We start from the raw sequence: 57,671 nt of genomic DNA on the forward strand, positions 1-57,671 counted from the left end.
TGATTAGCATTAATAATGGTCATAGGCTTCGCGCGTGTTGATTTTGTTTGGCGATAAAATCAGATCACAAACGAAGCCTTTTTTATATCTATTTCAATTGGTTGCCGCTAAAGATCCTGTACATGAATAGTGCTACACCTTCGCTGTGCCATAGCCATTCCCCGGAAAAGGAGACACGGTATCCATGAAGTGTTTCACTCGAGCCAGCAGGTTGGAAATCCCTCTGCATTGATGATTGCGCGTGATGGTTTCATGTAACTTGTGCCACAGCCGTTCTATGTGATTAACCCAAGGGCTGTAGACTGGCTGGAATACTAAATAACTGATCCTAATAGTGCTACACCTTCGCTGTGCCATAGCCATTCCCGGGGAAAGGAGACACGGTATCCATGAAGTGTTTCACTCGAGCCAGCAGGTTAGCCATCCCTCTGCATTGATGATTGCGCGTGATGGTTTCATGTAACTTGTGCCACAGCCGTTCTATGTGATTAACCCAAGGGCTGTAGACTGGCTGGAATACCAGGCAGAACTTGGAATTCTTCTTCAACCATCGCTCGGTCTGTTTGCTTTTGTGAATGATGTAGTTATCGAGGATCAGCGTGATGGTTTTGGCTCGTCGGTAGTGGTGACGCAGCTTTTCCTGCATGGCGATAAACAGGGATGAGTTTTTCTTGATCCCGCTGACGTAAAGTACCCTTCCGTTGCCTGCGTGGAGAACGCCTGCCAGATAATGCTTGGTATTCTGTCCCGGTGTGACAACACGCTTTTGCTGCGCTCTGAACATCCAGTCGGCCCCTAATTTGGGATTGAGGTCTATATCGACTTCATCCTCATAAAACACCGGATTATCGGCATCACAGCGGGCCAGTGCCGCGTTGATATTCGCCATTTTCTCCTGATAAGCTGGGTCTTTTATCCGCAAGGTCGGCACGGGCCTGCGCCAGACAATGCCCATACGAGGTAGCCATCGACGAAGTGTGGAGGCGGTCACCTTGAGCCCTGTTAACCGATTGATTTTGATAGCCAATAGCTCAGTACACCAACGGCTGCGCTGATAACCAAAATCTTGCGGAGAAAACTGCATGAGCAGCACCAGTAAGGTGACTATCTTGGCAACAGGCAAGACCGGTTCACGACCAGCCGGTAAGGCTTCTAGCGCATCTATGCCTTCATCTCGATACCACCGAAGCCAGCGACCGATGGTCGAGCGCGCAGCGCCGGTAAGGTGATGAACATCGGTGATCGTGCGTCCTTCATGTAACAGCAAGATGGCCATCAAGCGACGAGCATGTCCTTTATCACGGGTGGCATGGATGATTTTGTGAATGCGGCGCCGTTGTGACCGTGGCAGGGGTGGTAGGATAGGCATCAACTCAGTCCTTTGGGTGCGGCTTGTTTTGTTTGGCGACTAATGAGATCGCACAAACTGGACTGAGTTCCTTTCCTCCAGTGATCTACTATTCGGAGCAGTTATTTAGCGCCTCGTCGAGCAGATGAACGACTGCTGACAAATTTTTCTCTTTTTCGGATAAAACCGCTGCACGGCCTTCGGTTTCAACTAGATAACCGGTCAATAACGTCGGCACGATGCCCATCAGGGTAGCCATCAAAATCATTTGATTGCGTAAGCGCCGTGGATATAAGAGGCAAGTAACCAATTTTAGATAGCGCATTCTGGCATCGATGTTGTTTTTCAGGCTGTTGCTGATTATCAGCAGAGAACACTGACAGCTTCAACTCCGAAAACACAATGCAGCTTCATCATAAAAGAGTGGCCAGAGCGACCGCTCGAGTGGAATCGATTGAAAGACCAAAGGTTCGATATATGACTTGCCCGTCAGCACCGTACAGTGAGATACCTGAGCTGTTGGTGTCCAAAACTGTTCAGCTATCCAATACCAGCCAACATCAGATGGAATAGTGAATGGCATAGCGAAAATCGCATATGAAGAAAAACCCCAAGTGAATCAATCACTTGGGGCTATCATTTGGCGGTGAGGGAGGGATTCGAACCCTCGATACGTTGCCGTATACACACTTTCCAGGCGTGCTCCTTCAGCCACTCGGACACCTCACCAAATTTTGGTCTGTAGTTTTACGTGTTCAGCCAACACATTACTCGCTGCGCTGTTGCGCTGGAACGGGGCGTAATGTAGGAGAAAGCCCCTCCTTCGTCAACGGCTTTTTTCAATTACCGGTTCGTTTGCACGCTTAATGCACAGATTCCGGTGATACCTGAATGTCTGCGAGGTTGAGGAAACCTGAGCGCTCGCACTCTGCAACCAGTTCATGGGTCGCGGCTATGGTGCTCTGGACGAACAGCAGGAACTGTTCAACCGTCAGTCCGGCATTGGTAAAGACGGTATGACCAACCACCAGTCGCGGCAGGTTGTCATCGATAATATCGAGGAACACCTTGAGCGAGGGGTACTGCATATTGAGTCGACCCAGATCAGCCACCAGCGGCAGCATAGCGGAAGGGCGTACTTCCAGCTCGGAGGAGAACAGCAGTCCCTCCTCTTCGACAAAAATTCGACTCTCCTGAATACCATCTACCGATTGCAAAGAGACAATGTGGATACCATGACACTGGTCGCAGACATAGTGTTCGATACGAGCCTGTTGCAACCAACGCATTACCATTTCGGAGCTGGGGATATTCATCATTTCCACGACAAGATTTGGATCAAGGGGCGCAGTCTAAACCAATTCTCTATCAACCAAAAGCACACCAGCCCGATAACCCTGCCGCCCGCTTCTTTTTGGCAAGCACTATGCATATACTCAGCCCAATCCACGGCTACGCTTGCCCCACAGGGGGCCCCATGACCATCCAAGAAAAGTACCGCCTGCATCTGAAGTCTCTCTCGGATGAGCTGCTTGCCCTGCAAAAACCGATCCGCATTCTGGATGCCATCAAGTGGCCACGCCACCTGCAGGCTGATTTTCTGGCCAAAGGGGGGCGAGAACTGCCCGCTATTGATCACCATTTCTACGATACCCTCTCCCTTGGTTTCGACCCGCGCAACAAATATCTGGAGCTAAAGGAACTTCGCGACAGGATCCGCAGAAAGTTGGGGCCACAGGATGATTTGGGTCGCATTTTGCAAGAAACCGTCGACCAGTACATGGTGGTGAGCGAGATGCTGCGCCAGCGCGGGCAACCGGATTTTTTGCGCTATAGCCAGCTACTGTATGGCTCTGCCAGCGATCACCTGCGCGGGGATCGCAAAACCCTCAAGGAGTTGGGCTCCCGCCTGTGCGATATCTTCTCCCTGCCTGGCGCCCGTCATCTGGTGCGCCCCTACCCCAAAGCATTTTCAGGGGAAGCGGCCGTTGCCAAGTTGCAAAACAAGCTATCGACCTATTTCAGTGATGGCACAGTGCAGGTGAAGCTGAGCGACGGGATTGTCTCCGATGCGGCTGCCGGTGGTGATTACATCAAGCTCAACTCCCACGCCTGCTTCTCCGAACTGGATCTGCAGGTACTGGAGGTACACGAAGGATGGGTACATGTCGGCACCACCCTCAATGGCCGTCAGCAGCCCTATGCCACCTGGCTGAGCGCTGGCTCGCCGCGCATCACCGCCTGTCAGGAAGGGCTGGCGGTATTGATTGAGACGCTCACCTTCAGCTCCTTTCCGGACCGGGCCAAGCGCATCTCCGATCGGGTGATGGCCATCGACATGGCCGAGCGCGGTGCCAACTTTATCGAGGTGTTTCGCCACTTCGTCGAGCAAGGCACCAGCGAGCACGATGCCTACAAGATCACCCAGCGGGTGTTTCGGGGTGGCATGGTGGGCGGCGGCGCCTGCTTTACCAAGGATCTCTCCTACGTGCGTGGCTATGTGGAGACGGTCAACTTCATCCGCAGCGCCGTGCTGGAAGGCGTGCCGGAGATCCTGCCGATGCTGTTTGTCGGTAAGGTGACGCTGGATGATATTCCAGTGCTCTATCAGCACTATCTGGAAGGACTGATTGCGGCCCCCCGCTACCTGCCGCCGATGTTTCGTGATCTCACCGGGCTCTACGTCTGGTTCGGTTTTTCGTCCGGCATGTCGCTGATCGACATAGGGCGAGTCCAGCGCCATTTCCGTCAACTGTTTCACCACCTGCCGGTCGCAAATCCCATCATAGCGCCAGTGGATATCGAGATAGACTGAGCCGCAGATAAAGAAGGGGCACCCTATCGGAGCCCCTGCAGATAACAAAAGCCCCCTGGTGCAACGAGGGGGCTTTTTTGGCAACGCATTAGCTCAGACCAACCATCACGGATTGTAAGCGACCACTGAACCGCTCAGCCCGGTCATCTGGGAAACCCGTCCCTGTATGCCTTGCAGCTTGTCCTTGGAGACATCAGGACCGATAAAGACCCGGTTGATCTGCCCCTGCACCGGCGTGCGTGGCGAGGTGTGGGCCGAATAACCGGCTGCCCGCAGCTTGCCCACCAGCGCATTGACGCTGTCGACGTTCTTGAACGCACCGAGCTGCAGGATCCAGCTGCCCTGAGCTGGCGCTGCAGCAGCTGGCGCAGGCTTGGTCGGCTGCGTCATTTTGCTCTCGATCAGATCGTCGAGGGACTTGATCTGACCTGCCTGCGGTTTGGCCGGCGCGGGAGCCTTGGCAACTTCAACCGGTTTGGCTGGCGTCGGCTTGGGTGCTGGCTTTGGCGGTTCGACCGGTTTTTTGGCCACCACTTCCGGTTTGGGCTGTGGTTTGACCGTTGGGGTAACCGGCTGCGCAGCAGAATTGCCCTGCCCTTGACCCGCCAGAGTCATGGGATCGGCCACCTCTTCCACTTGCCACTGTTGGGCCGCCGAGGCCTGTTGCTGACTAGCCAGATGCTCGGCAGGCAAGCTGGTCGCCGCCGACACCTGCAACGCAGGCTTGGCAGGCTCCAGATCAGGACGCAGCGGGATCTTGGCAAAGACCTCCTCCTTTTGCGCCAGCTTGTGACCATCCAGCAAGTCCGGCAGGAAAATAACAACCAGGGCCACCAGGATGACGGTGCCCACCAGACGGTTTTGAAACTTCGAGGCCAAGTTGAATCCTACCTTTACTTAACTCAATACGCGGTTTAACTCTCCTGCCGTGGGCAGGAAAGCGGCAGTGTGGCCTAGGAGGCGGCACCCGCCAGAATGTCGGCGACAGTGTAAAACGAACCAAACACAATGACCATATCGTCCGGACTCGAGGCGGCCAACGCGGCTTGATAAGCGCCGCTCACCTCCTCAAAACAGTGCACAGGCCCCTTGCCTGCCCCCAGCGCCGCAGCAAGCTGCTCGGCAGTGGCGGCGCGCGGGCCGGTGAGGCTGGCCAGATACCACTGGCCAATCAGGCCATCGAGCTCGGCCAGCGACCCCGCCATGTCCTTGTCTTTGAGCATGCCGACCACGGCGCGGCGCACACCTGCACAGGGCATTTGGCGCAGCTGAGTGGCAAGGTAAGCCGCCGAATGGGGATTGTGGGCCACATCAACGATCACCAGCGGCGCGCTTTGCAGCCGCTGCATCCGGCCAGCCAGCTGGGCATTGGCCAGCCCGTCACGAATGGCGGACTCCGGCAGCGGCAAGCCCAGCGACTCCAGCGCCGCCAGCACAGTCACCGCGTTCATCAGCGGCAACACCGGCTTGGGCAGATCCCGCCACTGATTGAGGCCGTGGTAATCCCAGCAGCTATCATGCTCTTTGCCAGAGAAGTCGATCCCCACCTGACGCAAAGAGGCACCGAGGCGCAGCGCCTCGCTGGCGATGGTCGCTGGCGGATTGGGCTCACCGCTAATGGCGGGTTTACCAGCGCGATAGACTCCTGCTTTCTCCACCGCTACCGCCTCGCGGGTATCACCCAGCCAGTCGCAGTGATCGAGGGCAATGGAGGTGATCATCGCCACATCGGACTCCACCACATTGGTGGCGTCGAGCCGACCGCCCAGCCCCACTTCCAGCAGCAGCACATCCGGCGCGTTACGGCGAAAGAGCCACAAGCCAGCCAGGGTGGCGAACTCGAAGAAGGTAAGGGCAATCTCGCCGCGAGCAGCTTCCACTTCGGCAAACGCCGCGCAGTGCTCGCTATCGGCCAGCTCTTGCCCATTGACCCGCACCCGCTCGGTAAACCGCAGCAGATGGGGAGAGGAGTAGACCCCGACCTGATAGCCAGCCGCCATCAGAATGCTGGCCGCCATGGCACAGCTGGAGCCCTTGCCGTTAGTACCGGCCACCGTGATCACCTTGAACGGCAGCTGGGTGAGACCCATACGCCGGGCAACGGCACCGACCCGATCCAGCCCCATATCGATATTGACCGGGTGGATCTGCTCCAAATAAGAAAGCCAGTCGACAAGCGACCGGCTTTGGGATTGTTGCATGTTTGAACTCATCTTCACTCTTCGATGATGTGAGTATTCAGCATTTTGGCGAGCAAGCTGGCCAGACGATTGCGCATCTCGCGGCGATCGATAATCAAATCGATAGCGCCTTTCTCCAGCAGGAACTCGGAGCGCTGGAAGCCTTCCGGCAATTTCTCGCGCACGGTCTGCTCGATGACGCGCGGGCCAGCAAAGCCGATCAGCGCCTTGGGCTCACCCACGTTGATGTCACCCAGCATCGCCAGGCTGGCGGAAACACCACCCATGGTGGGGTCGGTCAGCACCGAGATATAGGGCAAACCCGCCTTGGTAAGTCTGTCCAGCGCTGCGCTGGTCTTGGCCATCTGCATCAGGGAGAACAAGGCTTCCTGCATGCGAGCACCACCGGAGGTGGAGAAGCAGACCAGACCGCGGCCATCCTTGATGCACTCCTCGACGGCGCGCACGAAACGGGCACCGACCACGGAGGCCATGGAGCCGCCCATGAAGGAGAATTCGAACGAACAGGCAACGACTGGCACCCCTTTGAGGGTCCCCTTCATCACCACCAGCGCATCTTTTTCTCCCGTCTCTTTCTGAGCGGCAGACAAACGATCCTTGTAGCGCTTGGAATCCTTGAATTTCAATACATCCTGCGGCTCCAGCTCGGCACCGATCTCGGTACGACCCTGCTCATCGAGGAAACTCTCGAGACGGGCACGGGCGCTGATGCGCATATGATGATCACACTTGGGGCACACTTCGAGGTTGCGCTCCAACTCTGCCCGGTAGAGCACCTGTTCACAAGCACTGCACTTGGTCCACACCCCTTCCGGAATGTTGTGACGACGGGGCGCAGTGATCTTGCTCTTGGGAAGAATCTTCTCAAGCCAGCTCATGGAATTCCTTAATGCTTTTGTGCCTGACAACACGCATCGAGACTAGGTTGTTCAATGACTTACTAGCTCGATGGCAACAAATGACGGGTCATTAAACCACAATTTTTTGGGCGCAGTTACTAAAAACTGGTCGTACCCGGTGCCGAGTCCGGCAGCCACAGCGGGCCAAGCGGCAACTGGGGCAGGGCAAACTCGGCCGGGTAATCGACATCCACCAGATAGAGGCCACCGGCCTTGGCAGTCGGCCCGGCCAAGTTGCGATCCTTGGCCGCCAGCACCTCGGCGATCCACTCCACCGGTTTAAGCCCCTGCCCCACCAGCAGCAGCGAGCCGGTGATATTGCGCACCATATGGTGCAAAAAGGCGTTGGCACAGATATCCAGCACAATATAAGGGCCTTGGCGACTGACGCAGAGGTGAGTCACATTGCGCCACGGGGTGTTGGACTGACAGGCAATGGCCCTGAATGTGGTGAAGTCATGCTCCCCAATCAGGCTCTGGCCCGCCTGATGCATCAATTCAGCATCGATGGTCTCATGGTAGTGGCTAACCCCACTGCCGAGGATCGCCGGACGGTAGTTATGGTTGTAGATGACATAACGGTAGCGACGGGCGGTGGCGCTAAAACGGGCGTGGAACGACTCATCCACCTCCTTGACCCAGCGCACCGCGATATCCGGTGGCAGGTTGGAGTTCAGCCCCAGGGTCCAGGCCCCTTCGCCGCGGTTTGCATCGGTATCAAAGTGGATCACCTGACCGGTTGCATGGACCCCGGCATCGGTGCGTCCGGCGCACTGGATGGAGACAGGGTGGTTGGCGATCCGGCTCAGGGCCTTTTCCAGTTCAGCCTGTACGCTGATCACTTCTCGTTGACGCTGCCAGCCGAAATACCGGCTGCCGTCATATTCAATGCCAAGGGCAATTCGCATGGATAAACGTATCTTGTAGTGAAAGTAAGCGATGAAAGAAACGGGGCGGATTATACGCGCTCAGCCCGAAAAGTCCCACCACGTGCGCAATTGACCAGAATGGCCAGCCTGTGAGGCACCTGCCCCCCACATAGCCACTCGCCAAAAGAAGAGGGCAGCCTGCTGGCTGCCCTTCTTGTGTTAATCGGTTACTGGACCGTGACTCACGCCAACCGCTTGAGCAACTTCTCGGCTTCGGCGCGCTGGTGATCACTACCCTGCTCTGCCGCCTCCTGCAGCAGCTCGCGGGCGCTATCCTTGTCATCGATTTCCAGATAAGCACGGGCCAGATCAAGCTTGGCCCCCACGCCACCGTCATCGGCATCGACGTCAAAGCCGGTGGATTCGGGCAGCACCTCGGGGAAGCCATCCAGCCCCACATCCAGCGAGAAGCCCTGATAAGGCTCCGGCTCCGACGCAGTGGCATCAGCTTCAGCCAGCAGCTTGTCGATCTCGACATAACCGCCTTCGTTAGCCTGTTCACGCGGCTTCACATCCCCCTGATGGGACTCCACCTCGGCAAAGGCATCCTCAAAATCAGAGAGCGCCAACTCGTTGGGATCCCACTCCAGATCCAGCTCGGCCTCCTTGACCTTGGTGGGCTCGAGACCCAGCTCGGCTAGCATCGCATCCGCGCTATCGTCCGCACCGTCTGCGGCACTGAGATCAATGGCGTGAGCATCGCCTTTTTTGCCAGCAGTTGGCTCATCGAGGGCATTTTCGAAATCGCTGAGATCGAAGCTGGCCAGATCGTCGTCAGCAGCGCCAACCTCGTCAATGGAGCTCAAATCGGGGTCGAGATCGGCAGAGAGATCCGCATCAAGCTCAGCAAACAGGGCAGCCTGTAGCTCCTCTTCGCTCATTACCTCGTTGCTCGCCTTGGGCTTGTACTCGCTGGCCAAGTCCATGGCCGGTTGCTTGAGCTGCGCCTTCGGTTCGTCATGGATAAGATCCAGATCAGGCACCAAATCCGGATCCCGGCTGGCGGACTGGGCGGGCATCCGCTCGGGCTCGAAACCCTCCAGCGCCACCTCACCATCATCGCTGAACACCAGATCCACATCCGGCTTGCTCGGTTCAACCGGCATAAAGCCATCAGGGGTATTCAGATCCGCTACCGGACGCACAGGCTCGTTATCGGTCACATCGATGCTGAGCAGATCGTCAAACTCGCTCTGCTCCTGATCCATCATCATGGCGGTGGATTCGGAGAGGCTCTTCTCTTGCTCTTCCAGCTCGCGACGGGCACGGGCACGCAACCACAGGGTCACCAGCGCCAATACCAGCAGCACCGGCAGCAAGATGATCATGGCGAGGTTGAGCGGTGAGGCGAGCAGATCCATCAACCAGTTTTTTTCTGGTTCAGGGGCGGCTGCCACCGGCGCAACTGGCTGTGTTTTGAGCTCGGCAATCTCTTTTTGCAGCGAGGTTTGGTCCTGCAGTTGGGCCTTGAGTGTTTCCACCTCTTCGGTCAGTGATTGCAGACGCAGCTTGAGCCTGTGGTTCATCTCGGTGACCTGACCGAGCTGGGCATTGGCATCTTCCAGCGCCAGCGCCATCTCGGTGGCCGGTTTGCCAATCGGCTTATCCAGGTCAGATGGCAGCGGTGCTGGCGTGGTGCTCTGTGCTGCACTTGGCACAGCAGCGGGAGCCACCGCCTCTTTTGGCGCCGGTTCGCTGACCTTGGCCACTTCTTTGGTTTCGGCAGCCGGTTGCGGTGCCACCACAGGGGCTGGAATGGGTGCAGCTTTCGCCACTGGCAGCGGTGCCGGGGCGGCTTTCACTGGCTCGGATTTGGCCGCCTCAACCTTCGCGGGTTTGGCTGCTACCGGTTTGGCGGTGTGGGCCTGCTTGTCAGCCAGATATTTGGGGCTCAGCCCCTTCCAGCTGGCGTTGTCACTGTTGAAACGCTGACGGGCCTGAGCATCGGTTATCACACTCGCTTCTGCTGCACTGGGCAGCAAAATCCGAGATCCCACCAGAATGTGGTTGATATTGCCATCGGCAAAACTGCGGGGATTTTTCTCGTAAATCGCCACCATGGTCTGGTAGACGCTGACACCGCTGGCGGGGCGATATTTGCTCGCCAGACTCCAGAGGGTGTCGGTAGGACGAACAGGGCCATAGCTACCGGCATTGGCAGTGGCCTGACGCACCACCGGCTGGGCGGTTGCGCGTACCGGTTGCGCCACGGGTCTTGCTTGTGGCTGGACCAGCGGCTGACGATTAACGGCAGGAGGTGCCGGCTCGTCAGGGCCTTTTAGCTCGACAAAAAAAGGCTCCCGCGCCGAGTCTTCAGCCTGGACGGTGCCCAGCAGACCCAATGCGAGTAGTGTTGCCAATGTTATGCGGGAATGTCCCATATTCGTTCCTTCGTATGACGGCCCTATCACATTGAAAAATCTGGATAGTTACCCCAAAACAGTCGGTTCAATATAAATCAGGCTCGCCTGGCAAGCCAGCTGTCCGACACATTTAGCACCCAATGTGTCACTGAATGTGCACTGAGTGTAGGAAAAAACTTAATCAGTTGATATCCCAACAGAATCTGGATGCAGTAGAGTGCGGCTCAGGTCACAGACGCCCCGCTGTTACTGTGAAGGCGCAGCACTCCTTGCTGCGCCTTTACCAAGGCTATCTGGCCTTACAGATAGTCGCGAACCAACAACTCGGCAATCTGCACGCTGTTGGTTGCCGCGCCCTTACGAACGTTATCGGCCACGATCCACATATTGATACCGCTCGGGTGAGAAATATCCTGACGCACCCGTCCCACCAGCACCTCATCCTTGCCAGTCCCATCGCGTACCGGGGTCGGATAATCCCCTTCGTCATCAAACAGGGTCACACCTGGCGCATTGCGCAGCAGATCTTTGGCCTGTTCGGCATCCAGTGGCTGGTGCAGTTCGACGTGTACCGCCTCGGCGTGACCATAAAAGACCGGCACCCGTACACAGGTAGGGTTCACGGCAATGCTGGCATCACCCAGGATCTTCTGGGTTTCCCATACCATCTTCATCTCTTCACGGGTGTAACCGTTGTCGGTAAAACTGTCGATCTGCGGGATCAGGTTGAAGGCAATCTGATGCGGATAGATGGTCGGCTCTACCGGACGGCCGTTGAGCAGATGGGCGGTCTGGCCTGCCAGCTCGCTAACCCCCTCTTTACCGGAGCCTGACACGGACTGATAAGTCGCCACGTTGATGCGGGCAATACCCACTTCGTCGTGCAGCGGCTTCAGGGCCACCAGCATCTGGATGGTGGAGCAGTTAGGGTTGGCGATGATGTTACGATTGCGAAAATCGGCCAGGGCGCCCGGGTTCACTTCCGGGATCACCAACGGGATATCTTCGTCGTAACGGAAGCAGGAGGTGTTGTCGATGACGATGCAGCCGTGCTCGGCAGCAATCGGCGCCCACTTGGCAGAGACCTCGGCACCGGCGGAGAACAGCGCGATCTGCACCTGACTCCAGTCAAGCTCCTCAACATCGAGGATCTCGAGGTTCTTGCCGCCAAAACGCACGGTATCACCGGCGCTGCGGCTGGAAGCCAGCGGATAGAGGGTCGCTACCGGAAATTCGCGCTCTTCCAGGATCTCGATCATCGCCTGACCCACGGCGCCGCTGGCACCCAATACCGCTACGTTAAACTGCTGGCTCATTCTGTTCTCCTCTGATAATGCTGCAATGGCACCGGCTGGCGCCATGGTCGGCAGGGCCTCCTGGATCGAGACGCCCTCGCCTGAGATGGCTGTTCCGGCGCAGAAGACGCTGCGCCAGCTCAGTAAAAAATGGGGTCGGTGTGGCCAGTACGGGCTCACGCCTGCCGATTATCTTTCAAATCATAAGAGCCCCGACTCAGGGGCGTGACAGCGCAAATCCCAGTGCACCCAGCGCCTTGTCGGCAAACGCCCCTTCAACCTGCAGGGAGGATAGTTCACGGCGCTCGGGATAGTGCTTGCGCTGCTCATCAAAGCTGCCGGACAAGCCGAGTCGGGCCCGGAAACGGGCATCATCGCGGCGCACGTCATAGACCAGATGCACCAGTTGCTTAATCAGCGCCTGATCCGGCGCGCGGCCCAGCACCACCGCCTGCACATCGGGGGCAGGCAACAGCTGACTCAAATCCTGACGCGGCTGACGCCCCAGCTGCTGGCAGAGCGCCTGATAGAGCATCCAGGTGCCGCGCGCCTTCCCCTCCAGGCTGTAACCGGCGATATGGGGGGTGGCAATCTCGGTATGGGGCACCAGATCCACCAGTGGCTCGGGCTCGTTCTCCCACACATCCATCACCAGTCGCAAAGGCTCATCGCTCAGCTGGCGTGCCAGCAGAGCTCGGTTATCCCACACCTCGCCACGAGATGCGTTGATCAGGATCTGCCCGGCAGGACGGGCGGAAATCTGTTCGGCATCCAGCAGATGGTAGGTGGCATCTTGCCCTTCGCGGGTGATAGGCACGTGGAAGCTGACGATATCGGCGCCAAGAGCGGTCTGGTAATCGACAAAACTGCCGGCGGGATTATCCCGCGCCTTGGGGGGATCGCAGCGCAGCACCCGCATGCCAAGCGCTTGGGCCTTGCCAGCCACGCACTCACCGGTATTACCCGCGCCAACCACCGCCAGGGGCATGGCCGAGAGGTCAAGTTCATAGCGCTCAGCCAGCACCAGCAGGACGGAGAGCACATAATCCCCCACCGAATACTTGTTGCAACCGGGGGAGCTGAAGAAGGGAATATTGCGGCTCGCCAGCAGGGCCTTGTCCACATGGTCGGTACCTATGGTGGCGGTGCCGACAAACCCGAGTTTAGGGCTGGTCGCCAGCAAATCGCCGTTGACGCGGGTGACCGAACGCACCAGCAGCACATCGGCATCCTGCAGATCGCTGGCCTGCATCTGCCGTCCGGGCAAGGCGACCACCTCGCCAAATTCGGCAAACAGCTCGACAGCATGGGGCATATTCTCATCAACGACTATCTTCATCGGGCTCTCTTTGGTCACAACCGCCACGGGGGCGCCATTCTAGCGCAAAGCCGCCCGAGATTTCAGCCTGTGATGCAATCAGCGGTGAAAGGGCGCGACATTCCCTCATCGCAGCGCCACAAGCCGCAGATAACCCGCTCAGTGCTCGGGATCGGGTCGCAAATATGTAAGCAGAGGTAACAAATCACCCACCCGACTTTGCCCGCAGATCGGCTAATGGCACAATGCGCCACTTTCTCACTACCGTCCAACGACCATGCCTCCTTGCACCACGTCACTCTCTCGCAGCCAGGTGCTCGGCTTCACAGCCCTGCTAACCCTGCCCCTGCTGCTACTCGCCACGCTGCCCTGGCAGCCTTTTCTGACCGGCTCCCTGCAATCTGGCTGGTTATGGTGGTCATACGCCCTCACCCGCATGGTCGATATTCCCGGGATCGGGGTCAGTGGCGCCCTCTTGCTGCTGCTGACCCGCTACAAACTCAAACTGGAGCTGGCGCCCTTTATTGCGCTGGGGTGTGCACTGGCGGCCCTGCTCGCTAGCGACTGGGTGCTCAAGAGCCTGATCAAGCACCTGACCGAAGAGCCCAGACCCTACCTGCTCTGGCTGGAGAGTCAGGCGCTGATCCCGGCAATCAAGAGCTTCTACGCCAGTAGTGTCGATGTGCGCAGCGAGCAGGTTCACGCCGCCAGCCAGTTATTGGCACTGCCCGAGTGGCTCGGCCACCATTGGCAAAAGGAGGTGAATTACGCCTTCCCCTCTGGCCACAGCATTGCCGCTATCAGCCTGGCCCAGTTTTTTGGCCTCATCTGGCTGGCCCGCGCCCCCACAGGCGTCTGGCTGCTGCCGCTGTGGGCCTTGGGCGTTGGCATGTCGCGCATGGTGATGGGGATGCACTGGCCGGTGGATGTGCTGGCCAGTGCCCTGCTTGGCACACTCACTGCGCTGATCGCCGCCCGCTGGTGGCTGCACAGATATTGAATCCGGCGCCATCTTGGCGCGGCATCCTGCGTGGGATGGGAGGACAAGCCTGTGCTTTTTTGCCATAATGCCGCCTCATTTTATCCCGACCGAGATCCCATGACCGACGCAGTTCATACCCTCAAGGGCCGTTTCCGTGGTTTTTACCCCGTCGTCATCGATGTTGAAACAGCCGGGTTCAATGCCAAGACCGATGCCCTGCTCGAAATCGCGGCTTACACCCTGAAAATGGATGAGCAGGGCTGGCTCGTTCCCGATCTGGTATTCCACTTTCATGTCGAGCCCTTCGAAGGGGCCAACCTGGAAAAGGCCGCGCTGGAGTTCACCGGCATCGATCCCTACAACCCGTTGCGTGGTGCTGTCTCGGAAAAAGAGGCACTGACCGAGATCTTCAAGGGGATCCGCAAAGGGATGAAGGAGCAGGATTGCGGCCGCGCCATCATAGTGGCCCACAACGCCACCTTCGATCACGGCTTTGTGATGGCCGCCGCCGAACGAGCTGGCCTCAAGCGCAATCCGTTCCATCCGTTTGCCACCTTCGACACCGCCGCTCTCTCCGGGCTAGCACTGGGTCAGACCGTGCTGGCTAAGGCATGCCAGAGCGCCCGCATCCCGTTTGACAATAAAGAGGCGCACTCTGCCCTCTATGACACTGAACGTACCACCGAGCTGTTCTGTCATATCGTCAACCGCTGGAAGAGCATGGGGGGCTGGCCGCCAGCTCATCCGGATGACAACACGCCGGAGACCCCTGCCGACCATGAGGGGCAGGAATAAACGGATGAAGGCTGCCACTGGCAGCCTTCGTTTTTTCGGGGATGTAATTGATCGCACGGCTCACCGGAAATCACCATCACCTCACTATCAACCGCTGTGCGCGCGATGCACTGAGACAAACAGGTCACAAACCCTCATGTTGATCAACCTTGTGCCACCGGCTGCTGTGATATGAGGGGTTTGACTGATTTTTTTCTCGACATTTGTCACATTTTTCGCAAACTAACTCCCCTTCACATGACAGACAGCAATAACAAACTATAAGGAAATCAAATGAATCCAGTTGTTATCGCAGTCGGACTGATGCTGGTGCTCAGTCTGCTGCGGATCAATGTGGTGGTCTCACTGGCGCTGGGCGCCATTGCGGGCGGCCTGGTCGGTGGGCTGTCGTTGACAGAGACCCTCACCACCTTCAGCGGTGGCCTGGGCGGTGGCGCCGAGATTGCGCTCTCCTACGCCATGCTGGGTGCCTTTGCGGTTGCCATCTCCCGCTCCGGGATCACCGACCTGCTGGCCCGCAAGGTGATCAGCCAATTGGGCAAAGATGCCAGCTCGACCCGCATCATGTGGGTCAAAACCCTGCTGCTCTCTTCCGTGCTGGCCGTGGCGATCTCGTCCCAAAACCTGATCCCGGTTCATATCGCCTTTATCCCCATTCTGATCCCGCCGCTGTTGCATGTGATGGCGCAGATGCAGATCGACCGTCGTCAGGTCGCCTGTGTCCTCACCTTTGGCCTGACCGCCACCTATATGGTGCTGCCGGTCGGCTTTGGCGGCATCTTCCTGAACAACATTCTGGCCAAGAACCTGATCGATAACGGCGTGCCGATCACCTCCGGCCAGATCCCGCTGGCCATGGCCATTCCGGTCTGCGGCATGCTGCTGGGCCTGCTCATCGCAGTGTTCATCAGCTATCGCAAACCCCGCCAATACGATCTGGCCAAGATCCTGGAAGCCGAACCAGAGACAGTTGAACTCAATCTCACCCATATCTGGGTCGCCCTGCTGGCCATTGGTGTCGCCCTCGGGTTGCAGCTGATGACCAACAGCATCGTGCTGGGTGCGCTGGCCGGTTTTGTCATCTTCACCTGCGGCGGCGTCATCAAGTTTCGCGAAAGCCAAGATGCCTTCACCCAGGGGGTACGGATGATGTCGCTGATCGGCTTCATCATGATCTCCGCCGCCGGCTTTGCTGCCGTGATGAAGGCGACCCACGGGGTCGATAGTCTGGTCGAGGTGGTCGCCTCCGGCATCGGCCAGCACAAGGGCATCGCCGCCTTCCTGATGCTGCTGGTGGGCCTGCTGATCACCATGGGTATCGGCTCCTCCTTCTCCACCGTGCCCATCATTGCCACCATCTATGTGCCGCTCTGTCTGCAACTGGGCTTCTCCCCGATGGCAATCATCGCACTGGTCGGCACCGCAGGCGCGCTGGGGGATGCCGGTTCACCGGCCTCCGACTCGACCCTGGGCCCCACCTCCGGCCTCAACGCAGACGGCCAGCACGACCATATCTGGGACAGCGTGGTGCCCACTTTTATTCACTACAATATTCCGCTCATCCTGTTCGGCTGGGTGGCTGCCATGGTGCTCTGACCCGCATATCGGACCAAGGCACTATACATATAACAAAGGCGACCTCAGGGTCGCCTTCTTCATTTGCGCTAACCAGTGGCCAGCTCAACCGTGACAAGAGCCGTCGGTCAGATATGACATCGAAGCCATCAGCTCACCGCCACTGATCCCGATCTCCCAAGTTGCCCTGCGCGCTGTTCGGCAATCGCTTGAACAAGGAGTGCCACAGCCTGAGCTGAAAACCATAGATATTGCTCTTCTCTTTTCTTCTGGTTGCCCATATGACAGATATCGCAGCTCTTCGCACACATGGCTCCCGCCACTCTCAGGGCTCTCGATAATAAGAACAACCGCAGCCCAGTAGCCTCGGTAGCAGAACGACTGTTTACGCCAGATAGCACCACAATCGCCCTGAAACAGGGCTTATATAGACCGACACAACACCTCCGAACGCGGTAGCCATCGGCTAAAGCCATGGCCCGTTTGATGGTGTTGTGCTAACACGGGGTAAGCTGCAGCCATAAAAAAAGCCGCTCGATGAGCGGCCTTTTTATCACTGGGTCAGCAATTAACCTTCGCGGCGCTTGCCACCGAATTTACGCTTGTCAGCACCACCTTCACGGCGATCCCCACCCTTATTGAACGGGCGGTCACCACTCGGACGACGATCCTTGTTGAAAGGACGATCGCTGCGCGGCGGACGGCTGGCAGTGTTGCTACCGGCAGGTACTTCGGTGTAGCGGCTGATCTGCAGCGGACGCTGACAAACGCGAGCTTTCTTGATCACTTCCAGCACGTCGCCGGTCATACCCTTGGGCAGATCAACGGTGGAGAAGTCATCAGCGATGTCGATGTTGCCGATGAAACGGCTCTCGATGTTCGCTTCGTTAGCGATAGCACCAACGATCTGGCCCGGCTTGACACCGTGGTTAGCACCCACGTCTACGCGATAGCGCTCCATCTCAACATCCGGGTTGTCTTTCAACGGACGCGGCTCGAGGGAAGGCATACGACGGGCAGGACGATCACCACGGTCAGCGAAGTCACGACCACCAAAATCACGGCCACCATCGCGACGTTCAAAGTCACGACCACCGCGATCATTGCTGGCGTTCAGCAGCGGATCAGGGATGGAGTCATCCAGCAGCAGCGGTTGATCACCCTGAACCAGCTTGGCCAGTGCGGCAGCCAGTTCCAGCGGATCGGCAGAATCCTCTTCGATCAGCTCGTTCACCAGGTTGTGATAGATCTCAAGCTCTTCGCCCATCATGGTTTCACGAATGCGCTCTTTGAACTTGGTCATACGGTGCTGGTTGATGTCTTCGGTGCTCGGCATCTTCATCGGCTCGATGGCCTGACGAGTTGCTTGCTCAATGGCACGCAGCATACGACGCTCACGGGGAGCCACAAACAGAATGGCTTCGCCCTTACGGCCAGCACGACCGGTACGGCCGATACGGTGAACGTAGGATTCGGTATCGTAAGGGATGTCGTAGTTCACCACGTGGGTGATACGCTCAACGTCCAGACCACGGGCAACTACGTCGGTCGCGATCAGGATGTCCAGTTGACCTTGACGCAGCTTGTCAACGGTACGCTCACGCAACTTCTGCGGGATGTCACCGTGCAGCGCTTCACAAGCGTGGCCGCGGGCGGCCAGTTTGCCAGCCAGCTCTTCGGCAGCATTCTTGGTACGCACAAAGACCAGTACTGCTTCGTACGGCTCGACTTCAAGCAGACGAGTCATGGCGTCCAGCTTGTGCAGACCGGTTACCTGCCAGTAGCGCTGACGAATGGTCGGGGCAGTGGAGGTTTTGGAGACAATCTTGATCTCTTTCGGCTGCTTCAGGTGCTTCTGGGCAACACGACGGATCTGGTCCGGCATGGTGGCAGAGAACAGGGCAACCTGACGGGTGCTCGGGCACTGGTCCATGATCCAGTCAACGTCGTCGATGAAGCCCATACGCAGCATTTCATCAGCTTCGTCCAGAACCAAGGCTTTCAGGCCGGAGAGGTCCAAGTTCTTGCGACGGATCAAGTCCATCACACGACCAGGAGTACCTACAACAACCTGAGCGCCACGACGCAGTGCGCGGGTCTGGGTTTCGTAAGAGGAACCGCCGTAGATAGGCAGAACGTGGAAATCAGGCATGTGCTTGGCATAACGTTGGCACGCCTCAGCAACTTGCAGCGCCAGTTCACGGGTAGGTGCCAACACCAAAACCTGGGTGTTGCGGTTACCAGCTTCCAGACGAGATAAAAGAGGCAAGGCAAAAGCAGCGGTCTTCCCTGTACCGGTTTGCGCCTGCCCCAGCAGATCGTGTCCCGCCATCAGGTGGGGAATTGCTGCGGCCTGGATCGGTGACGGGCGCTCATAGCCCACGTCCTGCAGCGCTTTCAATACAGGCGCGGCCAGTCCAAGCTCACTAAAAAGGGGCAGTTGTTCGGTATCAGACATAGATTCTTCCAGATTAAGGCAGGCGGCTAAACACCGCGGAATAGCAAAAAGGCGGCGATTATAGCGCCACTTTGTTCTGCTGTCTTGAAAAATGTGATAAGCCTCTCAAGACGTTGGCAATTATAGAGGGATCTGGCGACTATAGCTTGCTTATTTTGCACCCTTAGGGCGTTATTGCAGATCACTCCTCTCCGGAGTCCTTGCCCCGCTTGTGTTTGAGCACCGCCATGGTCAGTCGGCTGGTGCACAATAAACGCTCACGTTCATCCCGAATTTCAATTTGCCACACCTGAGTCGTCGCCCCCAGATGCAACGGTGAGCAACGCCCGCTGACCACCCCTTCCCGTTTGGCCCGCAGATGGTTGGCATTCACCTCCAGTCCCACGCAGTAACTCTCAAGCCCCACCGCCATGTTGGCGGCAATCGATCCCAAGGTTTCCGCCAATACCACGGACGCGCCGCCATGCAGCATGCCAAGGGGCTGGTGGGTGCGATGATCCACCGGCATGGTCGCTTCCAGCCAATCGGGGCCAAAGGCGGTATAGACGATGTCGAGATGGGCCATCAGGGTGTTGCGAGAGGTGGCATTGAGCCCGTCCAGACTCATGGGTTTACGCCAGATAGGGGCAATATCGTGACTCATGGCAAGCAACTCCTTAAATCAATAATGGATTGGTGCCGATGGGGTGACACACTCCGCATCGGCAAACCGGGTCAGAAAACAAGCTGCCCCGAGCAAGGGGCAGCTTGATAAGTGATAACAGCAACCGGGACATCACCAGGGATAAGTCACCCCTGGCCACTCATCCCAAGGCTCTTGCCGCCCCGGCAGCCGGGGTTCAGGCCACTGCCAGACGTTGGCGAGCCAGTCGCGCAGCAGTGCCTCCAGATCCTCATCCGTGATGGGCGCCTCGGCCACCTTCCAGAAGAAGAGCTCCACAGTTACCTCCGGCAGCACCGAAGGATAGAGATAAACCCCGCCCCAGAATTGCGGATCCCGATTCGAGCTCCAGAGGCCATAGGCAAAGGAGCGCTTGGCCAGAAACTCCGACTGCTGCCACTCCAGATCCCCTTGGTGCTGACTCAGGCTGAAGTTAGCGGAAGGCCAGATATCGTTCGGGCGAAACAGCTGATGGAGCTGCTCGCGCTCGCGCAACATGGCGACAAACTCCACCACCGCCTGAGCGGGGGTGGCGGGCAACAACAAGAAACGCGGGTGCCGATAGGCTTGCGGCACCCGAAACCGCTTGGGAAAACGCAGCATCAGAGCAGCTCCAGCAGGGCTTGCAGCGGATGCTTCAGTTTTTCCCCCTCCATTCGCTTGACCTGACTGCGGCACGAATAGCCGGTCGCCAGACAGCGTCCCTTGGGCAGACGGGCGAGCGGTTCGGCCCAGCTCAGCCCATAGATCCCCTTGGAGTTCTCCACCTGTTTGACGTCATGGCCATAGGTGCCCGCCATGCCACAGCAACCCACAGCGACCGGCTGCAAGCTGGCCCCGAAGCGGCCGAACAGGGTGCTCCAGTCGCCGTGGGTTGAGGGTTTGGCGGTCTTCTCGGTGCAGTGGGCAAACAGATACCAGGGTTCGGGTTCGGGCTCGCTCCCCTCCCCGCTCTTTGCCTTATCGGCGCTAACGGGCAGTTGATCTGCTGGCAGCGAGAGCAGCCACTCCTGTGGCAGCAATACCTGAAAATCGCCGCGGGCCGAACCCAGCGCCTTGGCATACTCGTCGCGATAGCAGAGCACCATGGCCGGATCCACCCCCACCATGGGAATGCCGAGCGCCGCCACCTTGTTGAGGAACTGGGCGCTGTTGGCGGCGGTGCGGGCAAAGGCACGCAGGAAACCCTTGATATGTTGGGGTTTGCCGTTGGGTTTAAAGGGCAGCAGGTAGGGCTGAAACCCGAGCTTGCTGGCCAGTTTCACCAGGTCCCGCACCACGGGGGCATCATAATAGCTGGTGAAGGGATCCTGCACGATGAGCACCACCTTCTGGCGTTGCTCGGCGCTCATCCGCTCCAGCCCCGGCAAGTCAAAATAGCGGGCGCGGTTGTCGTGCAGGCTCTCGGCCAGGGTCGGCACCGAGAGCAGCGGCACATCGACCATGCCGATGCTCTTCTCGGTCGCCTTCTGGGCCCACTCTTTTTCCAGGAAGAAGTTGACCAGTTTCGGCGCTTTGGCAAGCAGCGGCGCATAGCTTTCGACGGTGCCGACGAAGTAATCCTTGGGCGCGCGCAGGTAGCGGCCGTGGTAAAGCTGCATAAAACGGGCGCGAAAATCGGGCACATCCACCTTGATCGGGCACTGGCTGGTGCACGCCTTGCAGGCCAGACAACCCGCCATCGCCTCCATCACCTCGTGGGAGAAGTCGTATTCGCCGCGCTGTTTGGCCCAGCTGTTGCGCACCTTGTCCACCAGCTGTTTGAAGCGCACGCCACCGGATTGCAGCGCCACCTCTTCTGCAAGCGGATCAAAACCCTGCTCCGCCAGCTGGCGCAGCCATTCGCGCATCAGGCCCGCCCGCCCCTTGGGAGAGTGTCGGCGATCACGGCTGATCTTGACCGAGGGACACATGGGGGAGTCGGTCTCGAAGGTGAAACAGAGGCCGTTGCCGTTGCAATCCATGGCGCGGGTGTAGCTGGTACGCACCGCGAGCGGGATCTGGCGATCAAACTTGCCGCGCTTGGGGCCATCCACCGACACCAGCTCGGCGCCGCTGCCATACGGAATACAGATCTTGCCCGGGTTGATACGGTTAGCCGGGTCGAACGCCCCCTTGACCCGCTGCAGCTCTTCCCACAGCTCGCCAAAGAAGGCGGGGCTGTATTCGGAGCGAAAACCCTTGCCGTGCTCCCCCCACATCAGGCCGCCATATTTGGCGGTGAGCGCCACCACCTGATCGGAGATGCGGCGCAGCAGCACCTCCTGCTCGGGATCGCACAAGTCCAGCGCCGGGCGCACGTGCAGCACACCGGCATCGACGTGGCCAAACATGCCGTAGTCGAGGCCGTGGGCATCGAGCAGGGCGCGAAATTCCATGATGAAATCGGCCAGCGACTCTGGCGGCACAGCGGTATCTTCAGTGAAGGCCACCGGTTTCTTGCGCCCTTCGGCGTTGCCCAGCAGCCCCACCGACTTCTTGCGCATGGAGTAGATGGTCTCGATGCTCGGCAGGTGGTCACACACCTGATAGCCGATGATCCCGGCTTCCCCCTTGGCCAGCAGATCGTCGATGCGGCGGCAGAGCTCCGCCACCTTGGCGTGGTGCTCATCCTCATCTGTGTCGGCAAACTCGACGATATTGAGCCCCTGCAGATCCTTACCGGGCACATCCTGAATCAGGTTTTTCACCGAATGCCAGATGATATCGGCGCGGGCCAGCCCCAACACCCGGGAGTCCACCGTCTCCACCGACAGCGCCTCTGCCGCCACCATAAAGGGGGCGTTGCGCAGGGCCGAGGGGAAGCTGTCGTACTTGACGTTGACCAGGGTGCGATAGCGCGGGATGAGGGTGATGTTGAGTTTGGCTTCGGTGATAAAGCCGAGGGATCCTTCCGAGCCGCACAGCACCCGGCTCACATCCAGGGTGTCGCTGTCGGGTTGATAGAGGTGCTTGAGATCGTAACCTGTCAGAAAGCGGTTGAGCTTGGGGAAGATGGCTTCGATGTCGGCGCGGCGCTCCTTGCCGATGCGATAGAGGGTGCGATAGATCTCCCCTTCACGATTTTCCAGCGCCAGCTTGTCAGCCAGTCGCTCACCGGTCAGCGGCTCGGTGGCCATGATGTCGCCGTTCTCCAGCACCGCTTTGAGCCCCAGCACGTGATCCGAGGTTTTGCCGTAAACGAGGGACCCCTGCCCCGAGGCGTCGGTGTTGATCATGCCGCCCAGGGTGGCGCGGTTGGAGGTGGAAAGATCTGGCGAGAAGAAGTAGCCATGGGGCTTGAGCCAGGCGTTGAGCTGGTCTTTTACCACCCCGGCCTGGGCGCGCACCCACCCCTCTTCCAGATTAATTTCCATGATCTGGTTCATATAACGGGAGAGATCGACGATAATGCCGCCGCCCAATGACTGACCATTGGTGCCGGTACCGCCACCACGAGGGAAAAAACTCAAGGAAGCGAACGCCGGCTCCGCGGCCAGCTTGAGCATTGCTGCTATGTCGTCCGCACTGCGCGGATAGAGAACCGCCTGGGGTACTACCTGATAGACGCTGTTATCCGTCGCCATCGCCAACCGGCTTGCATAAGACTTTTCGATATCACCACGAAATGCGCTGCGCTCTAGCAACTCAAGAAACTGCAGGGTTGCGGGTGACAAACTGTCCTGGTAATCGAGTCTCGGGATCATGAATCCTTGTTCCCATCCTTTGCTTGATGCCGGCACGCCGGCGACAACGACTGGCCAGCCGCCTATCAATGGCAATCAGACCAGTCCGCTCACATGTGAGCGGGCAGTATATCAGCAAGAAAACCGCTTGCCCTTGGCAATATTCACCATTTGAATGGAGGACTTTTATGGCTCACTATCGCCATGTTATCAGTACGTTTATCACCACCGAAAAGCAGGCTCTGACCCTGTCGCTGTTCGGCAGCATAGGGTTTGCCATCTTCGGCATCGGCTATGGCCTGCTGGTGGGATCCCACGCGATTATGCTCGACGGTCTTTTTAGCCTGTTCAGTATGGGCATGACCGGCCTTGGCCTCATCACCGCCTACCTCGTTACCCGCCCCTCCGATGCCCGCTTCCAGTACGGCTACGCCCATTTCGAACCCATTGCCAATGTGATCAACGGGGTCATCATTTTACTGCTCTGTCTGGGGGCGCTTTATAGCGGCATCACCACCCTGCTGGCGGGCGGCCGTGACATTGACCTCGGCCACGCGCTGATCTGCGCCGCTATCTCCACCTTTTTATGCTCCCTGTTTTATCTGGTCGAAGCGCGCTTGGCGAAGCAGTTCAACTCCGAACTGGTGCGGGTCGATTCAGAGGAGTGGCTGGTTGATACCATCCTGAGTGCCACCCTGCTGGTGGGTTTTTTGGTCGCGATGGGGCTAGATACCATCGGCTATGGCCAATACAACCGTTACATCGACCCGGTGCTGGTTTCGCTACTGGCCCTCTGCGCCACTCTCATTCCCATCAAGGTGCTCGGTCGCAACCTGCGGGAAGTGTTGAAGATCGCCCCCAAGGGAGATGTGCCACGGCAAGTCGAGCTGGAGATCGAGGCGCTGCGCCAGCGCCACGGCATAGAGTGCTACAGCCATCTGGCCAAAAGCGGTCGCCGCTTCGATCTGGAATTGAACATTCTGGTGGCGCCGGGTCAGGAGTGGCCCGTCGAACGTCAGGATGCCCTGCGCCAGGAGCTCTGGTCTCGCCTTGGCGACACCCTGGGCGATGCCTGGCTGTCGGTCTGTTTCACCCGCGAAAAGCGCTGGTTGTAACGACCGCACGGGGGAGCGTGGCACCGCCGCCTCCCCCTGTCGCATCACAACCCCATCACGCCACGCTGACACTGCTCTTGCCAAATTGGCGCCAGCCGCTATCATCAGGGCTCATTTTTCACCCGAGGTTTTATTGCCCATCATGGACAATCCCCGAAGTTGCCCTTCGTCTCTCTCTGTCAAAGCCTATCTTTTTCTGCTTAATCAGCGCCTCTGAATAACACCTTTGCCTTGCTGTTACTGCGGCCATCGTGCGCCGTGATCACTGTTTGCTCTGTCTGTTTTTATTGAGGTCGTCACAATGGAATTGCTGCTGGATCCCCATATCTGGATCGGTCTGTTTACCCTGATCATTCTGGAAATCGTGCTCGGGATCGACAACCTGGTCTTTATCGCCATCCTGGTGAAAAAACTGCCCCCCGCCCAGCGGGACAAGGCACGCGTCATCGGCCTGTCGCTGGCCCTGCTGATGCGACTTGGGCTCTTGAGTATCATGTCATGGCTGGTCACCCTGACCACCCCGATTTTGCACCTGTGGGATCACCCCTTCTCCGGTCGAGACCTGATCCTGATGGGGGGCGGCCTGTTCCTGCTGTTCAAGGCTACCTCCGAGCTGCATGAACGGCTGGAAGCCAAACCCCAGGATGACGGCCCGGTCGGCGCCTACGCCAGCTTCGGCGTGGTGATCGCCCAAATTCTGGTGCTGGATGCGGTCTTCTCGCTCGACTCCATCATCACCGCCGTCGGCATGGTGGAACACCTTGGCGTCATGATGGCCGCCGTGACTATCGCCATGGTGGTGATGGTGCTCGCCTCCAAGCCGCTGACCCGTTTCGTCAACGCCCACCCCACCGTGGTGGTGCTCTGTCTGAGCTTCCTGCTGATGATCGGCTTCAGCCTGGTGGCGGAAGGATTCGGCTTCCATATTCCGAAAGGCTACCTCTACGCAGCCATCGGCTTCTCGGTGCTGATCGAGTTTTTCAACCAGCTGGCCCAGCGCAGCGCCATGCGTCACGAATCCAAACAGCCCCTGCGCGAGCGCACCACTGCCGCCATCTTTAAATTGATGGGCAGCAAGGCCTATCAGGATCAGCCGGATGACGATCTGGATGCCCCGGCCGTAGCGCCGGTGAGCTTTGGCGAGGAGGAGCGCTATATGGTGACCGGCGTACTGTCGCTGGCCGAGCGCTCCATTCGCACCATCATGACCCCGCGCTCGGAGATGGCCTGGATCGATATCAACGACTCCAGCGACGAGATCCGCGCCCTGTTGCAGCGCGAGCCCCACAGCCTGTTCCCTATCTGTGACGGGGATCTGGACGAGGTGATCGGAGTGGTCAAGGCGCGCGATCTGCTGTTTGCCTTGAATGAAGGGCAATCCTTGAGCGAACTGGCAAAGCAGAACGACCCCATTATCGTGCCGCAAACCATCAACGTGATCCGTCTGTTGGCGGAGCTGCGCAAAGCCAAGGGAAGCCTTATTCTGGTCTCCGACGAGTTTGGCGTGATCCAGGGGCTGGTCACCACCCACGATCTGCTGGAGGCCATCGTCGGCGAGTTGCCGGACGAGGACGAAACCCCGGATATCGTGCGCGATGGCGAAGGGTGGCTGATCAACGGCAGTACCAACATCCACCATGTGGAGCAGGTACTGGAGCACGAGGGTCTGGTAAGTGACAACGACGAGTATGTGACCCTGGCGGGCATGCTGCTTTCCCACTTTGGCATCCTGCCCAGCACGGGCCAGCAGTTGCGACTGCAGCAGCTCAGCTTCGAGGTCGTCGAGGTGAGCGAGCGGCGCATCGAGCGGGTGCGGGTGATCCCGCAGGCAGTGTAAGCTGCCCACCGTCATGACAAGAGGGCCACACGGCCCTCTTTTTTTGCCTCTGGATCCGGCACGAAATAGATAGCCGCCCCTATTTAACGGCCGGTTGGTCTGATTGCTGCATTTTTCGCAATTCAATTATGCAATTACCCCTCTTTTTCACAACAAGATGCAGGCATAGAGTGGCGTCACTCCCACCATGAGGAACTCAAGATGAGCCACGATCACCTGTTCTGCCCGCTGCGCCTCGGCCAGCTACACCTTGCCAACCGCATCGTCATGCCCCCCATGACCCGCTCCCGTGCCAGTCAGCCCGGTGACATGGCCAACGCCATGATGGCGAGCTACTACGCCCAGCGCGCCGACGCGGGCCTGATCATCAGCGAAGGCACCCAAATCGACCCCATGGGCAAGGGCTACGCCTGGACGCCGGGGATCTACAGCGCCGAGCAGATCGCCGGCTGGAAGGGGGTGACCGATGCCGTGCACGCCAAGGGCGGCACCATCTTCGCCCAGCTCTGGCACGTCGGCCGGGTCACCCACCCCGACAACATCGGCGGTGCCCAGCCTATCTCTTCGTCAGCCATTGCTGCCGTGGGGGTCAAGGTGTTCGTCGATAACGGCAGCAATGCGCCGGGTTTTGTCGAGACCGTCACCCCGCGCGCCATGACCCAGAGCGATATCGAGCAGGTGATCGGCCAGTTCCGCCAAGCGGCCCGCAACGCCATCAGCGCCGGTTTTGACGGCATTGAGCTGCACGCCGCCAACGGTTATCTCATCAACCAGTTCCTCGACTCCGAATCCAACGCCCGCACCGACAGTTACGGCGGTTCGCTGGAGAATCGGCTGCGCTTCCTCAAAGAGGTGACTGAGGCAGTCAGTGCCGAGATTGGTGCCGATCGGGTTGGGGTGCGTCTTGCGCCGCTCACCACCCTCAACGGCACCGTCGATGCCAACCCGCAGCAGACCTATCTGGCGGCTGCCCGCCTGCTGGGCCAGCTCAATGTCACCTACCTGCACATTGCCGAAGCGGACTGGGACGATGCCCCCCTGATGCCGGAGAACTTCAAGCAGGGTCTGCGGGATGCCTTCCCCAACACCCTGATCTATGCCGGTAAATATGATGGTGATCGCGCGCGCGCCGCCCTCGAAGCGGGCTGGGCCGACATGATTGGCTTTGGCCGCCCCTTCGTCGCCAACCCGGATCTGCCGAACCGGCTGCGCCACGGCTATCCGCTGGCCCCCCACGATCCGGCCACCCTGTTTGGCGGCGGCGGGAAGGGGCTGACCGACTACCCCGTCTATCAGGCCGATGACGCAACCACCAGCCGCTGATTGCCAATGGCCAGCAGGCCACTTAAGCAGGCCCCACAGGTTGGGGCCTGCTGTCTTGTTGCGCACTCGCAACAGTGATAGTTATGACTGTCTTACTGTTGCAATCATCTCGTTAAGCTCTCCCACTGTTTCGCAAGGAGTCCTCATGAATCACACCCAAGCCTGGTGCTGGCACGCCCCCGGTGAACCGACCCAGCTTACCCTCGCCGACCTGCCGCTCTCGCCGCTCGCCCCCGATGAGGTGCTGGTGGCTAACCGGGTCATCGCCTTCAACCCGGTGGACTGGAAGCTGATCGAATATGGTCATGGCAACTGGCAGGACGGTCAGGTGCCCGGCGTCGATGGCATGGGCACTATCGTGGAACTCGGTGCCAACGTCAGCCATCTGCGCCTCGGCGCCCGGGTCGCCTACCACACCGATCTGCGCCACCACGGCAGCTTTGCCCGCCACACCCGGGTACCGGCTCGCGCCCTGCTGCCGGTGCCCGATGCCCTGAGTGATGAGGCGGCCGCCGCCCTGCCCTGTCCCGGCCTCACCGCCTGGCAGGCGCTGGCCAAGCTGCCACGCCTGCACGGGGAAGCACTGCTCATCACCGGCGCAGGCAGCAGTGTTGGCCGCTTTGCGGTGCAACTGGCCCTCAAGCAGGGAGCGCGGCTATTTGCCAGCGCCAGCCCACGCCACCATCAGTGGCTCAAACAGATAGGCGTGCAGGGGGTGGCCGATTATCGGGATCCGGAGTGGCTGGCCATCTTGCAGGCAGCCAACGGTAACGAGCCGTTCGAGGGGATCATCGATCTGGTCTCCAGCCAGCAGGCAGAAAGCTTGTTGCCTGCCCTTGGCTACTACGGCCATATGGTGACTGTGCTCGGGCGCATCCCCCACAATCCGCAACCCGCCTTTGCCCACTGCCTCTCATTACACGAGATTGCGCTGGGCGCTCAACATGCCTTTGGCACCGACAAGCAATGGAGCCGACTGGTGGCTGCCGGTGTCGCCATGATGGCGCAGATGGCGAGCGGCGAGCTGACCCTGCCGCCGCTGGTGGTCGGCAATTTCGAGGAGCTGCCGACCCTGCTCGACCGCTTCAAGCGTGAAGGACAGGGCGAGAAGTTTCTGGTGCGAGTGGCGTAACGCTACCTTCCCCCGGCAGCAACACCTGCCATTGAAACGAGAGAGGCCCGCCAGTGATGGCGGGCCTCTCTTTATATCTACTGCATGTCATCTCGACTTCATTAGCACCTGACTCAGTGCAGGATCACTCCGTGGATCTCGGCATAACTGCGGATCTCCCGGGTCAGCCGCGCCTTGTCGGCCAGAGAGAGCCAGCTCGCCTCAACGGCATTGAGCGACAAGCGGCAGAGCTGACTCATGGTCGCACCGAGGCCATCGGCCAGCGCCACAAAGTTGGCCCCCATGTAGCCGCCGAAGTAGGCGGGATCGTCCGAGTTGATGGTGACGCAGAGCCCCTGCTCCAGCAACCGCAACACATTGTGCTTGGCCATATTGCCAAACACCTTGAGTCGGGTGTTGGAGAGGGGGCAGACGGTGAGGGGCAACCGGGTATCGGCCAGATAACGCAGCAATTCAGGATCATCAGCCGAGCGTACCCCGTGATCGATACGGCATACCTGCAGCTCGTTGATCGCCTGCCAGATGTAGTCGGCAGGCCCCTCTTCACCGGCGTGGGCCACCACCGGCAGCCCCAACTCGCGGCAGCGGGCAAAGACCCGGGCAAACTTGCTGGGCGGATTGCCCTGCTCCCCCGAATCGAGGCCAATGCCGTGAATACGGGCGAGAAACGGCTCCGCCTCTGCCAAGGTAGCAAAGGCCTCCTCCTCACTGAGGTGGCGCAAGAAGCTCATGATCAGCCGCCAGCTGATGCCAAACTCCTTCTCCCCGGTCTGCAGCGCCCGCTCGATGCCGCCGAGCACAGTGGCAAAAGAGACGCCGCGGGCGGTGTGGGTCTGCGGGTCGAAGAAGATCTCCACATGCACCACCTTGTCGGCGGCGCAGCGCTCAAGATAGGCCCAGGTGAGGTCGAAGAAGTCCTGCTCGGTCACCAGCACGCTGGCGCCGCGATAGTAGAGGTCGAGAAAGGATTGCAGGCAGTCAAAGTCATAGGCGGCGCGCACGCTCGCCACGTCGGGCCAGGGTAGTGGCACACCGTTGCGGTGGCCCAGCTCAAACATCAGTTCAGGTTCGAGGCTGCCCTCGATATGCAGGTGCAGCTCCAGTTTCGGCAGTCCGGCGATAAATTGCGCGGCGGTGAGGTGTTCGGTTGTGACTGGCTTGGGAATTGGGGTGTCCATAGCGACGGCTCCATCAGCAAAGTGATCCGGCGTCAGCCCCTCCACCAGACTGACCCGACGGCAGCTTTATTGTGCACCCAAGTGGCGAGACAGGGGAGACTTGTCATCAAACAGACTTATAATGGCGTCACAAAAATCATAAATGATTGAACATCTTAACGATTGGCGGCTCGCCTGCGCCCTGACAAGGAGTTTTCATGAAGAAGAACGTCATCTGCGATATCGACGGTGTCATCCTGCACAACAACGATCTCATCCCCGGTGCCGACCGTTTCGTCCACCGCCTGCTGGAGCAGGGTAGCAAGCTGCTGTTCCTCACCAACTACCCGGCCCAGACCCAGAAAGATCTGCAAAACCGCTTCCGCTCCGCCGGGATCGAAGTACCGGAGGAGAGCTTCTACACCTCCGCCATGGGCACCGCCGACTTCCTCAAGCGCCAGGATGGCAAGAAGGCCTATGTGATCGGTGAAGGGGCGCTGACCCACGAGCTCTACAAGGCCGGTTTCACCATCACCGACATCGACCCCGACTTCGTGGTGGTGGGCGAAACCCGCAACTACAACTGGACCATGATGCAGCTGGGCGCCAAGTTCGTCGATCAGGGGGCCCGCTTTATCGCCACCAACCCGGATACCCACGGCCCCATGATGCACCCGGCCTGCGGCGCCCTGTGCGCCCCCATCGAGCGGATGACCGGCAAGAAGCCGTTTTATGTCGGCAAACCGAGCGCCTGGATCATCCGTGCGGCACTGAACCGGATGGAGGCCCACTCCGACGACACCATCATCATCGGCGACAACCTGCGCACCGACATTCTGGCGGGCTTTCAGGCCGGTCTCGAGACGGTGCTGGTGCTCTCCGGGGTGAGCAAGGTGGCGGATATCGACCGCATGCCGTTCAGGCCGAACCATATTTTCGACTCCGTGGTCGACATCGATATCGTCTAATCGCAACCCAAGCGTTAAACAGGGCAGGTCTCTCCTGCCCTTGCAGGATCTGTTATGGAACCCATTCTGATCGCCGTGGCCTTTGGCTGCGGCATGCTGGTCAATCTGATTGGCCTGCCCCCTCTGCTCGGCTTTCTGGCCGCCGGTTTTATCCTCAACGGCATGGGATATGAAAATACCCCCGCCCTGAGCGAGGTGGCCGATCTCGGCGTCACCCTGCTGCTGTTCACCATCGGCCTCAAGCTCAATATCAAGACCCTGATGCGACGCGATGTGTGGGGCACCACCAGCCTGCACCTGCTGCTCTCCACCCTGCTGTTTACCGTGGTGCTGCTGGTCTGCAAGGGACTGGGGCTCCATCTCGCCCTGTCGCTGGACTGGAAGCTGGCGCTGCTGCTGGGCTTTGCCCTCTCCTTCTCCAGCACCGTCTTTGCGGTCAAGGTATTGGAAGATCGCAGCGACATGAACGCCCTCTACGCCCGCATCGCCATCGGGGTGCTGGTCATGCAAGACGTGTTCGCCGTGGCCTTTCTGGCGTTTTCCAGCGGCAAGTGGCCCAGCATCTGGGCGCTCTGGGTGCTGGGACTGCCGCTGCTGCGCCCGCTGCTGTTCAAACTGCTGGAGCGGGCTGGTCACGGTGAGTTGCAGGTACTGTTCGGGGTGTTTCTGGCGCTGGTCGTCGGGGCCGCCGGTTTTGAAGTGGTCGGGCTCAAGCCGGATCTCGGGGCGCTGATCGTCGGCATGCTGCTCGCCTCCCATCCGGCGGCAGCGGGATTGGCCAAGGCGCTGTTTAACCTCAAAGACCTCTTTCTGGTCTGCTTCTTTCTCACCATCGGTCTCAACGGCCTGCCGACCCACGACACCATGTTGCTGGCACTGGCGCTGGTGCTGGCCCTGCCGCTCAAAAGCGCCCTCTACTATCTGGTCTATAGCGGCGCCCACCTGCGGGTGCGTACTGCCCTGCTCTCTACCCTGGCGCTCAGCAACTTCTCGGAGTTTGGCCTGATCGTTGCCGCCATCGCTGCCAAGGCGGGCTGGATCTCCCACGAGTGGCTGGTGGCGGTCTCGCTGGCACTGGCGGCGAGCTTTATGATCTCGGCCCCGCTCAATGCCCAGAGCGAGCGCATTTACCACCGCATCGGCCACTGGCTGCGGGGATTGCAGGCGAGCAACCTCCATCCGGAAGACAGGCCCATCGAGCTTGGCGATGCGGAGGTGATCATCCTCGGCATGGGGCGGATTGGTCAGGGGGCCTACTTCGAGCTGGAGAACAAATACGGCAACGTCATCCTCGGGGTGGAAAACGACAGCGAGAAGCTGCCCACCCTGCGCGAACAGGGGATGAACGTCATCGAAGGGGATGCCACCGATACCGACTTCTGGGACAAGGTGCTGCTCTCCAATCAGGTCAATCTGGTGCTGCTGGCGATGCCCCACCACTCGGGTAATCTCTACGCCATCGAGAAGCTGCGCAGCCACGGATTCAGCGGCAAGATCGCCGCCATCGTCCGCTTCGAGGATGATATCGCCTCCCTGCAGGAGCAGGGGGTGGATGCGGTGTTCAACGTCTACAACGAAGCGGGCAGCGGCTTTGCCCGCCATGTGATCCGCCGCTTGCAGCCGCGCTGAGCACTGGCATCGGGGGCTTGGCAAGGAGATGTGCATCGTTTAAGTTATGCACAACCTCGTTTAATAAAACGAACGTGGGGCCGGGATGGCCCCGCTTTTATATCTCATTGCCAGGGAGGCACCATGAAGACCCTCAACGACTGGATCCTGCTCGACCGCCACGAGGCGGCCCCTACCCAGCTGATGCCCGCCCCCGAGCGCATCAGGGCGGGCAACCCGACGCAAAATATCTGGAATCACTACTCCGACCCCAGCCAGCAGTTTCATGTGGGCTTCTGGGCTTGCGAGCCGGGCCGCTGGGCCATCCACTACACCGAACACGAGTATTGCCAGCTGCTGGAAGGGGATGTGGTGATCCACGACCGTCAGGGCGGCCAGCTGGCCCTCAAACCGGGGGATCAATTCGTGATTCCCGCCGGCTTTGTCGGCGAGTGGGAGACCCTCACCCCCTGCCGCAAGGTTTATGTGATCTTCGAACCCGCCTCGGCTTGACGTTCACGTCACCCTGCCCCGTCGCAGCAGCCCTTATCCTGTTGATCTGCTTGACGCTTACGGCATGATTTTCTGCGGTTTTCCCGCTTGCAAAAGGTTTTTCCGCTAGGCATTGTGTCTGACGAGGAATGTAAATGGAATTTCGAGCCCGGACGTGGGGGGCTCATATAAAAATCAAGAGGATTACCGCCAATGTGTTCTATTTTCGGCATTCTGGACATCAAAACCGACCCGGCTCTATTGCGCAAATCGGCGCTGGAGATGTCCAAGCGACTGCGTCACCGCGGGCCTGACTGGTCCGGCGTCTACAGCTCCGACAAAGCCATTCTGGTGCACGAGCGCCTGGCCATCGTCGATCCGGGCAATGGCGCCCAGCCGCTCTACAACCCCGAGCGCACTCACGTATTGGCCGTCAACGGCGAGATCTACAACCACAAAGAGCTGGAGAAGAACCTCAAGGTCGACTTCCAGTTTCAGACCAAATCCGACTGTGAAGTGCTGCTGGCCCTCTACAAGGAGAAGGGCCCGGCGTTTCTAGACGATCTCAACGGTATCTTCGCCTTTATCCTCTATGACGCCGAGCAGGATGCCTACCTGATTGGTCGTGACCATATGGGGATCATCCCCCTCTATACCGGTCGCGACGAACACGGCAACTTCTATGTCGCCTCCGAGATGAAGGCGCTGGTGCCGGTCTGCAAGAGCGTCGAAACCTTCCCGCCGGGACACTACCTGTGGAGCAAGGATGGCGAGCTCAAACAGTGGTACCAGCGTGACTGGATGGAGTACGGCGCAGTCGAGCACAACGTCAGTGACAAGGCCGAACTGAAAGCGGCGCTGGAAGCGGCAGTCAGACGCCAGCTGATGTGCGACGTCCCTTATGGCGTGCTGCTCTCCGGTGGGCTGGATTCGTCGGTGATCTCCGCCATCACCAAGATCTACGCCGCCCGTCGGGTGGAAGACGATGGCAACAGCGAAGCCTGGTGGCCGCAGCTGCACTCCTTCGCCGTTGGCCTCGAAGGCTCGCCGGATCTCGCCGCTGCCCGCAAGGTGGCCGACCATCTGGGCACCATCCACCACCAGATCCACTTCACCGTGCAAGAGGGTCTGGATGCCCTGCGCGACGTCATCTATCACCTCGAGACCTATGACGTCACCACTATCCGCGCCTCCACCCCGATGTATCTGATGGCCCGTTACATCAAGGCGATGGGGATCAAGATGGTGCTCTCCGGCGAAGGCTCTGACGAGCTGTTCGGTGGCTACCTCTACTTCCACAAGGCCCCCAACGCTAAAGAGTTCCACGAAGAGAACGTGCGCAAGCTCGCCTCTTTGCACCTCTATGACTGCCTGCGTGCCAACAAGTCGATGGCCGCTTGGGGCGTGGAAGGTCGTGTGCCCTTCCTCGACAAGGAGTTCATGGACGTGGCGATGCGCCTGCAACCCGCCGACAAGATGTGTGGCAAGGGCAAGATCGAGAAGCACATACTGCGCGAAGCGTTCGAGGAGCTGTTGCCCCACGAAGTGGCGTGGCGCCAGAAGGAGCAGTTCTCCGACGGCGTAGGTTATTCGTGGATCGACAGCCTGAAGGCGATGGTCGAGACCGAAGTGACGGATCAGATGTTCGAGGCGGCCGCATTCCGCTTCCCCATCAACACCCCGCTCACTAAAGAGGCCTATTTTTATCGCGCCATCTTCGACGAGCACTTCCCGCTGGAAGCCGCCGCCCGCACCGTGCCCTATGGCAAGTCGGTCGCCTGCTCCACCCCCACCGCGCTGGAGTGGGATGCCAAGTTCAAGGAGATGGCTGACCCGTCCGGCCGCGCCGTGATGGACGTTCACCAGCAAGGCTACTAAGCCCGAACGGGGCAACCCGAGCGGATAACGCCAGATAGCAAAAAGCCCTTCACCATGGTGAAGGGCTTTTTCATATCCCCGCCCGCCAAACCACATCAGACCACGCAGATAGTTGATTTTTCATAAATATTTAATTTTTTTACCTGATGACCATTCATTGACAGGGTGTGCTTCGATTGACTATGCCTGAAGGGTGATCAACAGGATCACCACGATGACAACAAGGATCGGGAGGGGGCATGGACGCTAACACTCTTTCAAGGATTGGCCTGCTGGCAGCATTGCTTACCAGCCCGGCTGTGATGGCCAACGACAATATAGTGGTGCTGCAGCTTGGCAACGCCTTCAGCAATGAAAAGCTCGATATTAAAATCGCCGACGCCAAGTTCCACCATATGTTTTGGCGTTGGGGGGACTCAGGCTGCCAATTTGGGCTGGGGGTACGTGGCGGTACCCTCAAGGTAGAAGATGAAGAGACCGCCAGACTGGGAGGTGGAGCCCGTATTGAATGCCAATGGGGTAACTGGGTGACCTGGCTCCCCGGCGAAATGGTCTGGCTCGATCAGCATCAATTTGGCACTCGCGGCCACGGCTACAAGGATTACGGCGGCCCCTTCCAGTTCACACTGGGTATCGGCCTCGGTTACGCCATCACCAAAAATTGGCTGGTCGGCTATCAGTATGAGCACATGTCCAACGCCTATATGTATGACAAGAACCCGGGGCTCGACAGCCATACCCTCCATATCGAGTACCGTTTTTAGCCAAGCAGGCTCAACCGTTATCGAAACCGTTAGACAAAAAAAAGCCTTCACTTTCGTGAAGGCTTTTCGTCATGTGCACACTATCAATCGTTACAGATAGAAGATCCCCACGATCAGGGTATGGAAGACAAAGCCCGCCATCAGCGGCACAGAGGTACGCTTGATCACCGCAAACGGCGTCAGCTTGGCACCGCTGGCGACGGCGATAATCACCCCGGAAACTGGCGACATGGCGCGCCCCATGTGGGAGGCCTGCTGCATCGGCAGGATCATGGCGGCTGTGTTGACCCCCATGCTGGCCGCAATCTGCGGGATCAGCTCGACAAAGGCGAGGAAGGGCGCATTGCCGGAGCCCATGATGATGGCGGCCGCCAGGGTCACCAGCGCGAAGACGATGGCCATGGCAAATGCAGGCAGCCCCACATGCTCGGCGCCGACAATCATGATATCGATTACCCCCAACACCTTGATGCCGTGGGCAAAGATCCCCGCCGCCACCAGCAACCCCACCACGTTGCTGAACGCTGACCCCATGCCATTGAGGAAGTGGCTGAAACCACCGCACACCTGCTTCATGTCACGGGTTCTGGCTGCCTCCACCACCATGCTGATAAACATCGAGATCATGACGATGGTGATGACGTTGAGCTTAATGTGATCCACAAACAGGGAGGAGAACCCCACCGCCATGATGATGGGCAGCATCGGCAAGATGGCATAAAAGCCCGGTACACCGCCCTCTTTCGCCGACTCGTCCACCGCTGCGGCACCCTGATGCTGGTGCCCATCGAGCCGATCGCAGCGACGCTGCCAGAATACGTGCATCAAGCCCACCACCAGCACGGTCGCCAGCGCAGCGGGGCCCTGATAGGTGTAGACATACTCGATCACGTTATGGCCCATGCCCACTGCCTCGGTCGCCCGAATGGCATCGATGGCGGTCGGGGTATAGGCCACCCCGAGGGAGGTGGCAATCACCCCGGCCGACGAAGCGGCAGAGAGCCCCAGCCCCACCATGATGGGGAAGAGGGTCGCCATCAACAGCACCGCCAGACCGGTCGCCGAGGGGATCGCCAGTTGCAGCGCGCTGGCCAGCAGATAGGAGAAGAAGAGCAACACATAGGGAGAACGCAACCGGCGCAGGGGATGGATGGCAATCCGCACCACCGCATCATTGGCACCGATATGATCCATGTAGTGGGCAAAGCCCATCAGCGCCATGATCATCAGGCCCAGATCCGCTGCCCGCGAGCTGAAGAGATCCCGCATCACCTCGAAGGGATCGAACAGGGCAAGCCCGGTGCTCTCGACCCCTTTGGGCAATACGCTCCCCCACCCTGCCAGCTGGCTTGCTACCATCAGCACCAGACCGGCGGCAAACAGCACCGGCTCAGCCCGATAGCCCTTCAGGATCAATCTGGCCACCAGAACGATGACCAGCACTGCAATAACTACCTGAAACATGACGACTCCTTAGCGGCTAAAACGGGCGTGGGTGAGCTTGATAACTTCGATCACCACGGCACTGGCCGCTTCCAGAGATTTGACCGGCAGGTACTCGTAGATGGAGTGGAAGTTGTGGGCACCGGTGAAGAGGTTCGGGCAGGGCAACCCTTTCTGGGAGAGCACGGCGCCGTCATAACCGCCGCGCATCGGGATGGGCTTGGGAGTGATCCCCAGCGTCTCGTAGGCGGCCAGCGCCAGCTCGATGGGATAGCGGTTCTCCCCCTGCAGGCTGTTGAATACATTGCTGTAGCGATCGCTCAAACTGTAACTCACGCTCTGCTCACCCCACAGGGCCTGACAGCTCTTGCCGAGGGTGTCGAGCAGGGTCATGCGCTGCTGATACCCCTGCTCGGTGAAGTCGCGCACATCCAGCTTGAGCACTGTGTTGGCGCTGTTGCCCTGCATCTGCTTGACCCAGTAGTAGCCCTCACGCCCTTCGGTATATTCCGGCGCTTCGCCCCCTGGCAGCATGGCGATGAACTTGTGGGCCATCAGCAGGGAGTTCTTCAGCTTGCCCTTGGCCGACATGGGGTGCGCCGAGGCGCCGTGAAAGACAAACTCCGCATCCCCCGCATTCCAGTTCTCATAGACCAGCTCGCCAATGCCGCAGCAGTCGAGGGTGTAGGCAAAGTCGGCGCCAAAGCGGTCGGTATCAAACGCCTTGGCTCCCCGCAGCCCCTGCTCCTCATCAGGCACCAGACCAATTTTGATGGTGCCATGGGGGATCTCAGGGTGCGCCTGCAGGTAGGCCACGGCATTGACGATGGCGGCGATGGCTGCCTTGTCATCGGCCCCCAGCAGACTGGTGCCATCGGTCACGATGATCTGATCACCGGCGTAATTGGCAAGCTCCGGGAACTCGCTCTGGCGCAGGGTAATCTGCTGCTCGGCATTGAGGCAGATATCCCCCCCTTCATAGCTCACCACCTGGGCATGGGTATCAGCGGTGTGTTCGGCACTGGTATCGAGATGGGCAAAAAACGCCACGGTGGGCAGAGCCCCCGCCACATTGGCGGGCAGGGTGGCGGTCAGGATGGCGTTATCCGCCACCTCCACGGTCAGCCCCAGGGCGATCAGCTCCTGCGCTACCTTGTCAGCCAGCACCCGCTGGCCCGGGGAGGAGGGCATTACCCCGGCGGCGCCCGCTTCACGGTTGGTGGTGGTATTGATGGCGGTGTATCCCAAAAATCTGTCGACAATATGCATTGCGGTAGTCCTGTGAGTCGTGACGGATATGATGCAGTGACGAGATCCGGCGGCGCGGTCACCTTATTCAGAAAGCCGCCGCCTTTTTCTGCAAACAGCCGTCTGATGAAGCGATAACGCCTTGGATTAACGAGAAAAAATGAGATGGATAGAGAGAGCCCATCACAGTCGAATCAATGGGTAGTGATAAATAACACAGAAAAGCTGCATAAAAGCCATCCGATAACCAAAAATGGGTAGCTGATCACATGCCTGATATGCTGAAAGGCGAAATAAAAACCTGAATGAAAGTCTCTGCTTTCGTATTGGGTAGCGAAATCCACTGCCCAGCCAGACACATTGGCGGGATGTCATAGAGGAAAAATGCCGGAGCACAGGCTCCGGCATCGATAGTGGGAAAGTGATCAGAGGAACCGCTCAGCCTGGCGACCGCTCAGGCTGAGCGTCGGGGCCCCTCTTTGGCATGATGAGTGCGTCGCGGTTAATCCTTTTTCGCCTTGTTGGCGAAGAAGATATCGGCCTGAATATCCTGGGTGCGCACCGTGAAGATCTGGTTGGTCAGATCGTCGGTCAGCGTTTCGGCCTCCTGCATCACCCGCAGATTGAAGTCGTTAAGCATGCTGTTGGCGGCGGCCTTGTCGGTTTTGACCGTTTTCAGATAGTTGGCTTCCATCTCTTTCTGCTCTTTGGCGATCTTCGCCTCCCAGCTCTGGTACGCCTGCTTCACCATGGGTGCCAATTTGGGGTAATCGGTCATCACCAGAGTCTGCAGCTTGCGATATTTCCAGTAGATGGAGTCGCTATCGGCCTTGTCGCTGCCCATGGCATAGTGTGCCGGATAGGCTTCCAGACCGCTGTAGTAGGGAACGAACGCGGTCAAATCCGCCATGCCGAGGCCCACATAGGTCACCTCCCCCACTTCGCGCGGCATCCAGGGGCGCACCTGCATCACATGGGACTCGTAGGTGCGGAACACACTGACGGGGCGCCACGACTCCTGACCGTTCAACCCCTTGCTGTAGGGATCGTGTTCGGTGCCGTCATAGTGATTGCGCAGCACCGCCTTGACCTCCTCCAGCGTCATCTTCTTCTCGGGGCTCAAGGTGACCGGAAACTGGCGACCGGCATCCACCGCCTGCTTGAGCGAGGGGTTGAACATCTGCTGGATGGTCCAGACTCGCGGATCGTTATAGCTGCGATCCCGCTCATCATCGCGGGTATAGGCTTTCGAGAAGTTGAATGCCCCCTCCTTTTGCGGATGGTAGAGCCCCTTCTCGGTGGCAAACTCGATCAGATTTTTCGACCCCATCATGTCGGCACTGGCCGGATCGTACTGCTGCAGGCGGCCCTGATTGCCGGTGGCAAAATAGTGATTTTTCGGCAGACGCTGCGCCATCCAGTGATGGCCGGTGGCGGTTTCCAGATACCAGAGCTCGTTATCATCCACCACGGCGACGCCAAATCCCTCCCCCGCGCCGATTGTCTCGATGATGTTGCCCAGCAGGGCGACCGCCTCGCGGGCGGACGTGGCGCGCGACAGCAGCACATCGGGAATGTCGTCTTCGGTGATCCCCTTGTCCTCCACATAAGGGTCAACAGCGAGCGCTTCGGGTGAAGCGAAAATCGACTCGGTGCCGCTCACCCCTACCCCCTTATCATTGAACCCGGTGGCGCCGTGCAGCTGGGTCTTCCAGTTCGGCACCGTGGTATAGCGCAGGGAGTTTTTCGGCAAGGGGTAACTGAAATCATTGGCGCCATTATGGGCTTTGGAGCTGTGAACACCGCTCTGCCCCTGTTTGGCCGGATGGATCACAAAATGCTGGGCTTTCAGGGCATCGCTGTCGGCGCTGCGGGCCACCATCATGGAGCCATCGGCGCTAGCCTCGCTGCCAACCAGCAAGGTGGTGCAGGCGAACGCCGACGAGAAGAGGGCAAGATTGATGGAGAGTGCGACGACGCACTTTTTGAAGGAATGCATGATATCTCCTTGTTGCACAGAGTGTGTTGCAAATGAACGATGGCTCGCCAGTCAACCAGCTCCTGCAGCAAGGGATCACCGCAGTGACACGGGCCAGGCAGCGCAGGCCATCAAACCGTAAACATGAAAAAGAGAGGTGCGGACAGATCGTGGGCAGTCGACAGAGACTTCGGAACCCCTGATATGCGACCTGTTCGCATCGCCCCTTTCGCCTGTTCCGCAGGCGTGGCGATACTAGGCCCAATCAACTGACATATTTGTGATTAATAACTCAAAACACCGAACGGACAGCCAAAACCAACGCAAAATATTGATAAGTGTGACAAGCGCAGGATTCCTGGCGACATTCGAGCGTCAACAAAAAAGGAGCAAGGCGCATAGATAGGGGGAAATGAAGAGATGAGGCGGGATGGCATGCGGGATGGCGTGCTGACGCCATCCCGCGATGTTCATTAAGTCAGATTGTCACTGCGCGTCCGGCTGACTGGCAGGGGCCGCCTTGATAAAGGCCTGCAACTGCTCGCAGTTGGCGACAATACGGCGGATGGTGGGGTAATCATCCAGGGTCATTTCGTAGCGGCGGGCGTTGTAGACCTGGGGCACCAGCATGCAGTCGGCCAGGGTCACTTCGTTGCCAACGCAGTAGACCCCAGCGGTGGTCATCAACAACTGTTCGAGCGCGGTGAAGGTCTCGTCAATCCAGTGGCGATACCAGTCCGCTTCCTGTGCTTTGTTAGCCCTGACGTACTCTTCCAGATAGTTGAGCACCCGCAGATTGTTGAGGGGGTGAATGTCGCAGGCGATCATGTTGACGATCTGGCGCACCCTGGCACGCGCCTCGGGGGCAGAGGGCATCAGGGAGTAGGCGGGATAGGTCTCGTCGAGGTACTCCATGATGGCGACAGACTGGCCCAGCTGCACATCGCCATCTACCAGAAACGGCACCAGCCCCTGGGGGTTGATCCGGCGATAGGCCTTCTCGCGCTGCTCCCCCTGCCGCAAATTGATTGGATGCTGCTCATAAGTGAGCCCCTTGAGCTGCAACACGATCCGCACCCGAAAACTTGCCGACGAACGCCAATAGCCAAACAACTGCAACATAATCTGTCCCTGCTTTTTATCTGGGCCCGAAGCCCGGCAGGTGCTCGCCACCTGCCTCCTTGTGTATCCGGCACAGGTTGAGGGCTCGTCGTGATCCGAACATATCCGGAATAGGGTTGCCGCCAACCGGCGCTGGCCATCATCCTCCCTGACCGCTCGCTGGCACCACCTGTTGAGAGATGGTGCCAAACAGGTTTTGGCCAGAGCGATCTTCCATCGCGATCGACACTCTATCACCAAACTGCAAATAGGGGGTTGTAGCTTGATCACAATCAAGAATTTCCAGCATGCGACGCTCGGCGATGCAGGATGAACCGGCGCTGCGATCGTAGTTGGAGACGGTGCCCGAGCCGATGATGCAGCCAGCGCCAAGGGGACGGGTCTTGGCGGCGTGAGCAATCAGTTCGAAGAAGCTGAAGGTCATATCCACCCCGGCATCAGGTGCGCCAAACAGAGCGCCATTCAGATGGGTGCGCAGGGGCAGCATAACCTTGCCATCGCGCCAGTCATCGTCCAGCTCGTCCGGGGTGATCGCCACCGGCGAGAAGGCGCTCGACGGCTTGGACTGGAAGAAGCCAAACCCCTTGGCCAGCTCGCCAGGAATGAGGTTGCGCAGGCTCACATCGTTGACCAGCATCAGCAGCTTGACGTGACTGGCGGCCCCCTGGGCGCTCACCCCCATCGGCACGTCGTCGGTGATGATGGCCACCTCCGACTCGAAATCGATCCCCCACTCCTCCGAGCCCATGACAATCGGCCCACGGGGGGCGAGAAAACTGTCGGAGCCCCCCTGATACATCAGCGGGTCGTGCCAGAAGCTCTCGGGCATCTCGGCGCCGCGCGCCTTGCGCACCAGCTCCACATGATTGACGTAGGCGCTGCCATCGGCCCACTGATAGGCGCGCGGCAGCGGAGAGAGGCAAGACGCTTCGTCAAAGGGGAACGCCTCACCAACGTGGCCCTCGTTAAGCTGCTGATAGACTTCCTCAAGCCTGGGGGCGACCTCGGCCCACTCATCGAGGGCGGCCTGCAGGGTCGGGGCAATCTCGCTCACCCGCACTGCCCGGGTCAGATCCCGGCTCACCACCACCAAAGCGCCATCGCGCTTGCCATTGTTCAATGTTGCCAATTTCATAAGCGATTCCTTATTTGCCGGCAGCCGCGTCCGGGCGCTGCCAGCTGGAGACATACCGGGTGTTCTCGATCCCTTCGCACAGGCTGCCGACGTTCAGCGCATCGCGGGTATCGAGCATTACCGCCACCTCGTCGGTGAACTTCTTGGCATAGGCCTGCCCCGCCGCAAACGCCTTGGGATGGGGGCCGTGGGTGAAACCGGCAGGGTGGAAGGTGACCATGCCCCGCTCGATATTGTCCCGGCTGAAGAAGTCCCCGGCGTGGTAAAAGAGCACTTCGTCGTAATCATCATTGCTGTGGTAGAAGGGCACCTTGAGGGCGCCGGGATCGCTCTCGATGGGGCGCGGCACAAAGGTGCAGATGACGAAGCGGCTCGCCACAAAGGTAGAGTGGGCCGACGGCGGCAGATGGTAGCGGTGGCTCATCAGCGGGCGGATATCCCGCCAGTTAAGGCGCACCACGCACAAGTCCCCGTGCCATCCTTGCGCATCAAGCGGATTAAAAGGCCAGGTGATGACCGACACCTGATCGTGGCGTTTCACCTGCAGCGACAAGGGGTTCTCATCCTGCTGGGCCAAAAAGCGCTCGTTGATAGCGGGCACATCGAGCGCCGCCGGGTCGAAGATGGCATGATTGCCCACCAGCCCCTTGTCCGGCAGCTGATAGCTGTCGTTGGTCGCCTCGATCATCAGGATGAACATGGGCGCGCTGGGTTCGATGCGCCACATGGTGCCGCGGGGGATCACCACATAGTCGCCATCCCGCAGGCTCAGGTGGCCGTAGTCGCAGAAGAACTCGCCGCCCCCCTCGTGGATAAACAGCAGCTCGTCGCCGTCGGCGTTGCGCACCAGAAACGGCATGGGTTCGGATAGCCGCCAGAACCGGTAGCGGCAGTGGGGGTTGCTGAGAATGTCGGGGGCCACCCAAGGAGAAAGTGAACTCACCTCCTCCTGCAGGGCATTGAGGTCAAACAGCCGTGGCCGCAGCGGCCCTTCCCAACTGCTCCAGTCGGTGGGGGCATGCTTGTGGTGCATATGAGTGGCGGGGCCGAAAAAGCCGCTGCGCCCCAGTTCGCGCTCATAGATGGCCTGCTCGGGCAGATCAGCATGAGCCTGACGGGAGTGGGTCCCCTCCCGATGGGGAAAGCTTATCCAGTTACGCATCGCTCGATCCCTCTTTGCGTGCACTCTTGTCATCCTCGCCGCCATCCAGCACGCCACGGCGGATCTGGTCCAGCTCGATCGATTCAAACAGCGCCTTGAAATTGCCCTCGCCAAACCCTTCGTTGCCCTTGCGCTGGATGATCTCGAAGAACACCGGGCCTATCACGGTGTCGGTGAAGATCTGCAGCAGGATGCCATCCTTGGTGGGGGAGCCATCGATGAGGATGCGCAGATCTTTGAGGGCTGCCAGATCCTCCTGATGCCCCTCGACCCGGCTGTTCACATGCTCATAGTAGGTGTCCGGCGTCGGCATAAAGCCGGTACCGCGGCTGCGCAGGGTGCGGATGGTCTGGTAGATATCGCTGGAAGCCATGGCAATGTGCTGGATCCCCTCCCCCTTGTACTGGCGCAGGTATTCCTCGATCTGTGACTTGTCATCCGCCGACTCGTTGATGGGGATGCGGATCTTGCCACAGGGGGCGGTCATGGCACGGGAGTGCAGCCCGGTCAGCTTGCCTTCGATATCGAAGTAGCGAATTTCACGGAAGTTGCCGATCCGCTCATAGAAGTTGGACCAGACATCCATATTGCCGCGATGGACGTTGTGGGTCAGGTGATCGATCTCGATAAGACCGGCATCCACCTCGGCCATCCGGACCTGCCAGTCGGGATAAAAAACAAAATCCACGTCATAGATGGAGCCCTTGTCGCCGTAGCGGTCGACAAAGGAGAGAGTGCTCTCGCCGATACCATAGATGGCAGGAATATTGAGCTCCATCGGGCCAATCTTGCCGACAAAGGGCTTGGCCCCTTTGGCGATGGCGTACTGCTGAGCTTTGCCCGCATCGCTCACCCGAAATGCCATGCCGCAAACGCTCGGCCCGTGCAGGCTGGCAAACTGCTCCGCCTGGGAGTGGGGCTCGGCATTGACCACGAAGTTGATATCCCCCTGCCGGTAGAGCCAGCACTGCTTGTGCTTGTGCTGCGCGACCTCGGCAAACCCGAGCGAGACAAACAGGCTCTTGAGGGCGGCAATTCCTTTGGCATCGGGGGCCGTGTACTCGACAAACTCGAAGCCGTCTGTCCCTAACGGATTGAGGCCTAGTGGATTGATGGTATGGGTGGCGGAAGAGGTGGCATTCATCGGGCGCTCCTTGCTCTAAGCAGGTTAAAACGAATTGCCGGGCGACTTGGCGCAGCAAGTGTTAACAACTTGTTTCATTAGAAGCAGGGCGTAGCAGGAAGAGAAGAGGCAGGCTGCAGATAGTTTTTCGCAGCTGGCAGCAAAGGATGTAAATGAATTGTGACATTTAAGCCACAGCCTTGCGGATCAACCTATGACGACCCGCTGGGCTGTCAGCTTTGCCTTACAGCTGCCAATTCTTGACCATCAGCTGGGGCAAGCGGGCCCGGGCTTTTTGCAGTCGCGTGAGCGTCGGATTGATCAACCACGCCTCTTTCCCCAACCCCAGCAGCGGCAGATCATGCAGGCTGTCGCTCAGGGCCAGCTCGGTATCGAGGGCGCAGATCTCCGGCAGCAGCTTGTGCTGACCGTGGCAATAGAAGCGCGGCATCAGGCCGCCAAAACGGTAGTGCATCCGCGAGCCAATGATCCGGTGGGGCAGCTGGCCGGGCAGTTGCTGATAAAGCTGTGCTCGCACCAGCGCGCAGGGGCTGGCAGAGATCACCCAGCAGCGCGCGCCCTCGCTTTGCAGCAGATCGCGAGCCTGACGAAACAGCCCTGGCCTGGTGCGGCAATAGGCACGCACCAGCTTGCGCCACCCCAAGGGAGAGAGCCCGAGGGTGATGGCCCACCAGATAAGGGAGATACCGCGCCGCCGCTGGCTGGGAACAAGATAGACCAACCCACCCAGCGCAATCACCGGCAACAACAGCAGCGGCCAGATCCGGCGGCGCAGGATATAGCGCAGCAGACCGGCATGGCTGTCGCCGGGAGCCAGGGTGTCGTCAAAGTCGGCCAGGATCCAGCGCGGCGCACGTCCATCAGACACACCGGATGCATCACGCTCTTTCGCTGAATGGGTCATGGCGTCAGGCGCTGGGCGCATAAGCATCAGGGCGCAAGGGTCGCGATGGCTGCCGTGAGCTCGGGGGTGACAAATTCGCTCCCCACATCGGGCGGGCAGACAAAATCGAACGGCTCACCCGCCAGGGTGAAGCAGAGGCGCCAGGCGTGCAGATAGCCGCGCTCGGCTGGCGTGCCGCCATAGCGTTCATCCCCGAGAATGGGGGCGCCGATGCTTTTGAGGGCAACCCGGATCTGGTGGGTCTTGCCGGTCTGCGGCTTGATGCGATAGAGCCGCAGCCCCTCGCGCACCGACACCGAATCAAACCAGCTGATGGCGGGGTTTTCCAGCGTACGCGCCAGCATCCAGCTGCCACCGCGCCCCTTTTGCATGTCCCCTTTCACCCAGCCCTGCTTCTTCTTCGGTTTGCGATCGGAGAGCGCCAGATACTGCTTGCTCACCTCGCGGGCCGCAAAGGCCATGCTCAGCTCGCGGTTCGCCTCCGTGGTGCGGGCCAGCAGCACCAGCCCGGAGGTCATCTTGTCGAGACGGTGCACCGGATAGAGAGTCAGCCCGGTATCTGCCTTCACGCGATTGACCAGCCCCGGATTGACCGCTTCACCGTCCGCCTTCTCGTCATGCATGCCGATGCCGGGCTGCTTGTCGATAACCAGAAAAGCAGGATGCTCAAACAATATCCGGTACATAAAACCTCGGGAACTGGGAGATAAGGCACGCAGCCAACGGCTGGCTGCGCTCGAGAGTGCTGCATTCTCCCTGCTCGACCACCATTTGGCAAACCAGGTGGACAGACGAAGAAGATGAAAAATGGCCCCACCTGCAACAGGCGGGACCATTTTCGGTCATCTTGGCAGATCAACCCTTACACATTGCGCGGGCGCAGGTGGGCGTGCCAGCGCGCTTCCCACTTCTTGAACAGCCAGACGATGACAAAGGTGAGCAGCATATAGAGCAGCCCGGCTGTCAAAAACGCCTCGAACGGACTGTAGTAGCGGGAGTTGATGATCCGCGCCGCGCCAGTCAGATCGACGATGGTGATGATGCCCGCCACCGCCGAACCTTGCAGCATGAAGATCACCTCGTTGCTGTAGGCAGGCAGTGCCCGGCGAAACGAGTTGGGCAAAATGATCCGGGTCAGGGTCTGCCAGCGGGTCATGCCAAAGGCGTTGGCTGCCTCAATCTGGCCGCGCGGCATATTGTGTACAGCCCCGCGCACGATCTCGGCGGTATAGGCGGCGGTATTGAGGGTGAAAGCCAGCAGGGCACAGAACCAGGCCTCGGAGAAGAGCGACCAGGCGGCACTGTTTTTCAGCCACTCCCACTGGGCGGCGCCGTAGTAGATGATAAAGAGCTGCACCAGCAGCGGGGTGCCACGAAAGAAGTAGATATAGGCCCAGATCGGCCCCTTGATCAGCCAGTTGCGGCTGTTGCGCAGGATGCCCATGGGCACCGCCAGCATCAGCCCAAGGATCAGCGAGACCGCCACCAGCCAGACGGTGGTATAGAGCCCCTCCCAGTAGGTGGGCCACTCTTGGATAATGATTGAGAAATCCATGGCTTACCTCGTCTTGATGGCGTAGTGACGCTCGGCCCACTTGAGCGCCGAGGTGGAGACTGCGGTGAAGATCAGGAAGATCAACGCCACCGCCATGTAGAAGGTGAAGGGTTGCTGGGTCGAGCCCGCCGCTAACGAGGCTTTGCGCACCATGTCATCAAGACCGATGATGGAGACCAGCGCGGTGGTTTTCAGCAGCACCAGCCAGTTGTTGCCAAACCCCGGCAGAGCGTGGCGCATCATCTGGGGGAAGAGGATCCGGACAAATACCTGGGTTGCCCGCATGCCAAAGGCCCGGGCGGCCTCCAGCTCGCCTTTGTCCACTGCCAGAATGGCGCCGCGAAAGGTCTCGGTCATGTAGGCGCCGAAGATAAAGCCGATGGTCGCGACCCCGGCCACAAAGGGGCTGATATCGATATAGTCCGGGAGCAGGGAGACCCACTCCTGATTGGGATTACCTTCAAGTAAAAAGCTGTTGTAAGCCTCGTTGACCCAGCTGCAGATACCGTTGATCAGCACCTGGCCGCCAAAAAAGAGCAGCATCATCAGCACCAAGTCGGGAATACCGCGAATAATGGTGGTGTAGCCGGTGGCGATGGCCCGGGCCCATTTGTAGGGAGAGAGTTTGGCCAGCGCCCCCAGCATCCCCAGCAGCAACGCCAGCAACAGGGAGGCCAGCGCCACTTCCAGGGTGACCCAGGCCCCCTCCAGCAGCGAGGCTTCGTATCCTTTCAAATCAAACATATGCAGCTCCATTGCAACTTATCGAGTGGGCTGATGCCTCTGAACAACAAGAGAACCCACATCTTTCAACACAGCCAGATGCAGCTCCATTGCAATTAATAGGGCCCATCGCTCCACACGGAGAGAACGGGCCCGATGACGACTGACGAGGTGAGCCGAACGGCCTGTTATTCGCTATCGATGTTGCGAATGACTCACCGTATACGGCTCCTGCTTTTACTCGCCGTAAACGTCGAACTCGAAGTACTTGTCGTTGATTTCCTTGTACTTGCCGTTGGCACGCAGCGCCAGAATGGCGGCGTTGAATTTCTCTTTCAGATCCTTGTCAGCCTTGCGCACCGCAATACCGGCACCCTCGCCAAACCATTTGGGATCGGTCAGTTTCGGGCCGACAAATTCGAAGGCCTCACCGCCCTCTTTCTTCAGCAAGCCGTCGGTGATGGCGGCAGAGTCAGCCAGCACATAGTCCACACGACCGGATTTCAGATCGAGATAAGCTTCATCGGCAGTGCCGTAACGCTTGATGCTGGCGTTAGGGAAGTTGTCAGTAATAAAGGTATCCATGGAGGTCGCACGCTGCACCGCGACAGACTTGCCTTCCATAAAGGCTTTGTCGAGCTGCACGTCAGTGCCCTTCTTGGCGGCGAAACGGGCCGGAATGTGCTGGTACTTCTGGGAGAAGTCCACCTTCTTCTTGCGCTCGGCGGTGATGTCCATGGTGGCAATGATGGCGTCAAACTTGCGCGACAGCAGCGCCGGAATGATGCCGTCCCAATCCTGTTTGACCAGAGTGCACTTCACCTTCATCTCTTCGCACAGGGCGTTGGCGATGTCGATATCAAAGCCTTTCACCTCGCCACTGGGCTCGGTCCAGGAGAAGGGGGGATAGGCACCCTCAACCCCGATCCGCACCTCTTTCCACTCCTTGGCCATCAGGCTACCGGACGCGAGGGCAGTGACTACGGCAGTGGCCAGCATCAGCTTGTTCATGTATCTCTCCTTGATAAAACAGTTGATTGGATAAGTCGGCATCCCGCCATCAGTAGATGGAGGAGATAAATTGCTTGAACCGTTCAGACTTGGGATGGGCAAAAATCTCCTTGGGGTTGCCCTCCTCTTCCACCCGCCCCTGATGCAGAAACATCACCTTGTTCGATACATCACGGGCAAACGACATCTCATGGGTCACCACCAGCATGGTGCGCCCCTCTTCGGCCAGCTCGCGCATCAGGCCGAGCACCTCCCCCACCAGCTCGGGATCCAGCGCCGAGGTGGGTTCATCAAACAGCATCACCTCGGGCTCCACCGCCAGCGCACGGGCTATAGCCGCCCGCTGCTGCTGACCACCGGAAAGATGGCCGGGATAGTAGTCGCGCCGCTCCCACAGCCCGACCCGGTTGAGCAGATGCTCGGCTCTGGCGATCGCCTCGGCACGGGGCACCTTGAGCACCTGGATCGGCACTTCGATGATGTTCTGCATGATGGTCATGTGTGACCAGAGGTTGAAACTTTGAAACACCATGGCCAGCCGACTGCGGATCCGCTCCACCTGACGCATATCTTGTGGCTGCCGCTCACCGGCCCGGTTGGTTTTCATGGCAATCAGCTCGCCATGGAGCGAGACGGTGCCGGATGAGGGGGTTTCGAGCAGATTGATGCAGCGAAGAAAGGTCGACTTCCCCGAGCCGGAGGAGCCGATAAGGGAGATCACATCCCCCTTGTGGGCGGTCATGTCGATGCCCTTGAGCACTTCGTGGGTGCCAAAATATTTGTGCAGATCACGTACTTCCAGTGCGGCAACGTCGCTCATCCATTACAACCTTGTCTGTCCCTAGACGCCGCAGGGGCGTGACTCAACCATCGTCCATTTAACAAAAAGTTAACCGACGGCAACCTTCAGCGAAAATATCACCCGGATAGTGAAAAAACAATACAGAACGAGGCTCCGCAGGGAATTCGCTCTATTTTTATTCGCTCTTTGCGTATTTTTCAGCACTTTGTTTGCATAAACAGCCGTTTCAATGACCGTTCAGATACCGCCTTTTTATACCCCAATCATATCAGTGGCAAGAGAAAAGCGTGATGTGTGCCAAACCGGCACCAAAATGGCTTTATGCACCCCCTTGCAGAGCGAAATATCAGCCCCCCGATCGGATCAACTTGATTTCATTGGTTCACTCGGGCTCGCACAGGACCTTAACAAACAGAGGGGTTGTGGCAAAAAAGTAACAATCCTCCCCAAAAAGGGCTGTTTTCGGCCATGAAAGCGAGAGATATGTGACACAGAGCCAATAAGTAATGATAAGGTGGTATTTTTATCAGTTTTTGTGATCGAGGCCTCGATGTTGCTCAATGTATTGCTGATCCTGTTGCCACTGGCAATCGGCTATCTGGTTCCCCTCTCCTCTGCCCGGCTGATCAAACTGGTCAACCAGAGTCTGGGCAAGATGGTCTACCTCATCCTGTTTCTGATGGGGCTCGGGCTTGCCTATGTGGAGAACCTTGGCAGTAATCTGGCGGTGATCTTCAAGGTCGCCGGGGTGATGCTGGCGGCGATCACCTTCTGCAACCTGCTGGCCCTCTGGTGGCTCGACAAGCGCACGCCGCCGACCCACGAGGCGAACGATGCCAAGATGCCGAGCAAGCTGCACCTGTTGTGGGAATCCCTGCAGCTCTGCTTTGTGGTGCTCGGCGGTGTGCTGCTGGGTCTGCTGGTGGATCTGCGCGCCCTGCCCATCGACAAATGGAGCGAGTGGGCACTGATGCTGCTGCTGTTTCTCATCGGGGTGCAGATGCGCAACTCCGGCATGCGGCTGCGCCAGATCCTGCTCAATCCCTGGGGGATGAAGATCGCCTTCACCGTCATCATCAGCAGCTGGATTGGCAGCCTGCTGGCCGCCCAGCTATTGGGCATGCCACTGAGCCACGGGTTGGCCCTGAGCTCCAGCTTCGGCTGGTACTCCCTGTCGGGCATTCTGGTGGCCGACAAACTGGGGCCAGTGCTGGGCTCAGCCGCCTTTATCAACGATCTGGGGCGCGAGCTTATCGCCATCCTGATCATCCCGGTGTTGATGCGTCGCCACCCCTCGGCCGCCATCGGTTACGGCGGAGCCACCGCCCTCGACTTCACCCTGCCGGTCATCCAGAAATCCGGTGGCATTCAGGTGGTGCCGGTGGCCATCGTCTCCGGCTTTATCCTGAGCCTGCTCGGCCCCATTTTTATTCTGGGCTTTCTGGCGATCTAAGCGCCCCAGATAGGCAGAACCAGCATGAATTTTCTGGCTCATCTCCATTTAGCGGCCCATACCCGCAGCTCTCTCACCGGCAACCTGCTGGGGGATTTCGTCAAGGGGCCGCTGCCCACCGGTCTTGCAGCCCACTTCGATGAGGGGATCTGGCTGCACCGTAAAATTGACGGCTTCACCGACAGCCACCCCGAGCACAAGGCGGCCGTCGCCTGTTTCGAGGCCCCCTGGCGCCGTTTTGGCGGCATTGTAGTGGATATGATCTACGACCACTGGCTGAGCCAGCACTGGGGACTGTTCAGTGCAAAGCCCCTGCCCCGCTTCTTGCAACACAGTTATGACCAGCTATTGGCCGATCACCCACATCTGCCGGACGGACTGCCATTGCCCCTCAAGCGGATGGCCGAGCAGAACTGGATCGCCTCCTACCGCCACAGGGAGGGGCTGGGGCAAGCGCTGAATGGCATCGGTCGCCGACTGCGCCGCCCGGTACCGCTGGGAGAGGCGCTGCTGACCCTCGATGAGTCGCAGTGGCAAACATGCGAGGCGGGGTTTCTGCGCTTCTATCCCGGGCTGATGGCGTTTAGCGAGCAACAGCTGGCTCTTTATCGGGCAGTCCAAGGGACGGAGTAATCCCTGCGGATTGCGCCCCTTCGCCATAAAAAACGCCCCTCGCGGGGCGTTTGCCATCAGTTGGCTTCATCTTTCTTCTTGCGAATGCTGAGGCCTAGTTCCCGACCACGCAGTCGGGCGTAGTAGATGGTGCCGACAAAGGCGAGGGTGGTGAACAGCAGCTCCACCACCGCCAGCCACCGCTCCCCCTCATCCGTGGTGATCAGGGTGAGGGCGTGCAAGAAATAGGGCATCAGCACGAAGTTGCCCCAGGCGTGGGTGTAGGGGCTGCCCTGCACTATCCCCTTGAGGGGGAACAGCAGCGGCACCGTCCAGATCACCGGCAGCAGCCAGGGATTGAGATCCGGGTGGGGAGAGAGCCACAGGTGCCACAGTAGCACCCAGCCCAGCAGACCAAAGAAGCCGACCAGGGTCAGCCAACGCGCGAAGCGGGTACTCACTGGAGGATCTCCAGCACCAGCTCCGGCGGGCGACCAATGCGGGCCTGACCATTCTTGATGACGATGGGGCGCTCGATGAGCTTGGGATGCTGATGCATGGCGCGAATGAGGGCATCACCGCTGACATCGGCCAATCCCAACTCCTTGTAGAGATCCTCCTTGGTGCGCATCAGCTGGCGCGGATCGCTAAAACCGAGCAGAGAGAGCAGCTTGCGGATCTCATCTTCGCTCGGGGCCTGCTCCAGATAGAGCACCACATCAGGGGCGATCCCGTGCTGTTCCAGCAGGGCCAGGGTTTCGCGACTCTTGGAGCAACGCGGATTGTGGTAGATTTGGGTCTCGCTCATGGTAACTCCCTGATTAATCGCAAGATGGGACTAGAAACGGCGCTATTGTAGGGGAAAGTGATGGTCAGGGTAAGCTGCAGTGGAAAGGAATTGAAACGAATTTGTTGGCTGATTGTGGCTGGCCTGCTGGGCGCCTGCACACCCGCCCCCGAATTTACCGATGCAATAGGGCAGCCGGTCAGCTTGCGCCACTTTGCCGGCAAGCCGCTGCTGGTCAACTACTTCGCCCCCTGGTGCACCCCCTGCCTGCGGGAGATGCCGCGCCTCAACGCGCTGGCGGCAGAGGGCCAGATCGCCGTGGTGGCCATCAACTACGATCCGACCACCCCAGCAGAGCTGGTCCAGCTGGCAACCCGCTACGAGATCAAAGTGCCGCTGCTGATCGCCAATGCGGAGGCCAGCCTGCCCTTCCCTCGCCCGGGCGCCCTGCCCACCAGCTATCTGCTCGATAGTGAGGGCAAACTCAAGCAGACGCTGGTCGGTGAACTGGACCCGTCGAAAATCGAGATACTCAAATCGGCCGCCAGCAGCCTGAGTCACTAGCCCGTCGCTCTATCAACCTCACCAGCATCAACCTCACCGCCATAAACGTTACCGCCATAAACAATAAGGGCGCACCACAGTGCGCCCTTATTTGCTTGGCAAATGCCCGGTGTCGTTAGCCCTTGAGGCTATCAAGATCCTTCTTGGCTCGCTCCAGCTCGGTGATCCGCGCCTCCAGACGAGCCAGAGTCATCCGGTCGCTGGTGGTGCCGCGTGCCACGATCAGCTCGTCGATGGCCGCCTGATAATCCCCGCGCAGCGCGAGCATCTCGGCGCGCGCCATATGCAGATCGGTCATCCGGCCAGCCTTGCGATAGGCATCGGCCAGCAGGTTCCAGGCCAGATTGTTCTCTTCATTGGCACGGGCATAGGGGTCGAGGATGGCGATGGACTTCTTGTAGTTGCCGCTCTCGAGATAGGCGTTGCCAAGGTTGACCACCACTACTTCGTTGTCCGGCATCCGGCTGCGGAACTTCTCGAGCCGAGCGATGGCCTGGGCACTGCGCCCCTTGGCCAGATCGATGTCGGTCAGGGCATCGACGATAAAGAGATCTTCCGGATGACGGGCAGCCAGCTCCTGCATCAGGGTGTCAGCCTCGTCGGTACGCTTGAGCTGGATCAGCGCCAGCGCCTTGCCATAAATAGCGGCATCCTTGAGCGGGTAATCCCCCTTCTGGATCCGGGTATCGAAGTAGCTCAGCAACCCCTGCGGAGTATCGGTGCCAAAACGAACCTGAATGCGCACCTTGGCCAGCCAGAAGTCGAGGCTGGGCGGCAAATCGCGGCGGCCATAGCTGCCGGCACGGGCGCGGGCCTCGCTGATCCGGGTCTCCGGCAGCGGGTGAGTCAGCAGCATTTCCGGCGGCTTGCTGGCGTAACGGTATTCGGCAGCCAGTTTCTGGAAGAAGTTGGCCATCCCCATGGGGTCGAAACCGGCATCATAGAGCGTCTTCATGCCGATGCGATCCGCTTCGTATTCGTTGTCGCGGGTGTAGTTGATGGCCGACTGCATCGACAACCCGAGAGTGGTCTGCAATGCGGCGATACCGGCGGTAGGGTTGATCACCGCCAGCGCGATGGAGCCCACCAGACCGGCCAGTGTTATCGCCGAGCTGCTCGCCTGCGCTTCCATGTAGCGGGCTATGTGGCGCTGGGTCACGTGGGTAATTTCGTGAGCCAACACCGACGCCAGCTCGCTCTCGCTGTCGGCGTAGAGGAACAGGCCGGTGTGCACCTTGACCCGCCCGCCGAGGAAGGCGGCCGCGTTGATGGTGGGATCATTGATCAGGAAAAAGGTAAACGGGAAACGCACCCCATCTGCGTTGGTCAGCAGTCGCTGACCCAGATCGTCGATGTATTGGCTCAGCACAGGATCATCGATGATCGGCAGGCCCGCCCGGGCAAAGCGCATAAAGGCGTTGCCGTAACGCACTTCCTGTTCGATAGGCAGGGCCGAGACCCCGGCCGTGCCGATATCGGGAAGCTGGTTGTTAGCCTCGGCATGAAAAGTGGCGCCCATCAGGGAAGCCAGCAGGGGAAGCGATGCCATCAGGGGGGAAAAGCGTGCCACGTTATCTCTATCTCCATCAGAAAGGGCCTCGGCAGAATACCCTTGCCTATCAAGGGCTACAAGCGTTGTTTCACGCTCTTATCACGGCCATAATAGCGGCCACCTGCCTGATGGAGTCCCCATGGAAGTTCTCGACCTGACCCCCTGGCGTTGCCCCGAGCCGCTGATCCGGCTCAAGCTCTGGTTAAAGGATGCCAAAAGCGGTCAAACTGTCACCATCCGGTTGGCCGATGCGGGCTCCCGGCAGGATATTCCGGTCTATCTGCAGCGTCAGGGCCACTATGTCGAGATGCAGCAAGAAGCGGACAATACCCTCTCTTTGCAGTTGGTTGTCGGGGCAAAACAGCCATCTTAAGCCCCAGTGATGTAAGGATGCAGTCATGTTAGAAGTATTGAAGCGCTGGTATCAGACCCGTTTCTCCGATCCCGATGCCGTTACCCTTTTCCTGTTGCTGGTGTTCTGCTTCACCATCATCTGGCTGTTTGGCGATCTGTTGGCCCCCCTGCTGGTGGCGCTGGTGATGGCCTATCTGCTGGAGTGGCCGGTCGCCCGGCTGCAAAAAGCGGGGCTGTCACGCACTCCGGCCACCAGCGTCATTCTGCTGCTCTTTATTGCGGTGGCGGTAGCCTCCTTGCTGGGTCTTATTCCGACGCTGGTAAGTCAGGGGATTAATCTGGCCAAAGAGGCGCCAGCCATGCTGACCCACGCCCAGGATTATGTCCGTACCCTGCCGGACAAATACCCCGAACTGATTGATGTCAGTCTGGTGGAAACCGTCATCGACAATATCCGCCAGCGCATTCTCAGTGGCGGCGAGCATCTGGTGAGCGCCTCTCTCAGTTCGCTGGTCAATGTGGTGGCCATCATGATCTACCTGATCCTGGTGCCGCTGATGGTCTTCTTCATGCTCAAAGACAAGCGAGTACTGATGGGCAGCCTGCGTCGCTTCCTGCCGCGCAACCGCACTCTGGTCAACCGGGTCTGGGTGGAGATGAACAACCAGATCATCAACTACATCCGTGGCAAGGTGATCGAGATCCTCATCGTCGGGATTGCCACTTATATCCCCTTTGCGCTGATGGGGCTGCGCTACTCGGTGCTGCTGGCAGTGGCCGTCGGCTTCTCGGTGCTGATCCCCTATATCGGTGCCGCTGTGGTGACCGTGCCGGTGGCCATGGTGGCCCTGTTCCAGTGGGGGCTCACCCCCGAGTTCGCCTGGCTGATGGTGGCCTATCTGGTGATCCAGGCCCTCGACGGCAACCTGCTGGTGCCGGTACTCTTCTCGGAGGCTGTCAACCTCCATCCAGTGGCCATCATCATCGCCGTGCTGGTGTTTGGCGGTTTGTGGGGATTCTGGGGGGTCTTCTTCGCCATTCCCCTCGCCACCCTGGTCAAGGCGGTGATCAACGCTTGGCCAAAGCGGGAAGATAGCGCCCATGCCGTTAAATGATCGACGATACAAACCACTGACTCAGCCACTGATACGAGATCGCTCATGACCCTTTCACGTCCCATCACCCTTGGCGGGCTTATGGCCCTGCTGCTCGCCACCGTGACCCCGGCACAGGCCGAGATCAACCTCGGCTCGGTCGATATGCTGGCCAGTGACAGCCCAACCAGTCCGGTGCCGCAAGGGCTGGTGGTGGGCGCCACCGTACTCGGGGGTCAGGCCCGCTACGAGGCGCAGGACAACGCCATCTACGCCATCCCCGGCTTTATCTACTTCGGCGAAGACTTCATGTTTCTGGGGGATCGGGCCCGCTACTACTTCCACAAGGATGAGAAGGTCGCCCTCTATGGCTATGGCCGGGTGCGTTTTGGCAATCTGGATCCCGAAGACTCACCCGCCTTCAGCGGCATGGAGCAACGCAAGTGGCAGCTGGAAGGGGGGATTGGCGGCAATATTGTCACCCCTTACGCCCTGCTGACCATCCGTGCCAACAGTGACGTCACCGGCCGCAGCAAGGGGCAGGAGCTGCTGCTGTGGGCCGATTTCCCCATCCTGCGCGACAATCTGCTGATCATGCCGGGCATGGGGCTGATGCTGCGCAGCGACAAGATGGCCAACTACTACTTCGGCGGCATCTCCGGGAGCGAAGCGACCGCCCAGCGACCCGCTTGGGATACCGGCACCACCCTCTCTCCGATGGCGGCGCTGATCACCAGCTACCGCTTCAGCCCCAACTGGATTGGCATGTTTGCCATGAACTACGAATTGTATGATCGGGACATCAAAAACAGCCCCATAGTCCAGCACGATGGCGAGCTCTATGCCGGTTTTGCGCTGGGCTATATCTGGTAACGCCATGTCAGCTGACCGGCGCGCCGCTCTGAGCAGGCCAACGCAGCACCTAAAGCAAAAGAGCAAAAAGGGAGCCATTGGCTCCCTTTTTCATCCCTTGCGTCTGGCTTACAGCGCGCTCAGAAACTCGGCCAGCGCCTGATTGACGAAGGCGGGATTTTCCAGGGTCGAGATATGACCGGCAGCCGGGATCTCTTTAAACCGGCAAGCCAGCACCTCGGCCATCAGATAGCCCTCCAGCACCGGACGGGCCTTGTCCTCGCAACCAGTCATCACCAGCGCAGGCACAGTGCTCTCTTCCAGCCACTCGATGCGATCCTCACGGGTGACAAAACTGCGCCCCACCGCCACCATGGCAGCGACCTTCTCCGCAGGCCAGGTAGCCAAGCGCGCCTTGAAATCCGCCAGCAAGGTAGCATCGGGCTGGTTGGCAAAGAAGATCGGGGCCACCTGTTCGATGATAGGCGCCGGCACAGTGCCGTGCTGCTCGATCATCGCCAGCATGCCGAGGTAGCGCTCGCAGGTGATCTGCGGCTCGAGGCCGACAAAGCTGTCCATCAACACCAGGCCCTTGATG

General features: G+C 59.2%; 51 protein-coding genes, 1 tRNA gene and 1 pseudogene (1 of these 53 running past the window's edge). 19 read left to right on the forward strand and 34 right to left on the reverse strand.

The genetic code is table 11. The features are described from left to right. Positions 1-132 precede the first annotated feature (132 nt). The 5 genes and pseudogenes from BN4575_RS21875 to BN4575_RS16940 form a co-directional block, all read right to left on the reverse strand. A pseudogene (locus BN4575_RS21875) lies at positions 133-318 on the reverse strand (IS630 family transposase); the annotation flags it as partial. Positions 319-337: 19 nt separating this feature from the next. Then, complete coding sequence (locus BN4575_RS16930; protein WP_068979080.1) at positions 338-1,369, reverse strand: IS630 family transposase; 1,032 nt, start codon at positions 1,367-1,369, stop codon at positions 338-340. Positions 1,370-1,457: 88 nt separating this feature from the next. Next, positions 1,458-1,607: a hypothetical protein gene (locus BN4575_RS21340; RefSeq protein ID WP_218060778.1), complete on the reverse strand. Its 150-nt coding sequence runs from the start codon at positions 1,605-1,607 to the stop codon at positions 1,458-1,460. 382 nt (positions 1,608-1,989) lie between these two features. Then, positions 1,990-2,077 (reverse strand) — tRNA-Ser (locus BN4575_RS16935). Positions 2,078-2,211: 134 nt separating this feature from the next. Beyond that, positions 2,212-2,667: a YbjN domain-containing protein gene (locus tag BN4575_RS16940; protein ID WP_083221071.1), complete on the reverse strand. Its 456-nt coding sequence runs from the start codon at positions 2,665-2,667 to the stop codon at positions 2,212-2,214. Positions 2,668-2,825: 158 nt separating this feature from the next. Between BN4575_RS16940 and BN4575_RS16945 the strand changes: the two genes are divergently transcribed. Beyond that, positions 2,826-4,163 carry a flavohemoglobin expression-modulating QEGLA motif protein gene (locus BN4575_RS16945; protein ID WP_068979082.1) on the forward strand — a complete coding sequence of 446 codons (1,338 nt, stop codon included), beginning with the start codon at positions 2,826-2,828 and terminating at the stop codon, positions 4,161-4,163. A 105-nt stretch (positions 4,164-4,268) separates the two neighbouring features. Here the strand turns inward: BN4575_RS16945 and dedD are convergent, their stop codons facing one another. From dedD to BN4575_RS16980, 7 genes are all read right to left on the reverse strand, one after another. Continuing rightward, positions 4,269-5,042, reverse strand: a complete 774-nt coding sequence (gene dedD / locus BN4575_RS16950; protein ID WP_068979083.1) for a cell division protein DedD — start codon at positions 5,040-5,042, stop codon at positions 4,269-4,271. A 74-nt stretch (positions 5,043-5,116) separates the two neighbouring features. Further along, a complete protein-coding gene (folC, locus tag BN4575_RS16955) occupies positions 5,117-6,376 on the reverse strand; it encodes a bifunctional tetrahydrofolate synthase/dihydrofolate synthase (protein ID WP_068979084.1) in 1,260 nt (419 codons plus the stop codon). A gap of 2 nt (positions 6,377-6,378) precedes the next feature. Continuing rightward, the gene (accD, locus tag BN4575_RS16960) at positions 6,379-7,242 is read right to left on the reverse strand and encodes an acetyl-CoA carboxylase, carboxyltransferase subunit beta (protein ID WP_068979085.1); all 864 of its coding nucleotides are present in this window, start codon (positions 7,240-7,242) and stop codon (positions 6,379-6,381) included. A 119-nt stretch (positions 7,243-7,361) separates the two neighbouring features. After that, positions 7,362-8,171, reverse strand: coding sequence for a tRNA pseudouridine(38-40) synthase TruA (gene truA / locus BN4575_RS16965; protein ID WP_042022379.1), 810 nt, complete (start codon positions 8,169-8,171; stop codon positions 7,362-7,364). 203 nt (positions 8,172-8,374) lie between these two features. After that, a complete protein-coding gene (locus BN4575_RS16970) occupies positions 8,375-10,573 on the reverse strand; it encodes a FimV/HubP family polar landmark protein (RefSeq protein ID WP_068979086.1) in 2,199 nt (732 codons plus the stop codon). A 281-nt stretch (positions 10,574-10,854) separates the two neighbouring features. After that, positions 10,855-11,871, reverse strand: a complete 1,017-nt coding sequence (locus BN4575_RS16975; protein ID WP_068979087.1) for an aspartate-semialdehyde dehydrogenase — start codon at positions 11,869-11,871, stop codon at positions 10,855-10,857. Positions 11,872-12,067: 196 nt separating this feature from the next. Continuing rightward, the gene (locus BN4575_RS16980) at positions 12,068-13,189 is read right to left on the reverse strand and encodes a 4-phosphoerythronate dehydrogenase (RefSeq protein ID WP_068979088.1); all 1,122 of its coding nucleotides are present in this window, start codon (positions 13,187-13,189) and stop codon (positions 12,068-12,070) included. 256 nt (positions 13,190-13,445) lie between these two features. Between BN4575_RS16980 and BN4575_RS16985 the strand changes: the two genes are divergently transcribed. From BN4575_RS16985 to BN4575_RS16995, 3 genes are all read left to right on the forward strand, one after another. Further along, positions 13,446-14,168 carry a phosphatase PAP2 family protein gene (locus BN4575_RS16985; protein ID WP_068979089.1) on the forward strand — a complete coding sequence of 241 codons (723 nt, stop codon included), beginning with the start codon at positions 13,446-13,448 and terminating at the stop codon, positions 14,166-14,168. 99 nt (positions 14,169-14,267) lie between these two features. After that, the gene (gene rnt / locus BN4575_RS16990) at positions 14,268-14,945 is read left to right on the forward strand and encodes a ribonuclease T (protein ID WP_068979090.1); all 678 of its coding nucleotides are present in this window, start codon (positions 14,268-14,270) and stop codon (positions 14,943-14,945) included. Positions 14,946-15,218: 273 nt separating this feature from the next. Continuing rightward, positions 15,219-16,541, forward strand: coding sequence for a Na+/H+ antiporter family protein (locus BN4575_RS16995; protein WP_068979091.1), 1,323 nt, complete (start codon positions 15,219-15,221; stop codon positions 16,539-16,541). Between the two features lie 547 nt (positions 16,542-17,088). Here the strand turns inward: BN4575_RS16995 and BN4575_RS17000 are convergent. From BN4575_RS17000 to BN4575_RS17015, 4 genes are all read right to left on the reverse strand, one after another. Beyond that, positions 17,089-18,978 (reverse strand): DEAD/DEAH box helicase, encoded by a 1,890-nt coding sequence (locus BN4575_RS17000; protein ID WP_042022369.1) that lies wholly within the window; start codon positions 18,976-18,978, stop codon positions 17,089-17,091. 181 nt (positions 18,979-19,159) lie between these two features. Continuing rightward, on the reverse strand, positions 19,160-19,621 hold the full coding sequence (locus BN4575_RS17005) for a hotdog fold thioesterase (protein ID WP_068979092.1): 462 nt from the start codon (positions 19,619-19,621) through the stop codon (positions 19,160-19,162). A 132-nt stretch (positions 19,622-19,753) separates the two neighbouring features. Then, positions 19,754-20,242: a hypothetical protein gene (locus BN4575_RS17010; protein WP_068979093.1), complete on the reverse strand. Its 489-nt coding sequence runs from the start codon at positions 20,240-20,242 to the stop codon at positions 19,754-19,756. Next, complete coding sequence (locus BN4575_RS17015; protein ID WP_068979094.1) at positions 20,242-23,325, reverse strand: D-2-hydroxyglutarate dehydrogenase YdiJ; 3,084 nt, start codon at positions 23,323-23,325, stop codon at positions 20,242-20,244. The genes BN4575_RS17010 and BN4575_RS17015 overlap by 1 nt, the downstream gene beginning before the upstream one ends. Positions 23,326-23,492: 167 nt before the next feature. On the opposite strand from BN4575_RS17015, the gene BN4575_RS17020 reads away from it, so the two are divergent. From BN4575_RS17020 to BN4575_RS17035, 4 genes are all read left to right on the forward strand, one after another. Continuing rightward, the gene (locus tag BN4575_RS17020; protein WP_068979095.1) at positions 23,493-24,419 is read left to right on the forward strand and encodes a cation diffusion facilitator family transporter; all 927 of its coding nucleotides are present in this window, start codon (positions 23,493-23,495) and stop codon (positions 24,417-24,419) included. A gap of 301 nt (positions 24,420-24,720) precedes the next feature. Beyond that, entirely contained in the window at positions 24,721-26,256 is a 1,536-nt protein-coding gene (locus BN4575_RS17025; RefSeq protein ID WP_068979096.1) for a TerC family protein, read from the forward strand. A gap of 201 nt (positions 26,257-26,457) precedes the next feature. After that, positions 26,458-27,579, forward strand: coding sequence for an alkene reductase (locus BN4575_RS17030; protein WP_068979097.1), 1,122 nt, complete (start codon positions 26,458-26,460; stop codon positions 27,577-27,579). Positions 27,580-27,724: 145 nt separating this feature from the next. Continuing rightward, positions 27,725-28,711: a zinc-binding dehydrogenase gene (locus BN4575_RS17035; protein ID WP_068979098.1), complete on the forward strand. Its 987-nt coding sequence runs from the start codon at positions 27,725-27,727 to the stop codon at positions 28,709-28,711. Positions 28,712-28,824: 113 nt separating this feature from the next. Here BN4575_RS17035 and BN4575_RS17040 read toward each other — a convergent pair whose 3' ends face one another. Beyond that, entirely contained in the window at positions 28,825-29,889 is a 1,065-nt protein-coding gene (locus tag BN4575_RS17040) for an adenosine deaminase (RefSeq protein WP_068979099.1), read from the reverse strand. Between the two features lie 197 nt (positions 29,890-30,086). On the opposite strand from BN4575_RS17040, the gene BN4575_RS17045 reads away from it, so the two are divergent. The 5 genes from BN4575_RS17045 to BN4575_RS17065 all read left to right on the forward strand — a co-directional run bounded on the left by BN4575_RS17045 (position 30,087) and on the right by BN4575_RS17065 (position 35,578). Beyond that, entirely contained in the window at positions 30,087-30,836 is a 750-nt protein-coding gene (locus tag BN4575_RS17045) for an HAD-IIA family hydrolase (protein ID WP_068979100.1), read from the forward strand. A 54-nt stretch (positions 30,837-30,890) separates the two neighbouring features. Then, positions 30,891-32,465 (forward strand): cation:proton antiporter family protein, encoded by a 1,575-nt coding sequence (locus tag BN4575_RS17050; protein ID WP_042022352.1) that lies wholly within the window; start codon positions 30,891-30,893, stop codon positions 32,463-32,465. Positions 32,466-32,588: 123 nt separating this feature from the next. Next, on the forward strand, positions 32,589-32,957 hold the full coding sequence (locus BN4575_RS17055) for a cupin domain-containing protein (RefSeq protein WP_068979101.1): 369 nt from the start codon (positions 32,589-32,591) through the stop codon (positions 32,955-32,957). A 192-nt stretch (positions 32,958-33,149) separates the two neighbouring features. Next, a complete protein-coding gene (gene asnB / locus BN4575_RS17060; protein ID WP_068979102.1) occupies positions 33,150-34,814 on the forward strand; it encodes an asparagine synthase B in 1,665 nt (554 codons plus the stop codon). A 239-nt stretch (positions 34,815-35,053) separates the two neighbouring features. Beyond that, positions 35,054-35,578: an acyloxyacyl hydrolase gene (locus tag BN4575_RS17065; protein ID WP_042022345.1), complete on the forward strand. Its 525-nt coding sequence runs from the start codon at positions 35,054-35,056 to the stop codon at positions 35,576-35,578. A 90-nt stretch (positions 35,579-35,668) separates the two neighbouring features. Here BN4575_RS17065 and dcuC read toward each other — a convergent pair whose 3' ends face one another. The 13 genes from dcuC to BN4575_RS17130 all read right to left on the reverse strand — a co-directional run bounded on the left by dcuC (position 35,669) and on the right by BN4575_RS17130 (position 49,823). After that, entirely contained in the window at positions 35,669-37,042 is a 1,374-nt protein-coding gene (gene dcuC / locus BN4575_RS17070; protein WP_068979103.1) for a C4-dicarboxylate transporter DcuC, read from the reverse strand. Between the two features lie 9 nt (positions 37,043-37,051). Continuing rightward, positions 37,052-38,290, reverse strand: a complete 1,239-nt coding sequence (gene pepT, locus BN4575_RS17075; protein ID WP_068979104.1) for a peptidase T — start codon at positions 38,288-38,290, stop codon at positions 37,052-37,054. 481 nt (positions 38,291-38,771) lie between these two features. Beyond that, positions 38,772-40,268 (reverse strand): C69 family dipeptidase, encoded by a 1,497-nt coding sequence (locus BN4575_RS17080; RefSeq protein ID WP_068979105.1) that lies wholly within the window; start codon positions 40,266-40,268, stop codon positions 38,772-38,774. Between the two features lie 465 nt (positions 40,269-40,733). Further along, positions 40,734-41,369, reverse strand: a complete 636-nt coding sequence (gene maiA, locus BN4575_RS17085) for a maleylacetoacetate isomerase (protein ID WP_068979106.1) — start codon at positions 41,367-41,369, stop codon at positions 40,734-40,736. A gap of 139 nt (positions 41,370-41,508) precedes the next feature. Then, positions 41,509-42,504 (reverse strand): fumarylacetoacetate hydrolase family protein, encoded by a 996-nt coding sequence (locus BN4575_RS17090; protein ID WP_068979107.1) that lies wholly within the window; start codon positions 42,502-42,504, stop codon positions 41,509-41,511. Between the two features lie 10 nt (positions 42,505-42,514). After that, entirely contained in the window at positions 42,515-43,666 is a 1,152-nt protein-coding gene (locus BN4575_RS17095) for a homogentisate 1,2-dioxygenase (protein WP_068979108.1), read from the reverse strand. Beyond that, a complete protein-coding gene (gene hppD, locus BN4575_RS17100) occupies positions 43,659-44,810 on the reverse strand; it encodes a 4-hydroxyphenylpyruvate dioxygenase (protein ID WP_068979109.1) in 1,152 nt (383 codons plus the stop codon). Before hppD ends, BN4575_RS17095 begins: the two co-directional genes overlap by 8 nt. 223 nt (positions 44,811-45,033) lie before the next feature. Then, a complete protein-coding gene (locus tag BN4575_RS17105) occupies positions 45,034-45,714 on the reverse strand; it encodes an HAD family hydrolase (RefSeq protein WP_068979141.1) in 681 nt (226 codons plus the stop codon). A 26-nt stretch (positions 45,715-45,740) separates the two neighbouring features. Continuing rightward, the gene (locus BN4575_RS17110) at positions 45,741-46,400 is read right to left on the reverse strand and encodes a TIGR01621 family pseudouridine synthase (protein WP_068979110.1); all 660 of its coding nucleotides are present in this window, start codon (positions 46,398-46,400) and stop codon (positions 45,741-45,743) included. Positions 46,401-46,576: 176 nt separating this feature from the next. Continuing rightward, positions 46,577-47,269 carry an ABC transporter permease gene (locus tag BN4575_RS17115; protein WP_068979111.1) on the reverse strand — a complete coding sequence of 231 codons (693 nt, stop codon included), beginning with the start codon at positions 47,267-47,269 and terminating at the stop codon, positions 46,577-46,579. 3 nt (positions 47,270-47,272) lie between these two features. Then, positions 47,273-48,013, reverse strand: a complete 741-nt coding sequence (locus BN4575_RS17120) for an ABC transporter permease (protein ID WP_058053807.1) — start codon at positions 48,011-48,013, stop codon at positions 47,273-47,275. Between the two features lie 216 nt (positions 48,014-48,229). Continuing rightward, positions 48,230-49,003 (reverse strand): ABC transporter substrate-binding protein, encoded by a 774-nt coding sequence (locus BN4575_RS17125; RefSeq protein WP_068979112.1) that lies wholly within the window; start codon positions 49,001-49,003, stop codon positions 48,230-48,232. Positions 49,004-49,052: 49 nt separating this feature from the next. Next, the gene (locus tag BN4575_RS17130) at positions 49,053-49,823 is read right to left on the reverse strand and encodes an ABC transporter ATP-binding protein (protein ID WP_033138423.1); all 771 of its coding nucleotides are present in this window, start codon (positions 49,821-49,823) and stop codon (positions 49,053-49,055) included. A gap of 532 nt (positions 49,824-50,355) precedes the next feature. Between BN4575_RS17130 and BN4575_RS17135 the strand changes: the two genes are divergently transcribed. Both BN4575_RS17135 and BN4575_RS17140 read left to right on the forward strand, forming a co-directional pair. After that, positions 50,356-51,258, forward strand: a complete 903-nt coding sequence (locus BN4575_RS17135; protein WP_042022318.1) for a lysine exporter LysO family protein — start codon at positions 50,356-50,358, stop codon at positions 51,256-51,258. 24 nt (positions 51,259-51,282) lie between these two features. Continuing rightward, entirely contained in the window at positions 51,283-51,891 is a 609-nt protein-coding gene (locus tag BN4575_RS17140) for an acyl carrier protein phosphodiesterase (protein WP_068979113.1), read from the forward strand. Positions 51,892-51,947: 56 nt separating this feature from the next. Here the strand turns inward: BN4575_RS17140 and BN4575_RS17145 are convergent, their stop codons facing one another. After that, positions 51,948-52,331, reverse strand: a complete 384-nt coding sequence (locus tag BN4575_RS17145) for a DUF2069 domain-containing protein (RefSeq protein WP_068979114.1) — start codon at positions 52,329-52,331, stop codon at positions 51,948-51,950. Next, on the reverse strand, positions 52,328-52,678 hold the full coding sequence (arsC, locus tag BN4575_RS17150) for an arsenate reductase (glutaredoxin) (RefSeq protein WP_068979115.1): 351 nt from the start codon (positions 52,676-52,678) through the stop codon (positions 52,328-52,330). Before arsC ends, BN4575_RS17145 begins: the two co-directional genes overlap by 4 nt. A 60-nt stretch (positions 52,679-52,738) precedes the next feature. Between arsC and BN4575_RS17155 the strand changes: the two genes are divergently transcribed. Then, positions 52,739-53,221: a TlpA family protein disulfide reductase gene (locus tag BN4575_RS17155; protein WP_068979116.1), complete on the forward strand. Its 483-nt coding sequence runs from the start codon at positions 52,739-52,741 to the stop codon at positions 53,219-53,221. A gap of 115 nt (positions 53,222-53,336) precedes the next feature. Here the strand turns inward: BN4575_RS17155 and BN4575_RS17160 are convergent, their stop codons facing one another. Then, positions 53,337-54,791, reverse strand: a complete 1,455-nt coding sequence (locus tag BN4575_RS17160; protein ID WP_353737061.1) for a beta-barrel assembly-enhancing protease — start codon at positions 54,789-54,791, stop codon at positions 53,337-53,339. A 121-nt stretch (positions 54,792-54,912) separates the two neighbouring features. Here BN4575_RS17160 and BN4575_RS17165 point away from each other — a divergent pair, with 121 nt between their 5' ends. From BN4575_RS17165 to BN4575_RS17175, 3 genes are read left to right on the forward strand one after another with little or no spacing between them, the layout of a single operon-like run. Beyond that, positions 54,913-55,146, forward strand: coding sequence for a sulfurtransferase TusA family protein (locus tag BN4575_RS17165; RefSeq protein ID WP_042022304.1), 234 nt, complete (start codon positions 54,913-54,915; stop codon positions 55,144-55,146). A gap of 25 nt (positions 55,147-55,171) precedes the next feature. Further along, positions 55,172-56,242 (forward strand): AI-2E family transporter, encoded by a 1,071-nt coding sequence (locus tag BN4575_RS17170; RefSeq protein WP_068979118.1) that lies wholly within the window; start codon positions 55,172-55,174, stop codon positions 56,240-56,242. Between the two features lie 45 nt (positions 56,243-56,287). After that, entirely contained in the window at positions 56,288-57,094 is an 807-nt protein-coding gene (locus BN4575_RS17175) for a MipA/OmpV family protein (protein WP_068979119.1), read from the forward strand. Positions 57,095-57,202: 108 nt separating this feature from the next. On the opposite strand, the gene BN4575_RS17180 is transcribed toward BN4575_RS17175, so the two are convergent. Further along, a protein-coding gene (locus BN4575_RS17180; RefSeq protein WP_068979120.1) for an alpha/beta fold hydrolase crosses the window boundary here: on the reverse strand, positions 57,203-57,671 show its 3' portion. Its footprint extends 332 nt past the window's final position; 469 of the gene's 801 nt are visible here — the last part of the coding sequence; the start codon falls outside the window, past its right edge; it ends in the stop codon at positions 57,203-57,205.

The organism is Aeromonas sp. EERV15, from assembly GCF_900079845.1.
Taxonomy (GTDB): domain Bacteria; phylum Pseudomonadota; class Gammaproteobacteria; order Enterobacterales; family Aeromonadaceae; genus Aeromonas; species Aeromonas sobria.

Coding starts and splice junctions, on each gene's coding strand:
- BN4575_RS16930 (WP_068979080.1), bottom strand. CDS start 1,369: ATGCCTATCCTACCACCCCTGCCACGGTCACAACGGCGCCGCATTCAC.
- BN4575_RS21340 (WP_218060778.1), bottom strand. CDS start 1,607: ATGGCTACCCTGATGGGCATCGTGCCGACGTTATTGACCGGTTATCTA.
- BN4575_RS16940 (WP_083221071.1), bottom strand. CDS start 2,667: ATGATGAATATCCCCAGCTCCGAAATGGTAATGCGTTGGTTGCAACAG.
- BN4575_RS16945 (WP_068979082.1), top strand. CDS start 2,826: ATGACCATCCAAGAAAAGTACCGCCTGCATCTGAAGTCTCTCTCGGAT.
- folC (WP_068979084.1), bottom strand. CDS start 6,376: ATGAGTTCAAACATGCAACAATCCCAAAGCCGGTCGCTTGTCGACTGG.
- accD (WP_068979085.1), bottom strand. CDS start 7,242: ATGAGCTGGCTTGAGAAGATTCTTCCCAAGAGCAAGATCACTGCGCCC.
- truA (WP_042022379.1), bottom strand. CDS start 8,171: ATGCGAATTGCCCTTGGCATTGAATATGACGGCAGCCGGTATTTCGGC.
- BN4575_RS16970 (WP_068979086.1), bottom strand. CDS start 10,573: ATGGGACATTCCCGCATAACATTGGCAACACTACTCGCATTGGGTCTG.
- BN4575_RS16975 (WP_068979087.1), bottom strand. CDS start 11,871: ATGAGCCAGCAGTTTAACGTAGCGGTATTGGGTGCCAGCGGCGCCGTG.
- BN4575_RS16980 (WP_068979088.1), bottom strand. CDS start 13,189: ATGAAGATAGTCGTTGATGAGAATATGCCCCATGCTGTCGAGCTGTTT.
- BN4575_RS16985 (WP_068979089.1), top strand. CDS start 13,446: ATGCCTCCTTGCACCACGTCACTCTCTCGCAGCCAGGTGCTCGGCTTC.
- rnt (WP_068979090.1), top strand. CDS start 14,268: ATGACCGACGCAGTTCATACCCTCAAGGGCCGTTTCCGTGGTTTTTAC.
- BN4575_RS16995 (WP_068979091.1), top strand. CDS start 15,219: ATGAATCCAGTTGTTATCGCAGTCGGACTGATGCTGGTGCTCAGTCTG.
- BN4575_RS17000 (WP_042022369.1), bottom strand. CDS start 18,978: ATGTCTGATACCGAACAACTGCCCCTTTTTAGTGAGCTTGGACTGGCC.
- BN4575_RS17005 (WP_068979092.1), bottom strand. CDS start 19,621: ATGAGTCACGATATTGCCCCTATCTGGCGTAAACCCATGAGTCTGGAC.
- BN4575_RS17010 (WP_068979093.1), bottom strand. CDS start 20,242: ATGCTGCGTTTTCCCAAGCGGTTTCGGGTGCCGCAAGCCTATCGGCAC.
- BN4575_RS17015 (WP_068979094.1), bottom strand. CDS start 23,325: ATGATCCCGAGACTCGATTACCAGGACAGTTTGTCACCCGCAACCCTG.
- BN4575_RS17020 (WP_068979095.1), top strand. CDS start 23,493: ATGGCTCACTATCGCCATGTTATCAGTACGTTTATCACCACCGAAAAG.
- BN4575_RS17025 (WP_068979096.1), top strand. CDS start 24,721: ATGGAATTGCTGCTGGATCCCCATATCTGGATCGGTCTGTTTACCCTG.
- BN4575_RS17030 (WP_068979097.1), top strand. CDS start 26,458: ATGAGCCACGATCACCTGTTCTGCCCGCTGCGCCTCGGCCAGCTACAC.
- BN4575_RS17035 (WP_068979098.1), top strand. CDS start 27,725: ATGAATCACACCCAAGCCTGGTGCTGGCACGCCCCCGGTGAACCGACC.
- BN4575_RS17040 (WP_068979099.1), bottom strand. CDS start 29,889: ATGGACACCCCAATTCCCAAGCCAGTCACAACCGAACACCTCACCGCC.
- BN4575_RS17045 (WP_068979100.1), top strand. CDS start 30,087: ATGAAGAAGAACGTCATCTGCGATATCGACGGTGTCATCCTGCACAAC.
- BN4575_RS17050 (WP_042022352.1), top strand. CDS start 30,891: ATGGAACCCATTCTGATCGCCGTGGCCTTTGGCTGCGGCATGCTGGTC.
- BN4575_RS17055 (WP_068979101.1), top strand. CDS start 32,589: ATGAAGACCCTCAACGACTGGATCCTGCTCGACCGCCACGAGGCGGCC.
- asnB (WP_068979102.1), top strand. CDS start 33,150: ATGTGTTCTATTTTCGGCATTCTGGACATCAAAACCGACCCGGCTCTA.
- BN4575_RS17065 (WP_042022345.1), top strand. CDS start 35,054: ATGGACGCTAACACTCTTTCAAGGATTGGCCTGCTGGCAGCATTGCTT.
- dcuC (WP_068979103.1), bottom strand. CDS start 37,042: ATGTTTCAGGTAGTTATTGCAGTGCTGGTCATCGTTCTGGTGGCCAGA.
- pepT (WP_068979104.1), bottom strand. CDS start 38,290: ATGCATATTGTCGACAGATTTTTGGGATACACCGCCATCAATACCACC.
- BN4575_RS17080 (WP_068979105.1), bottom strand. CDS start 40,268: ATGCATTCCTTCAAAAAGTGCGTCGTCGCACTCTCCATCAATCTTGCC.
- maiA (WP_068979106.1), bottom strand. CDS start 41,369: ATGTTGCAGTTGTTTGGCTATTGGCGTTCGTCGGCAAGTTTTCGGGTG.
- BN4575_RS17090 (WP_068979107.1), bottom strand. CDS start 42,504: ATGAAATTGGCAACATTGAACAATGGCAAGCGCGATGGCGCTTTGGTG.
- BN4575_RS17095 (WP_068979108.1), bottom strand. CDS start 43,666: ATGCGTAACTGGATAAGCTTTCCCCATCGGGAGGGGACCCACTCCCGT.
- hppD (WP_068979109.1), bottom strand. CDS start 44,810: ATGAATGCCACCTCTTCCGCCACCCATACCATCAATCCACTAGGCCTC.
- BN4575_RS17105 (WP_068979141.1), bottom strand. CDS start 45,714: ATGACCCATTCAGCGAAAGAGCGTGATGCATCCGGTGTGTCTGATGGA.
- BN4575_RS17110 (WP_068979110.1), bottom strand. CDS start 46,400: ATGTACCGGATATTGTTTGAGCATCCTGCTTTTCTGGTTATCGACAAG.
- BN4575_RS17115 (WP_068979111.1), bottom strand. CDS start 47,269: ATGGATTTCTCAATCATTATCCAAGAGTGGCCCACCTACTGGGAGGGG.
- BN4575_RS17120 (WP_058053807.1), bottom strand. CDS start 48,013: ATGTTTGATTTGAAAGGATACGAAGCCTCGCTGCTGGAGGGGGCCTGG.
- BN4575_RS17125 (WP_068979112.1), bottom strand. CDS start 49,003: ATGAACAAGCTGATGCTGGCCACTGCCGTAGTCACTGCCCTCGCGTCC.
- BN4575_RS17130 (WP_033138423.1), bottom strand. CDS start 49,823: ATGAGCGACGTTGCCGCACTGGAAGTACGTGATCTGCACAAATATTTT.
- BN4575_RS17135 (WP_042022318.1), top strand. CDS start 50,356: ATGTTGCTCAATGTATTGCTGATCCTGTTGCCACTGGCAATCGGCTAT.
- BN4575_RS17140 (WP_068979113.1), top strand. CDS start 51,283: ATGAATTTTCTGGCTCATCTCCATTTAGCGGCCCATACCCGCAGCTCT.
- arsC (WP_068979115.1), bottom strand. CDS start 52,678: ATGAGCGAGACCCAAATCTACCACAATCCGCGTTGCTCCAAGAGTCGC.
- BN4575_RS17155 (WP_068979116.1), top strand. CDS start 52,739: ATGGTCAGGGTAAGCTGCAGTGGAAAGGAATTGAAACGAATTTGTTGG.
- BN4575_RS17165 (WP_042022304.1), top strand. CDS start 54,913: ATGGAAGTTCTCGACCTGACCCCCTGGCGTTGCCCCGAGCCGCTGATC.
- BN4575_RS17170 (WP_068979118.1), top strand. CDS start 55,172: ATGTTAGAAGTATTGAAGCGCTGGTATCAGACCCGTTTCTCCGATCCC.
- BN4575_RS17175 (WP_068979119.1), top strand. CDS start 56,288: ATGACCCTTTCACGTCCCATCACCCTTGGCGGGCTTATGGCCCTGCTG.